The 57,671-nt window shown below is 33.9% G+C and carries 54 protein-coding genes and 1 riboswitch (2 of these 55 cut by a window edge); of the genes, 43 read left to right on the forward strand and 11 right to left on the reverse strand.

Annotation, left to right across the window (positions count from 1 at the left end; translation table 11 throughout):
• Window positions 1–1,377: the 5' portion of a hypothetical protein gene (locus R9X47_RS22895; protein ID WP_432663404.1), read on the reverse strand. 1,338 nt of this gene lie to the left of the window's left edge; only the first 1,377 of its 2,715 coding nucleotides appear in the window; its start codon is at window positions 1,375–1,377; the stop codon falls past the left edge of the window.
• A 222-nt stretch (window positions 1,378–1,599) separates the two neighbouring features.
• Window positions 1,600–1,761, reverse strand: coding sequence for a rubredoxin (gene rd / locus R9X47_RS22900; RefSeq protein ID WP_432663405.1), 162 nt, complete (start codon window positions 1,759–1,761; stop codon window positions 1,600–1,602).
• A gap of 289 nt (window positions 1,762–2,050) precedes the next feature.
• Here rd and R9X47_RS22905 point away from each other — a divergent pair, with 289 nt between their 5' ends.
• From R9X47_RS22905 to R9X47_RS22985, 17 genes are all read left to right on the forward strand, one after another.
• Window positions 2,051–3,166 carry an aminopeptidase gene (locus R9X47_RS22905; protein WP_432663406.1) on the forward strand — a complete coding sequence of 372 codons (1,116 nt, stop codon included), beginning with the start codon at window positions 2,051–2,053 and terminating at the stop codon, window positions 3,164–3,166.
• Window positions 3,167–3,437: 271 nt separating this feature from the next.
• The gene (locus R9X47_RS22910) at window positions 3,438–4,802 is read left to right on the forward strand and encodes an extracellular solute-binding protein (RefSeq protein ID WP_432663407.1); all 1,365 of its coding nucleotides are present in this window, start codon (window positions 3,438–3,440) and stop codon (window positions 4,800–4,802) included.
• A 129-nt stretch (window positions 4,803–4,931) separates the two neighbouring features.
• The gene (locus R9X47_RS22915; RefSeq protein WP_432663408.1) at window positions 4,932–5,837 is read left to right on the forward strand and encodes a carbohydrate ABC transporter permease; all 906 of its coding nucleotides are present in this window, start codon (window positions 4,932–4,934) and stop codon (window positions 5,835–5,837) included.
• Window positions 5,838–5,864: 27 nt separating this feature from the next.
• Entirely contained in the window at window positions 5,865–6,698 is an 834-nt protein-coding gene (locus R9X47_RS22920; protein WP_432663409.1) for a carbohydrate ABC transporter permease, read from the forward strand.
• A 22-nt stretch (window positions 6,699–6,720) separates the two neighbouring features.
• The gene (locus R9X47_RS22925; RefSeq protein WP_432663410.1) at window positions 6,721–7,773 is read left to right on the forward strand and encodes a serine hydrolase domain-containing protein; all 1,053 of its coding nucleotides are present in this window, start codon (window positions 6,721–6,723) and stop codon (window positions 7,771–7,773) included.
• Between the two features lie 551 nt (window positions 7,774–8,324).
• A complete protein-coding gene (locus R9X47_RS22930; protein ID WP_432663411.1) occupies window positions 8,325–9,413 on the forward strand; it encodes a mandelate racemase/muconate lactonizing enzyme family protein in 1,089 nt (362 codons plus the stop codon).
• Window positions 9,414–9,580: 167 nt separating this feature from the next.
• Window positions 9,581–11,281 (forward strand): ABC transporter substrate-binding protein, encoded by a 1,701-nt coding sequence (locus R9X47_RS22935; protein ID WP_432663412.1) that lies wholly within the window; start codon window positions 9,581–9,583, stop codon window positions 11,279–11,281.
• A 367-nt stretch (window positions 11,282–11,648) separates the two neighbouring features.
• Complete coding sequence (locus R9X47_RS22940) at window positions 11,649–12,575, forward strand: ABC transporter permease (protein WP_432663413.1); 927 nt, start codon at window positions 11,649–11,651, stop codon at window positions 12,573–12,575.
• An 18-nt stretch (window positions 12,576–12,593) separates the two neighbouring features.
• Window positions 12,594–13,499 carry an ABC transporter permease gene (locus tag R9X47_RS22945; RefSeq protein WP_432663414.1) on the forward strand — a complete coding sequence of 302 codons (906 nt, stop codon included), beginning with the start codon at window positions 12,594–12,596 and terminating at the stop codon, window positions 13,497–13,499.
• A gap of 26 nt (window positions 13,500–13,525) precedes the next feature.
• Complete coding sequence (locus R9X47_RS22950; RefSeq protein WP_432663415.1) at window positions 13,526–14,521, forward strand: ABC transporter ATP-binding protein; 996 nt, start codon at window positions 13,526–13,528, stop codon at window positions 14,519–14,521.
• Complete coding sequence (locus R9X47_RS22955) at window positions 14,522–15,496, forward strand: ABC transporter ATP-binding protein (RefSeq protein WP_432663416.1); 975 nt, start codon at window positions 14,522–14,524, stop codon at window positions 15,494–15,496. It abuts the gene before it with no gap.
• A gap of 35 nt (window positions 15,497–15,531) precedes the next feature.
• Window positions 15,532–16,446, forward strand: coding sequence for a S66 peptidase family protein (locus tag R9X47_RS22960; protein ID WP_432663417.1), 915 nt, complete (start codon window positions 15,532–15,534; stop codon window positions 16,444–16,446).
• A gap of 51 nt (window positions 16,447–16,497) precedes the next feature.
• Entirely contained in the window at window positions 16,498–17,268 is a 771-nt protein-coding gene (locus R9X47_RS22965; RefSeq protein WP_432663418.1) for a M15 family metallopeptidase, read from the forward strand.
• Window positions 17,269–17,293: 25 nt separating this feature from the next.
• Window positions 17,294–17,617: a DUF3870 domain-containing protein gene (locus R9X47_RS22970; RefSeq protein ID WP_432663419.1), complete on the forward strand. Its 324-nt coding sequence runs from the start codon at window positions 17,294–17,296 to the stop codon at window positions 17,615–17,617.
• 272 nt (window positions 17,618–17,889) lie between these two features.
• Window positions 17,890–18,630, forward strand: coding sequence for a serine hydrolase (locus tag R9X47_RS22975; protein WP_432663420.1), 741 nt, complete (start codon window positions 17,890–17,892; stop codon window positions 18,628–18,630).
• A gap of 13 nt (window positions 18,631–18,643) precedes the next feature.
• Window positions 18,644–19,468, forward strand: a complete 825-nt coding sequence (locus R9X47_RS22980) for a C40 family peptidase (protein ID WP_432663421.1) — start codon at window positions 18,644–18,646, stop codon at window positions 19,466–19,468.
• 17 nt (window positions 19,469–19,485) lie between these two features.
• Entirely contained in the window at window positions 19,486–20,304 is an 819-nt protein-coding gene (locus tag R9X47_RS22985; protein WP_432663422.1) for a M55 family metallopeptidase, read from the forward strand.
• A 76-nt stretch (window positions 20,305–20,380) separates the two neighbouring features.
• On the opposite strand, the gene R9X47_RS22990 is transcribed toward R9X47_RS22985, so the two are convergent.
• Window positions 20,381–21,613, reverse strand: coding sequence for an LL-diaminopimelate aminotransferase (locus R9X47_RS22990; protein ID WP_432663423.1), 1,233 nt, complete (start codon window positions 21,611–21,613; stop codon window positions 20,381–20,383).
• A 262-nt stretch (window positions 21,614–21,875) separates the two neighbouring features.
• Between R9X47_RS22990 and R9X47_RS22995 the strand changes: the two genes are divergently transcribed.
• From R9X47_RS22995 to R9X47_RS23005, 3 genes are all read left to right on the forward strand, one after another.
• Window positions 21,876–22,409 carry a chromate transporter gene (locus R9X47_RS22995; RefSeq protein ID WP_432663424.1) on the forward strand — a complete coding sequence of 178 codons (534 nt, stop codon included), beginning with the start codon at window positions 21,876–21,878 and terminating at the stop codon, window positions 22,407–22,409.
• Between the two features lies 1 nt (window position 22,410).
• Window positions 22,411–22,932, forward strand: a complete 522-nt coding sequence (locus R9X47_RS23000) for a chromate transporter (RefSeq protein ID WP_432663425.1) — start codon at window positions 22,411–22,413, stop codon at window positions 22,930–22,932.
• 119 nt (window positions 22,933–23,051) lie between these two features.
• Window positions 23,052–24,719, forward strand: coding sequence for a glycosyl hydrolase family 18 protein (locus R9X47_RS23005; RefSeq protein WP_432663426.1), 1,668 nt, complete (start codon window positions 23,052–23,054; stop codon window positions 24,717–24,719).
• A 170-nt stretch (window positions 24,720–24,889) separates the two neighbouring features.
• Here the strand turns inward: R9X47_RS23005 and R9X47_RS23010 are convergent, their stop codons facing one another.
• Window positions 24,890–25,096 carry a hypothetical protein gene (locus tag R9X47_RS23010; RefSeq protein ID WP_432663427.1) on the reverse strand — a complete coding sequence of 69 codons (207 nt, stop codon included), beginning with the start codon at window positions 25,094–25,096 and terminating at the stop codon, window positions 24,890–24,892.
• Window positions 25,097–25,310: 214 nt separating this feature from the next.
• Between R9X47_RS23010 and R9X47_RS23015 the strand changes: the two genes are divergently transcribed.
• The 12 genes from R9X47_RS23015 (at window position 25,311) to R9X47_RS23070 (ending at window position 38,390) form a co-directional block, all read left to right on the forward strand.
• Window positions 25,311–26,030 carry a class I SAM-dependent methyltransferase gene (locus tag R9X47_RS23015; protein ID WP_432663428.1) on the forward strand — a complete coding sequence of 240 codons (720 nt, stop codon included), beginning with the start codon at window positions 25,311–25,313 and terminating at the stop codon, window positions 26,028–26,030.
• Between the two features lie 303 nt (window positions 26,031–26,333).
• A complete protein-coding gene (locus R9X47_RS23020) occupies window positions 26,334–27,416 on the forward strand; it encodes an acyltransferase family protein (RefSeq protein ID WP_432663429.1) in 1,083 nt (360 codons plus the stop codon).
• Window positions 27,417–27,427: 11 nt separating this feature from the next.
• Entirely contained in the window at window positions 27,428–28,408 is a 981-nt protein-coding gene (locus R9X47_RS23025; RefSeq protein WP_432663430.1) for a hypothetical protein, read from the forward strand.
• A 26-nt stretch (window positions 28,409–28,434) separates the two neighbouring features.
• A complete protein-coding gene (locus R9X47_RS23030) occupies window positions 28,435–29,097 on the forward strand; it encodes a hypothetical protein (protein WP_432663431.1) in 663 nt (220 codons plus the stop codon).
• Between the two features lie 21 nt (window positions 29,098–29,118).
• Complete coding sequence (locus R9X47_RS23035; RefSeq protein WP_432663432.1) at window positions 29,119–29,841, forward strand: metallophosphoesterase family protein; 723 nt, start codon at window positions 29,119–29,121, stop codon at window positions 29,839–29,841.
• Between the two features lie 21 nt (window positions 29,842–29,862).
• The gene (locus R9X47_RS23040) at window positions 29,863–30,339 is read left to right on the forward strand and encodes a GNAT family N-acetyltransferase (RefSeq protein WP_432663433.1); all 477 of its coding nucleotides are present in this window, start codon (window positions 29,863–29,865) and stop codon (window positions 30,337–30,339) included.
• A gap of 4 nt (window positions 30,340–30,343) precedes the next feature.
• Entirely contained in the window at window positions 30,344–31,126 is a 783-nt protein-coding gene (locus R9X47_RS23045; RefSeq protein ID WP_432663434.1) for a GNAT family N-acetyltransferase, read from the forward strand.
• Between the two features lie 175 nt (window positions 31,127–31,301).
• Window positions 31,302–31,423, forward strand: a riboswitch (molybdenum cofactor riboswitch).
• Between the two features lie 179 nt (window positions 31,424–31,602).
• Window positions 31,603–33,234: an L-glutamate gamma-semialdehyde dehydrogenase gene (gene pruA / locus R9X47_RS23050; RefSeq protein WP_432663435.1), complete on the forward strand. Its 1,632-nt coding sequence runs from the start codon at window positions 31,603–31,605 to the stop codon at window positions 33,232–33,234.
• A 187-nt stretch (window positions 33,235–33,421) separates the two neighbouring features.
• Window positions 33,422–34,039, forward strand: a complete 618-nt coding sequence (locus R9X47_RS23055; protein WP_432663436.1) for a TetR/AcrR family transcriptional regulator — start codon at window positions 33,422–33,424, stop codon at window positions 34,037–34,039.
• A gap of 34 nt (window positions 34,040–34,073) precedes the next feature.
• Window positions 34,074–34,784: an ABC transporter ATP-binding protein gene (locus R9X47_RS23060; RefSeq protein ID WP_432663437.1), complete on the forward strand. Its 711-nt coding sequence runs from the start codon at window positions 34,074–34,076 to the stop codon at window positions 34,782–34,784.
• Window positions 34,784–37,135: an ABC transporter permease gene (locus R9X47_RS23065; protein ID WP_432663438.1), complete on the forward strand. Its 2,352-nt coding sequence runs from the start codon at window positions 34,784–34,786 to the stop codon at window positions 37,133–37,135. The genes R9X47_RS23060 and R9X47_RS23065 overlap by 1 nt, the downstream gene beginning before the upstream one ends.
• Before the next feature lie 13 nt (window positions 37,136–37,148).
• Window positions 37,149–38,390 (forward strand): efflux RND transporter periplasmic adaptor subunit, encoded by a 1,242-nt coding sequence (locus R9X47_RS23070; protein ID WP_432663439.1) that lies wholly within the window; start codon window positions 37,149–37,151, stop codon window positions 38,388–38,390.
• Window positions 38,391–38,417: 27 nt separating this feature from the next.
• Here R9X47_RS23070 and R9X47_RS23075 read toward each other — a convergent pair whose 3' ends face one another.
• Window positions 38,418–38,771, reverse strand: coding sequence for a hypothetical protein (locus R9X47_RS23075; RefSeq protein WP_432663440.1), 354 nt, complete (start codon window positions 38,769–38,771; stop codon window positions 38,418–38,420).
• A gap of 208 nt (window positions 38,772–38,979) precedes the next feature.
• Window positions 38,980–39,726, reverse strand: coding sequence for a CAP domain-containing protein (locus R9X47_RS23080; protein ID WP_432663441.1), 747 nt, complete (start codon window positions 39,724–39,726; stop codon window positions 38,980–38,982).
• Window positions 39,727–40,239: 513 nt separating this feature from the next.
• Between R9X47_RS23080 and R9X47_RS23085 the strand changes: the two genes are divergently transcribed.
• The 11 genes from R9X47_RS23085 to panD all read left to right on the forward strand — a co-directional run bounded on the left by R9X47_RS23085 (window position 40,240) and on the right by panD (window position 53,352).
• The gene (locus R9X47_RS23085; RefSeq protein ID WP_432663442.1) at window positions 40,240–41,910 is read left to right on the forward strand and encodes a formate--tetrahydrofolate ligase; all 1,671 of its coding nucleotides are present in this window, start codon (window positions 40,240–40,242) and stop codon (window positions 41,908–41,910) included.
• Between the two features lie 438 nt (window positions 41,911–42,348).
• On the forward strand, window positions 42,349–43,386 hold the full coding sequence (gene mglB, locus R9X47_RS23090) for a galactose/glucose ABC transporter substrate-binding protein MglB (protein ID WP_432663443.1): 1,038 nt from the start codon (window positions 42,349–42,351) through the stop codon (window positions 43,384–43,386).
• 134 nt (window positions 43,387–43,520) lie between these two features.
• Window positions 43,521–45,023, forward strand: coding sequence for a galactose/methyl galactoside ABC transporter ATP-binding protein MglA (mglA, locus tag R9X47_RS23095; RefSeq protein WP_432667684.1), 1,503 nt, complete (start codon window positions 43,521–43,523; stop codon window positions 45,021–45,023).
• A gap of 16 nt (window positions 45,024–45,039) precedes the next feature.
• Window positions 45,040–46,098 carry a galactose/methyl galactoside ABC transporter permease MglC gene (gene mglC / locus R9X47_RS23100; RefSeq protein WP_432663444.1) on the forward strand — a complete coding sequence of 353 codons (1,059 nt, stop codon included), beginning with the start codon at window positions 45,040–45,042 and terminating at the stop codon, window positions 46,096–46,098.
• A 287-nt stretch (window positions 46,099–46,385) separates the two neighbouring features.
• The gene (locus R9X47_RS23105) at window positions 46,386–47,399 is read left to right on the forward strand and encodes a LacI family DNA-binding transcriptional regulator (protein ID WP_432663445.1); all 1,014 of its coding nucleotides are present in this window, start codon (window positions 46,386–46,388) and stop codon (window positions 47,397–47,399) included.
• 244 nt (window positions 47,400–47,643) lie between these two features.
• Window positions 47,644–48,945 carry an ATP-binding protein gene (locus tag R9X47_RS23110; protein ID WP_432663446.1) on the forward strand — a complete coding sequence of 434 codons (1,302 nt, stop codon included), beginning with the start codon at window positions 47,644–47,646 and terminating at the stop codon, window positions 48,943–48,945.
• A complete protein-coding gene (locus tag R9X47_RS23115) occupies window positions 48,946–49,842 on the forward strand; it encodes a response regulator (RefSeq protein ID WP_432663447.1) in 897 nt (298 codons plus the stop codon).
• Window positions 49,843–50,370: 528 nt separating this feature from the next.
• A complete protein-coding gene (locus R9X47_RS23120; protein WP_432663448.1) occupies window positions 50,371–51,237 on the forward strand; it encodes a Rossmann-like and DUF2520 domain-containing protein in 867 nt (288 codons plus the stop codon).
• Window position 51,238: 1 nt separating this feature from the next.
• Window positions 51,239–52,075, forward strand: a complete 837-nt coding sequence (panB, locus tag R9X47_RS23125) for a 3-methyl-2-oxobutanoate hydroxymethyltransferase (protein WP_432663449.1) — start codon at window positions 51,239–51,241, stop codon at window positions 52,073–52,075.
• 43 nt (window positions 52,076–52,118) lie between these two features.
• Window positions 52,119–52,967, forward strand: a complete 849-nt coding sequence (gene panC, locus R9X47_RS23130) for a pantoate--beta-alanine ligase (protein ID WP_432663450.1) — start codon at window positions 52,119–52,121, stop codon at window positions 52,965–52,967.
• Between the two features lies 1 nt (window position 52,968).
• Window positions 52,969–53,352, forward strand: a complete 384-nt coding sequence (panD, locus tag R9X47_RS23135; protein ID WP_432663451.1) for an aspartate 1-decarboxylase — start codon at window positions 52,969–52,971, stop codon at window positions 53,350–53,352.
• Window positions 53,353–53,541: 189 nt separating this feature from the next.
• On the opposite strand, the gene feoB is transcribed toward panD, so the two are convergent.
• The 5 genes from feoB to R9X47_RS23160 form a co-directional block, all read right to left on the reverse strand.
• Window positions 53,542–55,401, reverse strand: a complete 1,860-nt coding sequence (gene feoB / locus R9X47_RS23140) for a ferrous iron transport protein B (protein ID WP_432663452.1) — start codon at window positions 55,399–55,401, stop codon at window positions 53,542–53,544.
• A 59-nt stretch (window positions 55,402–55,460) separates the two neighbouring features.
• Window positions 55,461–55,679 (reverse strand): FeoA family protein, encoded by a 219-nt coding sequence (locus R9X47_RS23145; protein WP_432663453.1) that lies wholly within the window; start codon window positions 55,677–55,679, stop codon window positions 55,461–55,463.
• A 291-nt stretch (window positions 55,680–55,970) separates the two neighbouring features.
• On the reverse strand, window positions 55,971–56,129 hold the full coding sequence (locus tag R9X47_RS23150) for a hypothetical protein (RefSeq protein ID WP_432663454.1): 159 nt from the start codon (window positions 56,127–56,129) through the stop codon (window positions 55,971–55,973).
• Window positions 56,130–56,481: 352 nt separating this feature from the next.
• Entirely contained in the window at window positions 56,482–56,637 is a 156-nt protein-coding gene (locus tag R9X47_RS23155; protein ID WP_432663455.1) for a hypothetical protein, read from the reverse strand.
• Between the two features lie 252 nt (window positions 56,638–56,889).
• On the reverse strand, window positions 56,890–57,671 hold the 3' end of the coding sequence (locus R9X47_RS23160; RefSeq protein WP_432663456.1) for an EAL domain-containing protein. 1,420 nt of this gene lie beyond the right edge of the window; the window shows 782 of its 2,202 coding nt (coding positions 1,421–2,202); the start codon falls outside the window, past its right edge; the stop codon is at window positions 56,890–56,892.

Here is a 57,671-nt window from a genome sequence, read left to right on the forward strand (position 1 = left end):
CTTAGAGTTACCAGCTACTGCCTTATTTTCCTCTGCATCGTAGACCTTAGCTATTACATCGATAGTTCCATCATCATTTAGAAGGTATTCTATGATGTCACCCTCATGAAGATCTATGAATTCAGTACCATTTTTAAAATCATCAACATCATATATGATAGTGTCAGAAGTTTCTGTCCATAATTTCAATTCATACTCTATGCCGGAGTTTTTTCTGATAAGGACACCAAATTTACGAGAAGAATATTCCTTTAATTTTTTATCTTCATCTAAATCTTCTTCTTCCGTATACTTGATAGCTATGATTTCGCCATTTCTGATAATGAACTCAAGGGCATCACCTTCATTTATCTTATTTAGATTTTTTTCGTCATCATTATTGTATATAACTACTTCGTTATGGACCTCGTATTCTTTAAGAGTATTCTCGTTACCAGCATAAACTATTATGTCATTACCATCTTTTTCTTTGAACCACATTTTTCCGCCATCGGCGTTACCGTAGTGTTTGTGATTATTGTAATAAGGATCCTTAAGCTTTAATTCTCCATCTCTTAATACAAATACTATTAACTCTTCAATACCGTAATCTTTGATTTCATCTTGATCATCATCATCTGTAACATTGTACTCCTTCTCACCTTGACCAAATACATCAACTGTTACAGTCATAATATCATCATCAGTTTTGTAGTTTAATAAATAGCCAACGTATGAAGTATTCTCGGTTATTTCATCGTATATTTCATCATAGTTCTCTATGAAAGCTAGTAATTCTATTTCATCATCTTCTTCCTCATCAGTTACTATAAGCATTAAAACTGCATTATCGGAGTCATCACTTGGGAAGTCAATTTGTTTGAAGTCATTCCAATCAAGAACCTCTAAGTCATCACTATTTCTGCTATCTTTGTATTTGCTGTAATCGATATATATAGAATCAGTTTCATGGAAGTAATTGTAATTATTATGGTCTTCTACGTTGTCTTTGTTGATTTCACTTAACTTAACTAGCTTTGCATTTTCCCCTAGGGCCTTGTTATCCTTTGCATCGTAAACCTTGGCTATTACATTAATACTTCCATCATCATTTAAAATGTATTTAATGATATCACCTTTATCAATATCTTTTCCACGAAGGCCATTTTCATATTTATCTACATCGTACTTAGGATCATCTCCAGACTCTGTCCATAATCTTAAGCCTTTATGTTTATATAAAACCACAGCAAAGTTTCCAGTTTTAGAATCATCATGCTCTAAAGCTTCATCAAACCCTTCCAATTTATTTGCTGCTCCTTTTTCTTCTGCATAGGAAAAAGACATACAGCTTAAAAACATGCACATAATTAATATTGTAACAATTGTTCTTTTCATGATACTAATCCCCCTTTAGTTTGATTTGGTATATATCTCCAAACATATAATACCATATATCCTAATGATTTACATGGAATGGGGGAGGAGTTAAGAAATTATTAAGAGGCATTAAGAAATTGTTAAGGGGTTGAAGAAGAATTGAGAAATATGGAAAATTTACTAACAAAAAACTACCTAGTTAGGGTCTAGGTAGTTTCTATTATAGTATAGGTTTTTTAACTATTCTACAGGTTCAAACATATCCTTTCCAACACCACATATTGGGCACATCCAATCATCAGGGATGTCTTCAAAAGCAGTTCCTGGAGCAATACCGCTATCAGGATCACCTACTGCTGGATCGTATTCATAACCACATGGAATGCAAACATATTTTTTCATATCTATCGTCTCCTCTCATACTCTCTAATTGTAGATATGCGACTCTATTTTAATATATACAAAGGGAAAATTATAATATTCATGATTTTCTATGTATATATAGATTTAACCTTAAAGTCTGATATCTAAGATATATTGCTTTCATATTTGAATTATACCCATGGCTTAAAAAAATAAAACATAAAAAAATTTTTTTTGGAAAAAATTAAAATATCAAGTTCATAATGTTATAATATGTATATAAAAAAAACTTAATGTATAAAAATATTTTTATAAGGAGTTGTATAAAATGGACCCGAGAATACAGAAACTAGCGGAGAATCTTATAGGATACTCGTGTGAAGTAAAAAAAGGTGAGAGAGTAATGATTGAATGTATTGGAACTAGTGCTCTTCCCCTTGCAAAGGAATTGGTTAAGGAAGCCTATAAAGTGGGAGCCCAGCCATTTGTAGAAATTAAGGATCAATCGGTTTTAAGACAGATGTTATTAGAATGTGATGAAGAGCAATTAAAATTTATGGCAGAGTATGAGTTAAAACGCATGAAGGGAATGGATGCCTATATAGGTATTAGAGCAAGTGACAATGCAAGTGAACTAGGAGATGTTCCTTCGGATAAGATGGGACTTTACATGGAGCATTTTTCAAGACCTGTACATAGTGAAGAAAGGGTTAACAATACTAAATGGGTAGTGCTTAGATATCCAAATAGTGCCATGGCTCAACTTGCCAATAAGAGTCAAGAGGCCTTTGAAGATTTCTACTTTAATGTATGTAATCTTGACTATGGAAAAATGTCAAGGGCAATGGATGGCTTAGTTGAGCTTATGGAAAAAACCGATAAAGTTCATATTAAAGGAAAAGGTACGGATTTAACCTTTTCAATTAAGGATATCCCTGTAATAAAGTGTGCTGGAAACAATAATATTCCTGACGGAGAGGTATTCACAGCTCCAGTAAGGGATTCAGTAAATGGAGTATTAACTTACAATTGCCCAGCAGTTTATCAAGGTGTTACATATGAAAACATCAAAGTAGAATTTAAAGATGGCAAGATAATAAATGCCACTGCAAATGACACAGAAAGATTAAATAAGGTATTTGACTCTGATGAAGGGGCAAGATATATTGGGGAATTTGCTATTGGAGTAAATCCATATATAACTACTCCAATGAAGGATACATTATTTGATGAAAAGATAATGGGAAGCTTCCACTTCACACCAGGAAAGGCATACGATGATGCATCAAATGGAAATAAGTCATCGATACACTGGGATTTAGTTTGTATTCAAACTCCTGAATACGGTGGTGGAGAAATGTACTTCGATGATGTACTAATAAGAAAAGATGGAAAGTTTGTAATTACTGAATTAGAGGCATTAAATCCTGAGAATCTTAAGTAAAAGTTAACGACTATTAGGTTTTAGTAGATTCAAATATTAATATTCACTATTCTAAATTAATAATATTTATTAGAAAGTCCTCCTTGACTTAGAATCATGGAGGGCTTTTTTGTATGAAGATTATTTAATTGATTTCTTTTTATCGTAACTTCAGAATAGGTGCTTAATAGTATTTTTATTCAATTTGGACATATTTTTATAAAAATTAAAATAGAGATTTATAAATAGGTAAAGTCGTACAAGAAAAGTATATCTTAAAGGGGGATATAAGATGAAAAAATCTAGATTTCTACTAATTTTCTTAATGGTAACAGCATTGATATTTAGTGCATGTTCAGGTGGAAGCAATGAGGGGACAACATCCGGCGGTAGTGAACCAGAAAAAAAAGAAGAAGTTGTTTTAAAGGTAGCCTTTTTCCAAGGTGGTTTTGGAGATGCTTGGTTTAAATACTTAAAAGAAGAATTTGAGAAGAACCATGAAGGCGTAACTGTTAAATTGGAAGGTGATCCAAATCTAAATGATACGATTGACCCTAAGGTTGAGGGTGGAGTAGACACTCCCGATGTATTTTTTGTAAACGGTAGATCATGGTCAAAATGGGGGCCTCAAGATTTAGTAATGGAGTTAAGTGATTTATACGACTCGAAGGTGCCTGGAACAGATCTGACTTTAAATGAATATATCCAAGATGCCGTAAAGGATAGACTTTTCTATGATCCTGATAAATCAGGTGTTAGAAAGTATGCTGTGCCTTGGTCGGCAGGTTCAATGAGTATTGTCTACAATAACAAGATGTTTAAGGAACATGGGTGGACTTACCCTAAGACATGGGGTGAGTTTGAAAAGCTATGTGAAGAAATTAAGGCAGAAGGTATAGCACCATTGACTTATCCAGGGCAATACATTAATTATGTAAGATCTGCCTATAGGGGATGGCAGCTACAGTCGTTAGGAGAAGATAAGTTTAAGGAATATAAGGATCCTTCTAGTTCAGATATCTATGGAGATGAAGCTTTAAAAATACCATGGCAGAAATGGGAGACTTTGTTTAAGAATGGATGGATTATGGAAGGTACTACAGCATTAAATCATACACAGTCTCAGATGGAATTTATTAATAATAATGCAGCTATGATTTTCAATGGATTTTGGTTGGAAAATGAAATGAAGGAAGCTTGGGCAGAGGATTATGATATTAGAATGGCTCCGATTCCAGCAGATGGAAAGCTCGGTAAATCGACTATGTTACTATATATGCCTGATTATGGAGCTATCACCAGTAAGACAAAGCATCCAGAGATTGCTAAGGAGTTCCTATTATTCAGTTTAAGCCCAGAGGCAAGTAGAAAATTTACTGAGCTATCTGGCGGTCTAAGGGCATTAAAGTATGATATGAAAGATATAGAGACAACTGAGTTTACAAAATCATGTATGGAAATAATGGCAGATCCAGATGTATATACCTATACCGATGCGAGCAGTCATCCTGTATTAGGTAAATTATACAAGGAGTTTAGCAAACCATACTTAGAAGAGATTGCTACTGGTAAGATGAACTCTGAAAAGGCATTTGGAGCATTTAAGGAGAATGCTGAAAAGAAATATGAAAAAATTAAGAAAGATTTAGGCAATTAATCATGTAGTTCAAAAAACTATTAATCTATACACATCCAAATACTCGATAGTTTTGAGTTTTGGATGTGTATAAATTAAGGTTTGCTATATATCCAATAAGCCTAAATCCATTCTAAAAGGTGATGCTGAATGAATCTGTTTAAGAATAAAAAGAAGCGCAAGCTATTTATAATTTTAATGCTAGCATGGCCAATAGTACATTGGCTGACATTTACCCTATATATGAATATACAGACATTGATTTACTCATTTAAACACTTTAATCATTTTAAGGGTAGGATGCAGTTCGTATTATTTGATAATTATATAGAACTTTTTGATATGTTCATTAACAATACTAACAGTATAGCAATTGCATTTAGAAATACTTTTTTATGGTTACTACTCAATGTATTTGTTATAGTACCTATAGCTTTGTTAGTGGCATATATTCTATCAAAAAAAGTTCCTTTCTATAGGTTTTTTAACACGGTATTTTTTATTCCTAACATAGTGTCGATAGTTATTTTAACTATGATTTGGGCTTTTATGTGGGATCCTAATCAGGGAGTAGTAAATGGACTATTGGATATTCTTAATCTAAGTCAATATAAGATGGTATGGCTTGGAGATCATAGGACTGCTCTTGGCAATGTATTTCTATACTGTGTTTGGGCAGGCATAGGATGGAATAATTTGATCATAGGGGGAGCTATTTCAAAAATCCCAGAGGAAATATTTGAAGCTGCTGCAATAGATGGCGTTGATAACTTTAGGGAGTTTATCAATATAATACTCCCCTCGGTATGGCCAACTATAGCAACTGTAACACTAATTGGAGCAGCGTCTGCATTTAGAGTATTTTTACATCCTAAACTACTTACAAACGGCAAGTATGATACAGCAAGTGTGGCCTTAAAACTAGTAGAATCCGTTACAGATACTGGCGAATATGGTATGGCATCCTCCATAGGGATTACTATAGCTGTGCTAGGATTTATTGTCGTATATATCATAAAATATCAATTAGATAGAGTCGAGAAGTACTGGAGTTAGAGAGATTTATTTCAAAGGAGTTTTACTATGAATAGAAAATTAAGCAGAGGGGCTATAATCGTTTCAGAAATATTTCTGATAGGATATGCTATATCCTTAATTTTTCCCTATATATGGCTGTTAAACAATTCATTTAAAACCGTTGCAGATTTTTATAAAAATATTTGGAACTTGCCCATAACATGGGAGTTTTCAAACTACGTTGATGCTTTAAAGGAAACTAAAATGATTAGCTATTTTATGAATAGTATAATTATCACCATTGTTGCAACGACTATTCAAATCATGCTTTCATCGATGACGGCATATGTTCTGGCAAAATATAAATTCAGAGGCCATTCCATAATATTTGCCATGACAGTATCTAAGCTCCTAATACCTGCAGTAGGAACCTTAGCGCCAATGTATATCTTTATGAGTAAAATGCATCTTTTTAATACATTTGGATTAATTCTTCTATATGCGACAGGCTTAGGAACAAACATGCTGATATTTTATGCATTTTTTAAGGGCATTCCTTGGAGTTATGCAGAGGCAGCCTTCATAGATGGAGCAGGGGATTGGACAGTATTTTGGAAGATAATGCTACCTATGGCTAGGAATGCAATAGCTGCTGTAGGGATAATTAGTGCTATTACAATATGGAACGACTATTTTATGCCTTCTATTTTGCTAACTAATCCTAAAAGACAGACAGTAGCCGTAGGATTATATCAACTACAGGTACAGCAGCAATTTTCCGCCACTTGGACGACACTATTTGCAGCGGTTATAATAGCAACCCTTCCAATGATTATCCTATACATTGTTTTCCAAGAAAAGGTGAGAAAAGGCTTCCGAATGGGAGGTTTAAAGGGTTAGTTTGTACGGAGGATGTGATCTAATGCTTATAAAAGAAAGAATTGATTACCTTGAAGAATATATAAGGAAATGCATAAACAAGGACAAGGCTTTTCCAGCAGCATCATTTGGTATTATAACCAAGAAAGAATCATACTTTGGAGCTATAGGAAAAACCTTGGTGGGAGATTTAGAAAGGAATATTGACTTCAATACTATTTTTGATTTGGCATCCTTAACAAAGGTTGTTGCCACGAATACAGCAATAATGAAGCTTGTTGAGGATGGCATGCTGAGTTTAAGCGATGATATTATAGATATACTTCCTCGATACAAATATAGAGGAATAAAAATTTCAGATTTATTGACCCACACTGCGGGATATGATCCAGAGCCAGACTATAAGGGTTGTCGAAAGCGAGAAGAACTAATAGAACTGCTGTATAACGAAAAGATTGATAGCAATAAAATAAAGAAAGAAGTAATTTACTCTGATACGGGTTTTATGCTTCTTAGTTTGATTATTGAAAGGTTAACAGGCTCATTTGAAGAATACACAAAGGAAAAGATATTTAAGCCATTGAAGATGACCGATACAGGATTTAATCCATCTAAAGAAAAAAGATCCAGGTGTGCGGCCACTGAAAAATGTTCTATGAGAGGAGAACTAGTAATTGGAGTAGTGCATGACGAAAAATCATATATAATGGGTGGTGTATCAGGTCATGCAGGTTTATTTTCAACGGTTAAGGATCTAGGATTTTTTGTACAAATGATACTAGATGGTGGGGAATATCAGGGAAAAAGAATATTAAGTAAAAATACGATTGACCTACTTAGTAAATGTCAAACCGAGGGTTTGAATAGAAGAAGAGGATATGGATGGATTTTGAAAGAGAAAAATTCTTCGATTGGTGATTTTGTAAGTGAGTTGGCAATATATCACACAGGATTTACTGGTACTTCTATACTTATAGATAGGCATTATGGAATAGGATTTATTCTCTTAAGCAATAGGGTTCATCCAACACGGGAAAATATAAAATTATTGTCCTTAAGGGGAAAAATAAATAATATAGCTATGACGACTATTTAGTTGGGATAGTGAATAGCATAATAATAAGAAATTAATAACGTATAATTATGTGGAAAGAATAATATTTACTCAAATTTTTAGTTGGATTAAGAAGGAGTTTGAACAGTTTTGTAGAATAAGTAATAATATTAAGGATTTGTAATAAATATTAATAAGGTTATTTTTGAACTGATGCATATACTAATCTATAAATTTACTAGTTTTTAGCTTTTGTCTATAATAAAGTGAAGTAAATAATTCGCTGCTTTGTTTTCTCACTATAAGTATAGAGCTCGCATAACAAAACTTAATTTATATATATACAAATACTAAGTTTTCTGATGGTTTTGGATAGGTATAAATTAATGGCTTTACTTGAATCTCTATATCCATAGGTCAAAAACAAAACACAGCATGGAGTGCCTAAAACCTTTAGGTTTAGGTGTCTATGCTGTGTTTTTTGTTGTATAAGATTTTGTTCTGAAAACTAATGAGCCGAAATCTTCATACTTAGATCATGTGACTTTTAATTAAAATGCATCGCAGGTAAATATCATATGGGGAGTGAAGTTATGAAAATTCAAGGGATTGAATTAAAAAAAATAAGTATACCGTTAAAAAAGCCATTTAAGACGGCACTTAGGACAGTAAATATTGCACAAAGTACAATTATACTTGTAAAGACCGATGATGGACGAGTAGGATATGGTGAAGCTCCTCCAACCGCAGTGATTACAGGAGATACAAATGGTGCCATTATAGGAGCAATTAAAGAGAGCATTGAGAACGCCCTTATAGGAGAAGAGGTTGAGAATCTAGAGAGGATTATGTGTAAGTTGGATAAGATAATTGTGAGAAATACCAGTGCCAGGGCTGCAATCGATATGGCGATATATGATTTGTTTGGTAAGCTCTATAATGCTCCGGTTTATAAGCTGCTGGGAGGCTATAGAGATAGGGTCGAAACGGACATAACCATAAGTGTTAATGAACCTGAAGAAATGAGTGAAGATGCGGCTAGATTTGTTAAGGAAGGTTTTACAGCTTTGAAGCTTAAGGTTGGAATAGATTCAGAAAAGGACTTTAAAAGGGTTAAGTCGATTAGAGAAGTAGTAGGAAATGATATAAAGATCAGGCTAGACGCAAATCAAGGCTGGCTGCCAAAGGAAGCTGTAAGACTAATTAATAAGCTTGAAGATGCTGGACTTGATATTGAACTTGTTGAGCAGCCTGTAAAGGCATGGGATCTTGAGGGATTAAAATTTGTTACTGATAATGTTGAAACGCCTATAATGGCAGATGAAAGTATGTTTTCACCCCATGATGCCTTTAAAATACTAAGCATGAGGGCGGCTGACTTAATCAATATAAAGTTAATGAAATGTGGTGGCATCCATAATGCTTTGAAAATAGTGTCCATAGCGGAGGCTTGTGGAGTGGAATGTATGCTAGGGAGTATGATTGAAAGCAAGCTAAGTGTAACGGCTGCAGCCCACCTGGCCTGTGCTAAAAGGAATATAACTAGGTTTGATCTGGATACAGCATTACTGCTGGCAGAGGACCCTGTTATAGGAGGTATTAGAAATGAAGCACCAACTCTTATAATTTCGGATAAACCGGGATTAGGTATTGAGAGAATAGAGGGGTTAAAGAATCTATAAAGGAGAATAGAAATTCATTTTATTAAATAAATATATAGTAAAGGACAATTATAGTCATGCTACCTAAAAGTTTATTAATCCTTAAAGTAGCATTACTCTATGGAGGTGAGAATGAGTAGTATCTATTTTTTAAATCAAACTTAGAAAAAAGAGGGGGAGGAAATTAAATGTTTAAGAGAAAAAACAAATTTTATCTTAGTTTGGTACTTTTGTTAGTTTTAACATTGGCCTTTTCAGGATGTGCTAAGCCTAGCGAGCCAGCACCTGCAGAAAAGGCAGAAGAGACATCAGCTGAGGCTCCAAAGGAGGCTTCTACAAATGAAGCAACAACAAAGGAAGCAGAAAAATCCGATGCTGGACCTAAGTATGGAGGCGTATTTACAACCTATTTAGCAAGTAATTTTGACACCTTAGATCCGGCATTTGCTACAGCTTCTAAAGATGGAAGGATGGTTGCGTTAATTTATGATTCGCTAATAAGATATGATGTAGAAGGCAAGGTAATTCCTTCATTAGCAAAATCATGGGAAACTCCAGATGATAAAACATTAGTATTCAAGTTAGTAGAAAATTCAAAGTTCCACAATGGCAATCCTTTTACAGCGAAGGACGTTAAATATTCCTTTGAGCGAGTTTTAGATCCTAAGGTAGCAAGCCCAAGAACATGGGTATTTGAAAAGGTTAAGGGTGCCAAGGATTTTATGGAAGGTAAAGTTGATACTGTAGAGGGAATTGAAGTAGTAGATGATTATACTGTTAAGCTAACACTGGAACAACCTTTTGCTCCATTTTTGTCTATGCTTGGTATGCCTGCTGCCCATATAGTAGATAAAAATGAAATAGAAAAATATGATGATCAAAAAGACTATGCTTTAAAGCCAGTTGGTACAGGGCCATTTACATTTGTTGAGTTCATTGAAGGAGATAAACTTGTCCTTGATGCAAATAAGGAATACTTTGCAGGTAGGCCATATCTTGATGGTATAGTACATAGGATAATCAAGGATGATTCAACAGCTGTTGCAGAATTTGAAGCTGGGAACATAGATGACTTAGAGATTCCATCGGTGGATGTTGAAAGATTTAGAAACAATCCTGACTATAAGGATCATATAATTACCTATAATACATTTTGGAATTACTATATAGGCCTATCATTTGATAAAGAGCCATTTAATGATGTAAGGGTAAGAAAGGCATTTTGTTATGCTGTAGACCGTGAAGCTATTATTAATACAGCTAGAAGAAACACGTCGGCTCTAAGTCACGGTCCTATTCCTCCTGGATTAGATGGATTTAGAAAGGATTTGAAGTCCTATCCATATGATCCAGAGAAAGCTAAGCAGCTTTTAGCAGAGGCAGGTTATTCAGAGGATAATCCTTGTTCATTTGAGCTGTGGCATTCTGATGCTAAAACAAATGTTGCTCTCTTAGAACCAGTTCAAGCAATGTTAAATCAAGTAGGCTTTGATGTAAAACTGGCTTCTATGGAGTGGAACTCTTATAAGGCAGCAGTTAGAGGTGGAAAGGCTCAGGCCTTCTATTTAAGCTGGGGAGCAGATTATCCTGATGCAGAAAACTATTTATATCCATTATTCCATTCAAGTATGAGTGGTGGTGGCGGTAATGAAACCAGATATAACAACCCAGAATTCGATAAAATTATAGAAAAGGCTCAGGCGACCGCTGATTACGATGAAAGAATCAAGCTTTATCAACAAGCTGAGGACATGACTATTGAAGATGCAGCGCGTTTATGGGTATATCTAAGTAAAAGATGGGATGTATTCAGTCCAGATGTTAAAGATATGAAAATCTATAGAATATTTAACGCCCAAAAGTATTTAGATGTATGGTTGGATAGATAGGTCGTAGACTATGAATAGGGGTGTCTCATAATGGCGAATTTCTGCGTTATTTGAAATGTTCACCGACTTGGCACGTACATTATAGAGATTCTAGTAAAGACTTCAACTTACACAGATCCAAAACTCTTAAGAACGCTGAGTATTTGTACCTGTATAAATTGAGTTTTACTAAGAACTCTATACAACTAGCCAAACCGCCTGAATTTCGAAACCTTGAACTTCACTCATTCTGAAACACCCCGGGGCTGTACTCATAAGAAAACTTTATGAGACAGCCCCATTATTATAGACCATTTTTCAATGAGAAATCTGAATAAAAATAGTGCAATCAATGTTCCGAATGCTTATAGGAAAAGGAGGCACAAAATTGATTAAATATTTATTACGAAGGATTATTATGTTGATTCCTGTTATGATAGGTGTTTCCTTAATAACCTTTTCTCTTCTTTATGTAGTTCCTGGAAATGCGGTAGAGGGTATAGTTGGAGAAAGAGCGAGTGAAGAAATAAGGGAAAAGGCTGTTAAGGAGTTAGGCTTAGATAAACCATTTCATGAGCAGTATATTTCATATATGTCGAGAATTACAAGGGGAGACCTTGGTAAATCCTACATCAACAATAGAAGTGTTAAGGAATCCATTAAAAAAAGATTCCCGGTTACCTTTAAACTCACCTTTTATTCCTTCACTATCGCAGTAGTTGTGGGAATCGTCGTTGGAGTTATATCAGCCGTCAAACAAAATACCCCATTAGATAGTCTTGTTAGAGGTACTACGCTGATTGGGGTATCAACACCTGTTATATTTTCTGGACTTATACTTATGTATATTTTCGGAGTTTGGCTGAAGGTTTTACCGGTTTCCGGTATTGGTGATGGCGGTATAAAGAACTTTATACTACCTTCATTAGTCTTAGGCCTAAATTCAGCAGTATTTAGGGCAAGACTTACAAGGTCATGTATGCTTGAGGTTATTAGACAGGATTATATTAGAACGGCTAGATCTAAAGGTTTAGCAGAAAAGGTAGTTATATATAAGCATGCTATGAGAAATGCAATGATTCCTATAGCAACTAATTTAATTATGAGTTTTGGATACTTACTTACGGGTTCTGCTATAACGGAAACTATTTTTGGACTACCTGGAATAGGTTCATTTACAGTAGATGCTGTTTTTGCAAGGGATATTCCGGTGGTAATGGGATGTTTCTTATTTCAAGCGATTATATTTGTTAGTTTCAATTTATTAGTTGATATTTCCTACGCAATAATAAATCCAAGGATTAGATTTAACTAGAAAAGGGGGAGTTCCTAGATGGAAAAGACTGAGTTAATGAAAGAAAAGCCGAAAAAAGAACCGGGAAAAAAGAAAAAGTCAAACAGTCCTTGGATGATTGCCTGGAAGAGACTGCTTAGAGATAAAACTGCAGTTTTTGGACTATATATTATTATCTTTTTAATCTTTATAGCAGTATTTGCACCTGTGCTTTCTCCTTATGATCCCGTAAAGGATTTTAATCTTGCTGAGGCTTTTCAAAAACCAAGCATAAAGCATTGGTTTGGAACTGACTGGATGGGAAGAGACATACTCAGTAGAGTTCTTTACGGCTCAAGAATATCCTTAACTATAGGTTTGGCATCAAGGGTAGTTACCTTATCTATAGGGATAACTCTAGGTGCAGTGGCAGGATATTTTAGAGGTAGAGTAGATATGGTTATTATGAGGATAGTAGAAATTATGGATGCCTTTCCTAATTTTCTCTTTGCAATAGCAATATCCGTGGCTATAGGAAGAGGATTGTATACTGTGTTTTTAGCATTGGGACTTGTTGGATGGGCCAGTATGGCTAGGCTGATAAGGGGTCAGGTGCTGGCCTATAGAGAATCAGAATTTGTGGAGGCCGCACGGTCCTTAGGAGCATCGAATACAAGAATTATATTTAAGGAGATACTTCCTAACTGTATGGCTCCAGTTATTATTTCAACTACCATGGGTATATCTAGTGCCATAATGGCAGAAGCAGGATTATCTTTTTTAGGATTGGGAGCTCAACCTCCAACAGCAACTTGGGGCTCTATGATGAATTTTGGAAGACAGTATATTTGGACTGAACCACACATGGTCCTTTTTCCAGGGCTCGCAATAGTTCTTACTGTATATGGGTTTAATCTCTTTGGTGACGGGTTAAGGGATGTTTTAGACCCAAGGATGAAGGATTAGTATCAATCATGAAGGGGGAAGAATCTATGGAAAAGAAAGAGGAAATGCTCAAGGTTAGGGATCTCAGAACCCATTTTTATACCCATGATGGATTGGTTCCAGCCGTTGACGGTGTGTCTTTTAAAATAAGAAAAGGTGAAACCTTATGTGTTGTTGGTGAATCGGGCTGTGGCAAAAGCGTAACCGCCATGTCCATTTTAAAACTAGTACCTACTCCACCTGGAAAGTATATTTCCGGGGAAATTCTTTTTAAAGAAGAGGATCTACTTAAGAAGAGCAATGATGAGATGAGGATGATTAGAGGTAATGATATAGCAATGATCTTTCAAGAACCAATGACCTCCCTAAATCCAGTTTTCACCGTAGGGAATCAGATATGTGAAACGGTTATGCTTCATCAAGGAATGAATAAAGGTGAGGCAATGAGAGTAGCCGTTGAGATACTTAGGAAGGTAGGGATACCATCACCGGAGAAAAGAGTAAAGGAATATCCACATCAATTGAGCGGAGGTATGAGGCAAAGAGTTATGATAGCCATGGCCCTCAGTTGTAATCCTATGCTACTTATTGCCGATGAACCTACAACGGCCTTAGATGTAACTATTCAAGCCCAGATACTCGATCTTATGAGGAAGATGAAGGAGGAAACTGAGTCTTCTATAATGTTTATTACCCATGACTTAGGTGTCGTTGCTGAAATGGCAGACAGGGTGATAGTAATGTATGCAGGGAAGATTGTTGAAGAGGGTTCGGCAGCAGAAATTTTTAATAATCCTAAACATCCATATACCATTGGACTTCTAAATTCAATACCTCGGTTAGAAGGAAAAAGAAAAGAAGACCTACATGTGATAGAAGGCATGGTGCCAAGTATGTATAACCTTCCCGAGGGATGTAAATTCAATCCAAGATGTGAATATGCTCTGGACATCTGCAAATTACAAGAACCTCATTTAAAAGTTATTGACAATGACGATGAAAGAAAATGTGCATGTTGGCTTTTAGATAAGGAGGTTGTGTAGATGAAGGAGAAACTACTGGAGGTAAGAAACTTAAAGACATACTTTCCTGTCACTGGAGGGCTTCTAGGGCAGACAACTAATTATGTTAAGGCTGTAGATGGAGTTTCCTTTGACGTGTATAAAGGAGAGACTCTAGGATTGGTTGGTGAAAGTGGATGTGGAAAGTCCACAACGGGAAGGACGATAATGAGACTTATCGAACCCACCGACGGAAAGGTGATATTTGATGGCAAAGACCTCTTCAGCCTCAAGAAGAAAGAAATGCTTGATACTAGAAGAGAAATGCAAATGATTTTCCAAGATCCTTTTTCCTCTCTAAACCCAAGAAAGATGGTCAGGGAAATTATTGGAGGAGCCTTTGAAATACATGCACCCAATATGAAAAAAAAGCAGAGGGAAAAGGAAGTAGCAAACCTCCTTGAGATAGTAGGATTGAACCCGGATTATATTACGAGATATCCCCATGAATTTAGCGGTGGACAAAGACAGAGAATTGGTATAGCAAGGTCGTTGGCACTAAAGCCAAAGCTCATTATCGCTGATGAGCCAGTTTCAGCACTAGATGTTTCAATTCAATCTCAGGTACTAAATCTACTTAATAAACTACAAAAGCAGTTTGCTCTTACATATATTTTTATAGCCCATGATCTAAGTGTTGTAAGGCATTTAAGTGACCGGGTTGGAGTAATGTATCTTGGTAAGATAGTTGAATTAGCCGATGGCGATGAGTTGTATAGTAAGCCACTACATCCTTATACAAAGGCTCTATTATCAGCAATTCCAATACCACAAGTAGGAGTTAAAAGGGAAAGAATAATCCTAGAAGGCGATGTGCCCAGCCCTATAAATCCTCCTAGTGGATGTAGATTTCACACTAGGTGTCCATACAGTATGCGTATTTGTAGGGAGACTGACCCTAGCTTTACAGAAGTAGCTGATAAGCACTATGTTGCATGTCATTTAGTAGATGGATAAGTATTAATAATGAGTTATTTAAGGGGGATAAATTAATGATAAAGCCTAAACCGCTTAAAAAAGGTGACTGTATAGGACTCATTGCTCCTGCCAGTCCTACGCCTGAAGAAAAGGTTGTAAGATCTAAAGAACTATTAGAAGAACTAGGATTTAAGGTAAAGGTTGGCCAAAGCTGTTATGGGCGTTATGGGTATTTGTCTGGGAGCGATGAATTAAGAGCAAGGGATCTAAATATGATGTTTGGTGACAAAAATATAGATGGAATAATGTGTATTAGAGGAGGATATGGAACACCGAGAATTCTAGAGCAAATTGATTATGATTGTATTAGGAAGAATCCCAAGGCATTCATTGGATATAGTGATATCACTGCTATACATATAGCATTAAACCAGGTATGTAGACTCGTTACATTTCATGGGCCAATGGCCTCTACCGATATGATTAAGGATTTTGACGACTTTACAAGGGAGTCTCTAATGAACTCCATCATGTATGAAGATGCTGTGGAGGAAGTAATGAATCCTGATGATCACAAAATCGAAACGCTGGTAGGAGGCTGTGCTGAAGGGGTGTTAGTAGGGGGGAATCTTTCCTTGATAGCAGCAACTATTGGAACTCCCTATGAAATAGATACCCGTGGGAATATATTATTCATAGAGGATATTGATGAAGAGCCCTATAGCATAGATAGGATGCTCACACAATTATCCCTAGCTCGTAAACTAGATGAGGCTTCGGGCTTTATTTTAGGTGATTGGAATAATTGTATAGCGAGATCCTATGATCCTAGCTTGACCTTGACGGAGGTCATAAATGATTTGATTGTTCCACTAAATAAGCCCACTATCTGCAATGTAAGGGCAGGCCACTGTAAGCCTATGGTTACGCTTCAGTTAGGCCGTAAGCTTTCTATAGATGGAAATCGAGGAAAAATTATGCTAAAATGATTATATAATATTTTAGAAAATTTCAAAGCTTTTGAAAGAATAGGAGTGGAAATGAAGAAAAGAAGACGACGGGCTGTTTTTGTAGGGGTATTAATATTTTTTTCTTTAATTATTGTAAATTTAACATTAATAAATAAAATTATCCTAAAGAATACAATAGAAGTATCTGAGGAAAATAATGAACCATACGAAGAAGCCAATGAGGAACCTCAAAAGGAGGAGGCTTTAGAGGAAGCTATAATAGATAGTTTTACCTATGAACCCATACCTGAGGTTATTACAGACAAAATCGATGGAGTGTCTTGGAAAGAAGGTGCTCCAGTAGGGTTAGATGACTTATCCTATGTAAGGGTAACCTATTGGGGATTTGATGATAAAGAACATATAGGTGAATTAGTTGTACATAAAAAGGTTGCTGAGGAAATCACTCAGATATTCAAAGAGCTTTATGAAGCTAAATTTCCGATCGAGAAAATAAGGCTGATAGATGAATATGATGCTAATGATGATTTGTCTATGGATGATAACAATACATCGGCATTTTGTTTTAGAGAAGTTGCTGGGAAAAAGGGAACATTATCAAAGCATAGTTACGGTATAGCTATTGATATCAACCCAGTACAAAATCCCTTTATTAAGGGAGATAGAGTATCTCCGGTAGCAGGTAAAGAGTATAAAGATAGAGAGAATGTGAGACCAGGTATGATTGTTGAGGGGGATATCTGCTACAGAGCCTTTAAGGAAAGAGGATGGACCTGGGGTGGTGAATGGAAAACCCTCAAGGATTACCAGCATTTTCAGAAGCAAATAGATTTGGATTAAATCCAGATTTAAAAGGTGTGATGGCATGAATAAATATAGTAAAAATACCTTATATATAGTAGGCGATTCAAAAACTGCTATCAATAATCCCATAACTGTTCAATATAGTGCATATTTTATAGCATTAATAATTGATCCGGAGGATGCAGTTATAGTAGATGTAGGAGTTTCTACAACACTGCAGGAAACGAGGGATTTTGTAAAATCAATATTTATAGGATATCAAATGAATAAGGGACAAAATCCACTCGTTGAAGAAATTAAGAGTAGATATCATGGTTCATCGCAAAGAGCCCTTATTGTTGCATGGAAGGATGCGTATAAGAAGTATGAGCAAATAAAAAAGTAAGCTAATTTGCTGCTTTGTTTTTTCACTATATATAGACTTCCTAGTATGGAATAAAGTCTTTATTGGAATCTCTATATCTGTAGGTCAAAAACAAAACACAGCATGGATAACCTAAAAATTTAGGCTTGGGTATCTATGCTGTTTTTTTGTTTTCTAGAGATTTTGTAAAGATAATATAAATTGAGATCAATATGCAAAGAAATTGAAGTTTGTTAAGATGAAAAATTTTAAGGGAAGGGGTGGAGTCAATCGAGCGAATAGGAGAGTACATATTGAATAAAGAAGCTGAAGTAGCAATAATACTAAAGGATCTGAAGAAGAAAGAAGTCATATATGAATATAATGAATCTAAAAAAGTACCTTCTGCAAGCATCATAAAGGTAATAATAATGATGGAGGCAGTGAATCAAGTTATAAAGGGTAATTATAGACTCGAGGATATAATAGAGATTAAAGGTGAAGATAAGGTAGAATATAGTATAATCACTGAGCTAAAGATCGATAGATTTACCTTTAGAGATCTTATCACCCTTATGATAATTATCAGTGATAATACGGCCACAAATGTACTAATTGATCTACTGGGTATTGAGAATATTAATAAATTTGCAAAGGAATTGGGTTTAAAGAATACTATATTACAAAGAAAAATGATGGACTTTGAAGCAGCTGAAATGGGAAGACAAAACTATACAAGCCCACTAGATATGTCAAAGGTCTTAGAATTAATATATAGAAAAGAGATTTTAAATGAAGAGATGTGTAATCTTATAATAGACATTCTTAAAAGGCAAAACCATAAAGAAATGCTTCCTAAGTATCTACCGGAGGAAATAACAATTGGTCATAAGACTGGGGAACTCAAGAACTTAAACCATGACATCGGAATCATTTTTTTAGATCATATCGATTATATACTGGGAGTATTTGTGACCAGTGCTAATAGCAATTTAGAAGCAAAAGAAATAATTGCTAATGTTTCTAAAATAATATACGAGGGTTTGAAAACTTAAGGGGGGATAAACAATGAACAAAGTAGAATTAGGCCATGGCATAATTAATAAAACTGTAGCTTCAATAAGAACAAAGCCTAACGGTAAGAGCTCTTTAGCCGATGAAGGATTGCTCGGGATGGTGGTGAAGCTAATCAATCTTGAAGATAATGGCTGGTACTATGTAGAGACCCATTATAAATATAAGGGATATATCCATGAAAATGATTTGGTTATAGATAATGAGAGGGCGCTTTCATGGAGTAAAGAAGCAGACTATCTTATTGTTCACTCTGTAGTTGATATAATGAAGGAACCTAATTATCAAAACTATGTTGTGGAGATGGCAACTAGAGGATCTATTATGAAGGTTACAGGGAATAAGAAGGATAAGTGGGTAGAAGTTATTTTGCCAAGCCTTGAAAGGGGATGGGTGAAAGGAGAGTATATAGAAAAAAAGAGGGAGTTTAACTTTGAAAAAGACGAGAATATTCTTAGAGAAAGTCTTGTACAGACTGCAAGTAAGTATCTAGGAACTCAATACCGCTGGGGAGGCAAGAGCCCTTTAGGTATAGATTGTTCAGGGCTTTGCTCCATGTCATATATGTTAAATGGAATAATTATTTGGCGAGACGCTGAGCTTCGTGACGAGTATATGAGGGAAATCACAAGGGAAGAAATGAAAAAGGGTGATTTACTGTTTTATAAGGGGCATGTAGGAATGTACATTGGCGATGAGAAGGTTATACATTCTGCTTCTTCTAAGTGTGGAGTTGTGATAAACAGCTTAAATAAAGATGATAATGATTATAATAAATATCTAGATGAAAAATTAATTGCTGTAGGAACAATATTTTAAATAGGGAGAGATTAAGGATGAATATATACATTTCGGCAGATATTGAGGGGATAAGTGGTGTAGTAAACGGCACTCATACTACCCAAAGTTCGTTTGAATACAATAGGACAAGAAAGCTTATGACCGATGAGGTAAATGCGGCAATAAGGGGAGCAAAGGCAGCCGGTGCAAAGAAGATAATCGTGAACGACTCTCATGCCTCAATGACAAATATATTGATTGAAGATCTGGATGAAGATGTTATGCTCATTACGGGAAATCATAAGATCTTAAGTATGATGGAGGGAATAGAAGAGGGGTTTGATGCAGTATTTTTCATTGGATATCATGCAAGGCAGAATACGCCCGGAGTATTATCCCACTCATACTCTGGAGCGACAATAAGTGAAATAGTGATAAATGGCAATGTTGTGGGTGAGTTTGAATTAAACTCCTTAGTAGCTGGTTATTATGATGTTCCCGTTATTCTAGTATCCGGTGATGATGTTCTAGCTAATCAAGTAAAGGATTTCAATAAGAATATTGAAACGGTCATAGTGAAGGAAGCTCGTAGTAGATATACGGCTAAATGTATACAGCCTCAAAAAGTCCACGGAATGTTAGAAAAGAAAGCATATGAGGCATTAAGCAGTAAACTACAAACAATTTCTCCTTGCAAGATTCATGGTGAAATTGATATTGAAATTGCATTTAAGAATAGTGGAATGGCTGAAGCAACTCTATACATTCCAGGAACAGAACTTATAGCTCCTAATCGTGTAAAATACAAGGCAAAGGATATACTTGAAGCGTACAAGGTAAGGATAGCATTGACTACTCTTGCTTCTAAAGCGTAGTTGTGCATTTAAGAGGTAACAGGCTCTAAGGTCAATATGTAAAAGACCTCTGAACTGTTACCTTAATTAAATGGATTTAAAACTCTAGCTCTAGAGCCAATAGTCTTTTTCTTATTTCTTCAATAATTCTTTTTTCTTCACTATAATCTTTAGCTTCAAATGTGACAGAAAGCCTCACATATGGTTCGGGTGTATCCCAAGGAACAGTGCATATAAATGCCTTATTCAGTAAAAATAATGAGAAATCCTCGGCCGATTCAAAAGTAATACCGGATTTAGTTCCCTTTGGAATAGGAACATAGCAATAGAAGGTCGCTTTAGGCTTCTCAACACTAAATCCAATCTCATGTAATGCATCAATTAATAAATCAAATCGTCTAGAATATTTTTCACAGTTTTTATGAGTTATTTCTGGATGTTCTAAGGCTGTAACTCCAGCTTTTTGGATTGCTCTAAATTGACCTGAATCTGAATTTGCCTTTACTGTTGCAAAAATATCTATTACATCGGAATTACCTACAATAAATGCTAAGCGCCATCCGGTCATATTAAAGGACTTCGATAGAGAGTGTATTTCTACACCAACCTCCTTAGCTCCATCTACAGATAAGAAACTAAAAGGCTTCTCACCATCAAAGGTTAAGGCAGAATAGGAGGAATCAGCAACAACGACAATATTATTTTTACGGGCAAAATCGATGACACGTTTATAGAAATCCTCTGTTGCTACTTGACCTGTAGGGTTGTTCGGGTAATTGATATACAAAAGCTTAGATCTATATAAAATTATATTTGGTATATTTGAAAAATCAGGATAAAAATTATTTGATTTTGTTAGAGGTAGACCATAAACTACTCCGCCTAAATATTTAGTGTGTGTTGATATTATAGGATAACTTGGAATAGTAGTTATAGTTATATCTCCGGGATTTATAAAACAAAGAGGGAGCATTGAAAGAATTGATTTTGCTCCAATTCCATGTAAAATTTCATGATAGGGATCAATATCTGAAACCCCATATACTCTACTAAGATATTTTGCGGCTGCCTCTTGAAACTCTGGGATACCATTATCAGAGTACCATCTATTTTCTGGTTTGCCAGCTTCGTTACATAGAACGTTAACTACTTCTGAGTCAGCTGGAGAATCCGGTTCGCCAATACCTAAATCTATCAGTTCGATATCGGGGTATCTTGTTCGAATATCTTTTTTAGCATGTTTTATTTTAATAAATTTATAATCCTCCTTAGCTATATCAAAGCTCTTATCTCTAAATCTATCAGCTATCATATCGTTTATATAGCTCATAAAAGAAAACTCTCCTTTCTTTATAGAAGGCACATATAAATCCAAAAGATTTGTATGAGACTCAAAGAAGCATAACAAGCAATTTCGTTTGTTATACTCATAGAATATTGTATTCTAATTTGAAACAATGTGTTCGTATATAATTAATCTTAACTAAGGTTGTACTAAAGTTTAATCTTTATGAGTTTGACGAATGGTTCAAGCTGCTTTACAATTAAGTAGGATAATATTTTCGAGTTTACGAAGAGATGAGGTTATATATATGAAGAAGCTTTGGAAGCTTTTTTTCATTTTCTTTAAGATTGGTGCATTTACCTTTGGGGGAGGTTATGCAATGATTCCCTTGATTGAAGATGAAATTGTTGAAAAGAATAAACTTATTAAGGAAGAAGAGTTTTTAGATATTATTGCACTTTCTCAGTCTATACCTGGAGCTTTAGCAATAAATACTGCTACATATATAGGCTATAGAACATATGGAATATCAGGAGCTATTATGGCTTGCCTTGGAGCAGCCTTACCTTCGTTTTTTATTATTTTAATCATTGCAAAATATCTGACCCAATCCATAGAGAAGGAATTGTTGGAAAGGATATTTAAGGGCATAAGGCCTGCTGTAGTATCCTTGATACTAGTTGCTGTTTTTAAACTGAAAAAAGGTGTTAAGAAAAATGCCTTTAGCTATGTAGTATTGGTAGTTACAGTATTATTAGTAACGCTTCTTAAAGTACATCCAATACTTATAATTGTTACATGCGGCACCCTAGGATATTTTTTATACAAAGGAGTAGAGTAGGATGCAATTAATATTAGATATATTTATATCGTTCCTAAAAATAGGTGGATTTAGTTTTGGCGGAGGATATGCTATGATTCCATTCATTGAAAAGGAGATAGTTAATTCCCATGGCTGGTTAAGTAGTAAGGAATTTGTAGATGTAATTGCGATAGCTGAAATGACGCCGGGACCAATTGCAATTAATTCATCTACCTTTGTAGGATACAAAATAGCTAAGCTTGGTGGTGCAATGTCAGGAACTATTGGTGTGATACTTGTGTCATTTATTCTTTTAGTTATGACAGGAAAATATTTAACCCGTTTTAAGGATTCAGATGCTCTTAAAAATGTATTTGCTGGTATTAGGCCAGCTGTATTAGGTCTAATAATCTCTGCGGCAATATCGGTAGGGAAAACTGCTTTAATAGATTTTAAGAGTGTTATTATTGCAAGTTTAATATTGTTTTCTATAATGAAATTGAAACTCCACCCCATCCTTTGTGTAGCCATGGCAGGGCTAATAGGATATGTTGTATATTAAAAGGATTTTGAAGGCTCTTTAAGCAGAAATTACCATAGCGCTTAAGGGCCTTTTTATTATATAATTGTTCTTAGACTGATTTTTTGTAGGGGTTAATGTCACGGGAGGAGGGGACAAGCGTGAAAAAGTATACTGTGATAGGGATAGTAGTTTTTGTTTTACTGGTAGGTATTTTTAGTATAACTCAAAACCAAAGTGAAATAGAGGATAGTAAAAGGGATGAAACAGTATTAATCCTAGAAGATAAGGTTATTGAAGATGTTGATAGTATATTAATAGAAGATAACAATGTCTACTTACCTTTGGAATTTATACAAGAACATTTTGATGATAGCATATACACTGATGAGGATGGCAAAAAAGCGTTTATAGATGTATCTAATAAGAACTTTCAGATGGAAGATGATGATATTACAAAGTTTGTTAAAGAAAGCAATGCTAATATAAATATTCCATTAATGATAAAAGACTATACTAAGTATCTTCCGATAGATCAGCTAGAGAAAGTATTTAGTATAGATGTAAATTATAATGAAGAATCCAATATAGTTATTATAGATAGGTTTGGAGATGAATCTAAGTTTAGTGAAATAAAGTATGACAATGTAAATATTTATTCAAAAGAATCCTTAAGGGGTCATAAGGTTGATATAGTGAATAACGGTAATGTTGTTAAGATACTTTCAGAAGAGGAAAAATCTTATCGTGTAAGGACAGAAAAAGGGTATTATGGATATGTAGAAAAGAAATTTACCGATGGTGAACCCAAGCAAATTGAATTTGATTATAAAATAAATTCTACTAGAGAAAATCAACTTGATGATGGGAAAATAAATGTTACATGGGAATACGTATACGAAAAGACTCCTGATATATCTGATGAAGAAAAAATTGAGGGGCTGGATGTAGTTACACCTACTTGGTTTAGCCTAGATAATGAAGGTGTAATCACTAATAAAGCAGATTTTGATTATGTAGAAGAGGCCCACGAAAAGGGATATAAGGTATGGGGACTTGTAGACAATAGCTTTGATCCTAAGCTTACATCAGAGGTTATAAATAATGATGAAATGAAGGACAAGGTAATAGCTCAGATTGCTTTTTATGCAAGTTTATATGACTTAGATGGTATTAATATAGATTTTGAGAATGTCTACTATGAGGATAGGGATGCACTTACTGAGTTTGTTGAAGATTTGACCCATATCTTAAAAAAGCAAAACTTGGTTGTTTCTATTGATGTAACAGTACCTAGCGGTAGTGAAAGATGGTCTAAGGTTTATGATAGAGAAAGGCTATCTCAAATAGTTGATTATGTTGCACTGATGGCCTATGATGAGCATTGGGCTACAAGCCCAGTAAGTGGTTCTGTTGCATCTATAGGATGGGTAGAAAGAGGAATCGAGAGGAGTCTGGACACTATACCAAAGGAAAAACTTCTTTTAGGTGTGCCATTCTATACAAGGGTATGGAAGGAAACGAAGGATGAGAACGGGAAAATAAAGGTTTCATCAAAGGCTGTACCAATTAGAAACGTTGAGGAAATTTTAGACAGAAACAATGCTGCGATTTCCTGGGATGAAGAAACTGGGCAGTACTTTGCAACCTATGAAGAGGATGGAGCAGTTTATAAGGTTTGGGTAGAAGATACTGAATCTATAAAGCTGAAACTGGAATTGGCTAATAAATATAGCCTTAAAGGAATAGCCTCATGGAGAAAAGGTTATGAATACGATGAGGTTTGGGAAGTAATAAATAATGCAGTTGATGATAAAGATTTATTATAGAATGGGACTGTCTCATAAAAATTCCTATGAGTCACAGTCCCACCGGATGTTTCAGAATGAGTGAAGTTCAAGGTTTTAAAATTCAGGCGGTTTGGCTAGTACTGACGTACGTGCCAAGTCGCCTGAATTTTAAATAACGCAGAAATTCGTCATTCTGAGACATACGAATTTTATTTATCTATTTCATAGCTGTAAGGATAAACATCCTCGGCGTTTTTCTCTAAATTCTTTGCAAAATGATTAGCATCAATTTCTTCTACAATCTTACCATCCTTCAAAATTCTAGCATTCCACACTTGACCATCGGATTTAACTAATAACTCTGCAGGATATTCTGATCCATCGTCAAATTTTATCTTTCCTTTTTTCCAAGGCATGAATAAATCTCCCTTCATATATATATAATTTATATAGAAAATCTTGACTTATCTAAGTTACTATACTTATTTTTAACTTTTAAAGAGATTATTATGATAGAGAATAATTGGAGAAAATACATAGTGATTAGGAAAATTCTGTAGATTGTTATAAAATATATTGGGTATATTAAGTATAGACAATAATATAGAATATCGAATAAAGGGTGATTTTATGGGTTTTTATGAAGAGTTAAGTAAATACTATGATATTGTTTTTCCTTTAGGAAAGCCTCAGTTAAATTTTATAGGTAAACGCATTAAAGGAAAGCAAGATGTTTTGGATTTAGCTGCTGGAACGGGAAATTATTCTATAGCATTAGCAAAGGAAGGATATAATGTATCGGCTGTAGATTTAGACGAAGAGATGATTAAGAAAATAGCAGCTAAGAATAAGAAAGAAGGAACAGATGTAGAACCATATGTACTGGATATGAAAAAAATCGATGTTCTTGGTGACAATAAATTTGATGCAGTAGTATGTATAGGAAATTCACTAGTACACTTAGATAATAAGGAAGAGATTAAAGATCTCCTAAATAAGATGTATGGCCTTTTAAGGAAAGATGGAGTAGTTATTTTACAAATAGTAAACTATGATAGGGTATTGAAGTATGATGTTAAAGAACTACCTTTAATAGATAGACCTGAAAGTGGCGTAAGGTTTGTTAGGAACTATGAATTGGAGGATGGAAAGGTTTTATTTAAAACTGAACTAATTATTAACAATGAAAGAAGCTATGACAATTGCATAAAGCTCTATCCTTTACAAAGTCAGGACTTCGTTGAGCTGCTAAAGGAAGCTGGTTTTAGAGATATTAAGCTTCACGGAGGTTTTGATGAAAAGGAATATACTATAGATTCCTTTCCATTAGTAGTAGAAGCATATAAATAATTTTTTTAAAAGCTCCTCGATCTATTTTTTATAAGTAGATTGGGGAGCTTTTGTTATAAAACATAGGAAATATCAATATCTCTTAAATATTTTAAATGTTGAAATTCTATTCCTGCTAGAATAAAGATTTAAACTTAATTAATTGAATATAATGGTAAAAATGATAAAATGTAATATATAATCACCTTGAAAAGGATTTTGTATTAAATAAATTGAAATAGAGTCCATGATGCAAAAAAAGGAGTAAATAAAATATGAAGGATAGATATAGGTATTAGTACAAGAAGATATGATATTGATTGGATGAGGAATCTTGGAATACTATTATTATTTCCATTTCATGCAGCAAGGGTTTTTGATTATTGGGATCCTTTTTATGTGAAGAATACTGGAGCAAGTTGGGTATTGAGCTTGTTCATAGCTGTTACTGCATACTGGTTTATGCCATTGCTATTTTACTTAGCTGGTGCTTCAAGCTGGTATGCTCTAAAGAAAAGAACAGGGGCTCAGTATCTAAAGGAAAGATTCCATAGACTGTTTATTCCCCTGATATTTGGACTTATAATTATTGTCCCGCCACAGGGATATATAGCAAAATTAACTGAAAAAGAATTTAATTCAAATTACTTAGAGTTTCTAAAATCCTACTTTATGGATTTTAGTGACTTAACCGGTTATTTTGGTTCATTTACTCCAGCACATTTATGGTTTATATTATATCTATTTGTTTTTTCCTTAGTCTCTTTACCATTATTTAAGTTAATAGAGAAACTACAGAGTAGTTCATTAAAAATTATAGATTATTTAAATAGTCCATTGGTTTTAGTAATGCTATTTATTCCGTTGACTTTGACCGAGGCATTACCAGGCCCTGGGGGACAAAATCCATTTTATTACATACTTATTTTTATATTAGGATATATAATGAGTTTAAGTGAAGGAATGCAAAAAGCTATAGGAAAACTTAAGTTCAAAGCGCTAATTTTTTTAATAGTTTATATACCAATATGGTTTTCGGTTATGATTAATAACAGTAATACAGGTACTTGGTCGTTGACAGCAATTGGGATTGCTTTCATGAAAAATTTAGCGGTATGGTTAACCCTTATAGTTATTCTTGGATATGGAAGAAAACATTTAAGCAAAAAAAGTAAAATTATTTCCTATATGAATGAGGCAGCATTTCCAGTTTATATTTTACATCAGACGATACTGGTCATTGTTAGTTTTTATATGGTAAGGCTGAGTATTGCAATTTATCTTAAGTTTATAATTATAGTTGTCTTATCTTTTATTATAACGATTTTGTTATATGAGGTGTTAAAGAGAATTGAGATGGCCAGATGGTTACTAGGGATGAAGTCAAACTCAGATTATAGAAAATAGGTGATAAAAAAATGGTGGAGTGGAAGATAAAAAAAATTATAAACTTTACGGCTGAAAAGCATTGGGGAGAAGGATATGCACAATTTGGATTTCACGATTTAGAGGGGAATCAATATGTGTTGAATAATGAGCAAGACTGGATAGGATTATTAGGTTATGATAACTTAGTTTGGACGATGGGCGCAAATAGGGTTACAAATAAATGCAAACATTATAACTTAGATTTAAAAGGGCCTAAGTACCTGGAAGGTGCTAAGGATGAGTCTATTTTATTTAGTGATGATAAGAGAATATATAGGTTTTATCCAAAAAGTGAGAAGATTGATGTAGTAGTTGATAGTGATAAATATGAAATTAAGGATATTGGGAACTGTATATATGACTCAGAAGAAAATATTTGGATAAACGAAATAACTGGTTGTAAGGTGTGGCAGTTTGATTATGATGGAAATATGATAAGAACATTAGGCAATGGACAGCCTGGATTTCAAAAATGTGATATGGGTTTTGATGAAGTAAGTTTTAATTGGATTTTTGACATGAAATGTGGTCCAGATGGTAACATATATGTTTTAGATAGTGGAAATTATACAGTGAGAATGATTGATATAAAAAGGCATGTAGTTAAACTTGTTGCAGGAACTGGCGAAGGTGGATATATAGGAGATGATGGACACCCTTTAGAAGCAACATTTGGTACAAAGAAAGATGCAGATTTCGATGGACCCTGGTCTATGGTAATAGATGAAAAAGGTAACATCTATATAGGCGATACTCAAAATCATGTTGTAAGGATGATAGATTCTGAAACTAAGAAAATAACAACTATTGCAGGTAATCAAGGGAGTATTGAAGGAAAAAGAAATAGCATTGATGAAAAAGATCCTTTTAAGTTAAATCTTCCATTGATATGTAGTATGGATTATTATGATGGAAAGTTGTATATTCCTGAGTGGGATGGAGACTTAATAGTATTGGAAAAACTCGATTAAGGATATTTAGAGAAAGGTGAAATAATATGTTTTTTACTACAATCTTAAAATATGTTGTTGTTTCTATAGTGATCTGTTTACTTTATGGAATACAAGTGTTCTCGGCTTCCATGATAAAAAAGATATCTAATGATAAATTTAAGGGTTCATATTTATTTCAGTTCTGGGGTTTAGTATTAGCTATAATACTTTGGAAACTATATCCTGAAAAAATATTTATATTTAATACCCATAATGTATGGAAATTGAAGAATATAGTGTTGATTTTGATATGTGTTATACCAACTTCGATTATTGCATACCATGGCAAAAAAGATAAACCCAAGAAAACATTCAATATTGAAAACTTTTTGAATGGAGCATCGATGGAGATACCACAGAGGCTATTAGTCCAAAATCTATTTGTCGTTTTAGGCATTGATGGTGCTATTTATGGACCTGTAACATTAGCAATACTTTTAAATGCTATAATCTGGGTACAATTTATAATCATTCAAGAGATTATGGAAGGAAAAAAGGTTTCCTTTAACATAATACCAGAGATCACTGCGTCATTTTGGTTTTCTATATGGGTTGGTATTATATATGGAATTACAGGAAATATTGTAGTAGCAATGTTAACCCATGGATTACAGAGATTCTGTACCTATAGTGTACTAGGTAAGCTTCAAACGAATAAGTCTAGTTAGTAGTTACAAGGGGGAAGTTCAATGAAGATAGCAGTCCTTTCAGATATACATGGAAACGATTTAGCGCTAAAAGCAGTTATAGATGACTTGAAAAAAGAAGGTATCGAAAAGGTTATTTTTTTAGGAGACCTGGTTATGAGAGGCCCTAATCCGAAAATGTCATTAGAGCTCCTTAAAAAATTAGATATTTTGAGTTGGGTAAAGGGAAATACAGATGGGTGGTTTGAAGAAGCTAATGACGGTTGGTCTCCTAAGACTGATAGAGAGAAGATGCTATTTGAATTATATCTTTATGCCTTAAATGAATTAGAAAAAGAAGATATAGATTTTCTAATGTCCAAACCGATCACAGAGAAAATTAAAGTCAATGGTCTAAGTGTTTTATGTGTACATGGTTCGCCAAGAAGCTATAGCGAAATAATGGGAGAAGAGATAGAAAAGGAAAAATTATTAGAAATCCTTGATGGTGTAGATGAAGAACTAATACTTTGCGGTCATTCACATAAACCATCGATTGTTAAAGTTGGTCAAAAAACAATAGTTAATGTCGGAAGTGTAGGAATGCCATATGTTAAAAATATAATCTCATCATATGCCGTTTTAGAGATATTAGATGAGGAGTTTGAAATTAGCATGAGACAAGTCAACTATGATAAGGAAGGAATTATAGAAGCAGCTATAGCTAAGCGATTTCCTTACATAGAAAAGTATATAAGGATTATTGAAGAGGGAGTGGCTAGTTAAGGTTAGAAAGGGGGACTATATTTGAAATTTCAAATACGAGAGGCAACGAAAAATGATTATGAGAGTGTAAATGAATTAGTTGTTGAAGTGCACAATTTACACGTGGAATCTAGGCCGAATAATTTTAAGGAAAATGATAGACCTTTAAATAGAAGATATTATGAAGAGTTATTGGACGATATAAGATGTAAAATTTTTTTAGTAGAGACCCAAGGGAAAGAGATAATTGCTTACACTATATTGAGGGTAATAGAGATCGAAAGCAATTCTATTGTCATACAAAGAAAATTTGTTTATATGGAGGAGCTATGTGCCAAAGAACAATATAGAGGAAAAGGTATAGGTGAATTATTGTTTAATAAAGCCGTTGAATATACTAAGAGAATTGGAGTTTCAAGCTTAGAATTAAGCGTATGGGAGTTTAATGACCCGGCTATTAAATTCTATGAATCAATGGGAATGAAAACGAGAACAAGAAGAATGGAGATTGAGGTGTAGTATAATGCTGAAAATAGAGAAAGAACAGTTTGATTTAATATCCCATCTACTAAATGATGAAAATAGCCATTTTCCATTGTTGGAATCAATACTTTCTGATAAGAAGAAAGGTAGTGTTTATGTTAATAGCTTTGAAACGCCTACAGCAGCTCTAGTTATAAGCAACGATGGCTGGTTTTATCAATTGGGCGGAGAGGATGATATAAATTTTAACTCTGGGTTAGAAGATATCATTGTTGAAGAAACTAAAAATAATAAACCAATACTTTGGTTTGGAATATCAAAAAAATGGAGAAGAAAGTTGGGCGATAATGGCTCACTAGAAGTCAAAGATTTTCCGAGAATTCAGTATAGATTTAATAAAAGTGATTATATTTCATATGGAGAAAACCCATTTCCATATCAGCTAGAATACATAAGTAAGGAAAATGTTGAAAAAGTATTAGAATATAATGACGGTATAATAAGCTTTTGGGGAACTATAGACAATTTCATTGAAAATGGATTCGGCTTTATTTTATTAGATAAAGAAAAAATAGTCGCTCAATGCATTAGTGCCTCAGTTGAAAATGGAGAGGCTGAAATTGATATTGAAACAGATGATTCCTATAGAGGAAAAGGCATTGCAAGATTTATGGCATCTTGCTTAATTGATGAATGTATGAAAAGATGTTACATACCAAAATGGGACTGCGCTGTAGGGAATATTCCATCGAGAAAGCTAGCGGATAAGCTAGGGTTTGAGAAAGTAGCAGAATATCCATTTAGCTATATAACTTCATTATAAAATAAGTATGCTTATGAGAGAAAGGAACGAGAAAAATGAAAGGTGAACCTTAAAAAAAATCATTTTAAGAAATATGTTGAATTTACAAAAATATCAATATATAATGTTAGTATATTTTTAATCGATTAAGATTTTCAAATGATACTTTACTGCAGTAGAATAATTTTAAAACTTAATATGGTTTTCTCTTCGAGTCTTTTTATCTAAGGACTATTAGTCTAGGATTCTAAGGCCTGTAGGGTATAATTGGAAACGGTTGTGCCTCCCAGTGTGGAAAGGAGAGATAATTGATGAGTATAGCTGAATAATAGCTGACTATAGGACTTGGAAAATCGGTATTTTGATATTACTAAGCAAGTATAGTTATTTATTGTGTTATTATTTTTAGTAGTATTCACTTTTATACAAAGTACCTTCTTTTTGATAAGCAACTGGGATGCCTCCATTGAATGTTTATTAATAAAGGAGGATTTTTTATGTCTAATGCTTATTTTGAGGTAAGAAAACCAGAAAATGAACCTGTTCTTTCCTATTCTGTAGATAGTAATGAAAGAATGAATTTAAAGGAAAAACTCTTAGAGCTTAGAGGAAAGGAAATGGATATTCCTTTAATAATAGGTGGAAAAGAAATACGAACAGGGAATACAGCAAAATGTGTGGTTCCCCATGACAAAAATCATGTACTAGCTACATACCATATGGCAGGGGAAAAAGAAGTTGAAATGGCAATTGAAGCAGCTCTGGAAGCAAAAAAAGAGTGGGAAAGAATGCCATGGCAGCATAGGGCTTCAATATTTTTAAAGGCTGCTGAGTTGTTGGCAGGTCCATGGAGACAGACTTTAAATGCAGCTACTATGCTTGGGCAAAGCAAAACAGCCTATCAAGCTGAGATTGATTCTGCCTGTGAAATGATAGACTTTTTAAGATTTAATGCTTATTTTATGTCTCAGATTTATGGTGAACAGCCTGTTTCTACTAGTAGTTCATGGAATAGATTGGAATACAGACCTCTTGAAGGCTTTGTTCTATCTGTTACCCCTTTTAATTTCACAGCTATAGGAGGAAATTTAGCAATAGCACCTGCATTAATGGGAAATGTAGTTGTATGGAAACCTGCTGGAACAGCAATATATTCCAACTACTTGTTCATGAAATTATTACATGAAGCAGGGCTTCCTGACGGAGTAATTAACTTTATTCCAGGTTCTGGTAGCTTAATAGGTGACATTGCATTTAACAATGAGTGGTTTGCAGGGGTACACTTCACAGGATCCACTGAAGTATTTAATACGATGTGGAGGATTATTGGGGAAAATATTAATAACTATAGATCCTATCCTAAAATTGTTGGAGAAACGGGAGGAAAAGACTTTGTTTTTGCTCATAGGCTTGCAAATGTTAATGAACTTATGACAGCCTTAATACAAGGGGCGTTTGAATATCAAGGTCAAAAGTGCTCAGCGGTTTCACGGGCCTATGTTCCTGAAAGCATATGGACAGTTCTAAAATATAAATTGATTAGCGAAGCGGCAACAATTAAAATGGGCGATGTAGAAGACTTTACAAACTTCATGAGTGCCGTAATAGATAAAAAAGCCTTTGATAGAATCAAAGAGTATATTGAATATGCAAAGGACTCCGATGAGGCTGAAATAATATGGGGTGGAGAATGTGACGATGAGCAAGGTTATTTTATTGAGCCGACAATTATAGTTACAAGAAACCCATACTTTAAGACGATGACAGAAGAAATCTTTGGACCTGTGCTAACAATATATATATACGAAGATGAAGAGCTTAAAGAGACCCTCAGAATATGTAATGAATCAACACCATATGGATTGACTGGGGCTATTTTTTCACAGGATAGAATGGCAATAGTAAAAATGGAAGAGGAGCTTAAACATGCAGCCGGAAACCTATATATTAATGATAAACCTACAGGAGCAGTAGTAGGTCAGCAGCCATTTGGAGGAGGGAGAGCCTCTGGTACAAATGATAAAGCTGGAAGTAAACTGAACTTATTGAGATGGACAAATCCAAGGGTGATAAAAGAAACATTCAATTCGACTAGGGATTATAGATATCCATTTATGGAAGCTAGATAAAATGTAAACAAAAAAAAGGAGAATGACATTGTCATTCTTTTTTTTTTATGTGACAAAAAATATCGAAAGAGAAAAATGGAAATGATTTACAAGATTGTTGACAAATTGAACTTCTAGATATATAATAGACCATATAGTCTAGACTGCATGGTCTAGGGAAAGTATTGAAATTTAGGAGTGGAGATCATTGGAAATAAAGGACTTTGAAAAAAAAGATAAACTAATTGAAGCAGCACTAGATGAATTTACTCAGAAAAGTTACGATGAAGCTTCATTAAATAATATTATTAAAAATGCATCTATGAGTAAGGGTTCATTCTATTATCATTTTAAAAACAAGAGAGATTTATACACTTTTATATACGTAGAAGCTGGGAATGTTAAACTTCGTTTTTTGGATAAAGAACTAAAAAACTACGAAGAAGAGATGAAAGATAAAAATATATTTGAAATATTAAAGCTATATGGGCATTTAGGATTTAAATTTGCGAAGGAGTATCCTGTTTACTATCAATTTGGAAAAAGGTTACTTGAAGAAAAAAATGAAGAATTAATGACACATCTAAGAAAGCAATTTAACCATGTTACTGAGGATTTAATGGATAACCTAATTGCAAGAGCAATTGAAAGAAAAGAAATTAGGGATGATTTTCCAGTGGATTTTACAACGAGACTAATTAAGAATTTATTCCTAAGCTATGATAAAGTGGTTTTGAAAGATATTAATGAAGTTGAACTTGATGAACTTATGAAACTATATGATAATTATTTGGATTTTCTTCAAAACGGAATAGGTAAAAAGTAATAGTATGGAGCAGTAAGTAATAGGGGGTGTTAATATGAGCAAAAACATAATACTGAAGGTTGAAAAACTCAGTAAACACTACCAAATGGGAGAAGTAACTGTAAAGGCCCTTGAAAATGCATCCTTTGAAATAGAAGAAGGGGAATTTGTTGTAATACTTGGGCCCAGTGGTTCGGGTAAAAGTACGCTGTTAAATATTTTAGGTGGCATGGATAAACCGACAGAGGGAAAAGTCTTTTTAGAGGATGATGAGATTACTAAGTATAGTGAAAAACAGTTAACTAATTATCGAAGAGATAAAATAGGTTTTGTTTTTCAGTTCTATAATCTTATGGCAAATCTGACTGCCAAGGAAAACCTTGAGTTATCCACGGAAATATGTAAAAATCCGTTAAATATTGAGACTGTATTAGAAAATGTAGGACTTGGAGAAAGGCGAGATCATTTTCCATCTCAGCTAAGTGGTGGGGAACAGCAGAGAGTGGCCATAGCCAGGGCCGTTGCTAAAAATCCTCTTATCCTTCTCTGTGATGAACCAACTGGAGCATTAGATTACAAGACGGGGATTGCAATACTCTCCCTACTTAGTAGAATAAACAAAGAGTATAAGAAGACAGTCTTAGTAATAACTCACAATGCACCAATAGCTCAAATGGCAGATAGAATTATTAGAATGAGGAGCGGTAAGATAGTTGATAATCAAATAAATAATAATCAAATAGATCCTGAAAGGATTGAATGGTAATGAGAAAATTAAATGTCAGATTAATTAGACTCATGAAGAAATCCTTTGGTCAGGTCATTGCAGTAATGACGGTAATTGTTGTAGGACTTCTAGTGTATACTGCTATGAAAATGGCTGCATTGAATTTGGAAACTACTCTAAATGAATATTATGACTTAACAAACTTTGCAGACATGTATGTTCAAGTAGTGAAGATTCCCAGTAATGCTATAGATGATATTAAAAATAAATATGGAATCACAGATGCCCAGGGAAGAATAGTATCAGATGTACCGCTCAAGGTAGAAGATGGAGATGAAAAGGTAACTGTTAGAATTACTTCTTTACCCAATGAAAAGGAAAATATAAATGACATTTTTCTAGTTGATGGAGAAGGGATAAGGGATAAGAATAAAGATGTACTAATAGTTGAACAATTTGCTAAGGCAAGAAAAATAGCGGTTGGAGATGTTTTAAAGCTTCAAATAAGTGGTAGACAATATAATCTCGATGTTGCCGGTATAATAGCCAGCCCTGAATATATATATCTTATGGAAAATGAACAAACGCTTTTACCACTACCAGATAAATTTGGTGTAGTCTTTGTGGCCGATGAATTTGCAAGACAAAGCTTTGGATTCGGAAACAGCTATAATGAAGTTGTACTTAAAGTAAAGGATGAAAATCAAGTAGATAAGATAGAGGATAAGTTAGAAAAAGTATTGAAGAAGTATGGGGTAAAAAGGATTATCATTAAAGAAAATCAGCTAAGCAACAGAATGATCTCAGAAGAAATAAAGCAATTGGAGACTATGTCAAAGGTAGTCCCGGTGATTTTCTTAGGGGTTGCAGCTTTAATCATTGCGGTCATGATATCAAGGATGGTTAAAAAGGATAGGGTTCCGATAGGAGTTATGAAGGCCCTTGGATATAAGAATATAGAGATTATATCCCACTATACAAAGTATTCTTTAGTTATTGGAGTTATTGCTGCGATTATAGGAACCAATCTAGGGATGATGCTAGCAGGAGGATTGACTAAGCTATATTTACAGTACTTTAACATACCTATATTGAAGGTGAATTACTACTTCAGATATGTAGTAAATGCGGTATTGCTTGCAGGTGGATTTTGCATTGTGGCAGGCTTGTTAGGTGGTAGGAAGGTCTTAAAGATACTTCCAGCTGAATCTATGAGGCCTGAAGCACCAAGGACAGGCAAAAGAATCTTGGTCGAACGTATAAAAATATTATGGAATAATCTATCCTTTAGTTGGAAGATGGTTATGAGAAATATATTTAGGAGTAAAAAGAGATTCCTTTTCATTTTATTTGGAATATCCTTATCCTTTGGGATGTTATTTATGACCTTTTATCAGTTTAGTACTGTATTTTCGATTTTTGAAGATCACTATGGCGAGTTTCAAAAAATGGATTATAATGTTAATTTCTCAAAACCTATGAATAAGAGAATAATTAATGATTTGAAGAATATAGTAGACATTGATTCGATTGAACCAAAGGTGGAATTTCCCTTTGAAATGAATAATGGGTGGAAGAGTAAGGTGGTAAACATAATTGGTGTTGAAAGGGACACATTGTTTTATAACTTCGAAACTCTAAAGGAGAAAAAAATAAATTTACCCGAGGAAGGGGTAGTCCTATCAGAAAATCTAGCAAAATTTTTAGATTTGAAAGTAGGAGATGAAGTAACAGTGAAAAGCTTTATACCTCATAGAGAGGATATGCAGATAGAGGTAAAGAATATAATAAAGCAAAATCTTGGAATTAATGCATATATGGACATTAGACAAATGCAGTCCAATCTTTTAGATAAGGAGCTAATAACAGGAGTTTACTTTAACTCAAAGGACGATGTGAAGAAAAAGGTGATAAACCTAAAGAATATAACCAGTGTTCAGTCCCTGCAGGATCTACAGGATATATTTAAGCAGTTTATGAGCATGACTATTTCTTCAATAAGTATAATGGTTATATTTTCAGGTATTCTTGGCCTTGCTGTCGTATATAACTCAACGATTATGGGAATATCCGAGAGACGGTTGGAGTTTTCTTCATTAAGGGTTATGGGATTCTCTAGAAAAGAAATATTCATGATGATTGTTAAGGAAAATCTAGTGATGACATTCTTTGGAATACTTGCTGGAATTCCAATTGGATTAGGATTCGTAAGGGGAATGGAAGAGGCATTTAGTAATGATTTATATACCTTGAGGGGAGATATAGGTCTTAAAATATATATTTCTGCAACATTATTTACAGTATGTTTTGTAATAATAGCACAATTATTTACTTTGAGGAAAATATATAAGCTTGACTTTATGGAAGCTCTTAAGAGTAGAATTTCATAGTGAGGTGTTGAAAATGAGGAAAAAAATTATTAAGATTATTATTCTAGTTTTAGTAGTTTCAATAATCACCTTCGGAATATATTATAAAATGAAAAACGGTAATGTTGTTACAGCTGAAATACATGAAGTTGTCTATGGAAGTGTATCTGATTTCGTAGAAGAAACTGGAACAGTAAAATCTAGAAGTCAAAGAATCGTCTATGCTGATGCCACGGGAGAGATAAAGAACATTCATGTAACTGAGGGGGATGTTGTGTCAACAGGAGATCTAATTGCTGAGGTTGATTCGGAAAAATTAGAGCTTGAAATAAAGTCTCTAGAGGCCCAGATAGAGGGATTAAGGGCAACCTATAAGGAAGCAATAAAACCTGTTGACAAAGAAAAAATAGCCAAGGCTCAAGCAAGTGTTGATAAGACAAAGGTTCTAGTTGATGAAGCTAAAAGAAATCTAGAAAATAGCAAGAAACTATATGAAAGTCAGGCTATAAGTCATGAAGCCTATAAAGCTGCCCAGGAAAATCTTACAGTTCAAGAAAATACCTTGAAAATAGAGCAAAATGAACTTAGATTGCTTAAAAAAGGCGTATCTGGTAACATAAAAAATCAGTATGAGGCACAAATAGCCCAACTCGTTTATCAGAAAGAAATTTTAGTAAAGAGCAAAGAAGATCTTATGATTAAGGCTCCTGTTAGTGGTACTATAACGGAAGTTTTCTTAAAGGAAGGAGCCTATGTTCAGCAGGGAACTAATGTTATAGAAATCGGTGATACTAAAGACCTGTATATAGAAGTAGACGTTTTAGCAAGTGAAGTAGGAGATATAAAAGAAGATGGACTCGTAATAATATATAGCGAGGACCTTGGTATTGATGAGATAAAGGGAAAAGTAGATAAGATTTATCCAAAAGCATTTAGCAAGGTATCAGATTTAGGAATTGAACAGAAAAGAGTAAGGATAGAAGCTGGAGTTCCTGAAAATTCAAAATTGAAGATAGGATATGAGGTGGACTCAAAGTTTAAGCTATGGTCTAAATCCGATATACTAGTTGCACCTGACAATACAGTGTTTGATCTTAATGATAGTAAATATGTATTTATTGTTGAAAATAACATAGCTGAATTAAGAAAGATTGAAACTGGATTAGAGGGTGAAGATTATATAGAAATTAAATCAGGGCTTAAAGAAGGAGATAAGATTATAGTTTCACCAAATGAAGATATAGAAGAGGGAATTAGGATAAAAGAAGAAAAGTAGGAATAAAGGCGTCGGTAGACGCCTTTATTAATGCATTTTTCTATTTCTTGAGTTCTCAACAATTCTCTTATAAAGAGGATTATCTCCCATATATTTTCCAAGATATGATAAGAACTCCTCAGAATTATTGCCGGAGTATTCAAGCATTTTATCGGCTATATGATCTATAACCTCTGGTTCCTCACACTCCGAAACTATCTCGAATATTTCAGAAATATTTTGAGCCAGCTTAGAGGAAACTTTGTTATTTGAAGTTGTATCTGGAACTATATCATTTTCAGCCATATAACTTATTGCATCGCAAAGAATCCATCCTGTACCTTCAACTGTCTTTAAGAGGTTGTGAAAATGCTTTTTATGTTCAGTTATACCTGTTGTCATCAAAATCACCTTCCTATACTGTAATTCTTACAATAGAGCAAATTGCATAATTACCATCCTAAAAAACTTGCTACTATATATAGTCTTAAAAGCCCTAGAAGCATACCGTATTTATTATGCAATTATGCCAAGTTAGAATTATGCAATTTCCTCAATAGATAAGCAATGTTAACATTTGAAATTTATTAGATATTGAAGTTATTTATCTCTATCTTCCCACAAATATCTGTGTGAAAATCTTTCCAAACTTAGCGCCTTCCTTAACGCCTATACCTATGTGAGTAAAGTTTGGATTAAGTATATTCTTCTTATGACCTTCAGAGTCCATTAGAGACTCATGAGCTGCTTTTACAGTGGGATTGCCAGCAATGTTTTCTCCTCCATAAATATATTTTATTCCAAAGTTTTTCAGCATTTCGAAGGGGCTGCCATATGTAGGGGAATAATGGCTGAAGTATTCATTATCTATCATATCCTGAGATTTAAACCTGGCAACTTCGGCTAGTTCCAAATCTACCTTCAAGGGATTTAAACCATGCTTAGACCTTTCTGCGTTGACCAGACGAACCATTTCTTGCTCATTTGGAGTTAGCTGTTTAATATTGGCCTGTTGCCCCTTTAGACTTGGTTTTTCTACCATAGGTTTAACGTCTTCTGGATTAATCGCTCCTACCTTACCATCATCAAGGATGATAATATACCACTTACCAACAAGCCCGCCGACATCTAAGACATCATCCTTTTTCACTGTAGTTATAACGGGAAAGTTTCTGGAGTTACCGTTTCTAATGTAAGCATTGTCTACAGTAACTTGTACCTTTTCAACATTGCCCTTCTTAAACATTGAAGAAGCCTTGGGCTTAATCAGTTCTTCCTGAGGATATCTAACACATGCAGCCAAAATCAACAATAGAGCTATGCAAAAAAGAAGCTTTGATTTTTTTAACTTCTTCATAGAAATCACCTCAAGGTATAGTATTTCCTGTTATAATCCTAGAGTATTCATAGAAAATACAGTCTTCTATTTTTAAAAGGAAAGTCAAACATATATAAATGAATCAAATAAAAACATTTGCAACAATGCGAATGATATTTTGAATTGACAATATAAAATTCGCAATTTATAATAATAGATAAAAAGTGATAAGAAAATTCAGATTTTTAGATTGATTTGTATAAATGTTACAATGCGTACCTATTGGTTCTTATAGTATAATTATTTAAAATCCTAGAGATTCAGCAATTAGCAATATACATATATGTCTATAGACGAAATAGAGACGTTAAAAATTTATAATTACAAGTAATTAAATAAGATTAATTGTTAAGTCTAATCAAATTTGAAGTTATACTAATCAAATATTACAACATGATTATAAGTCTAGATAAATTTCCTAGGAAATTTGAGGCAACAGAGCTTAAAAGACTTATCGGGTTGTATATAATCAAAAAATGAGGGGGAAATACGATGAAAACAGATGTGCAAATTGCTCAAGAAGCCAAAATGCTACCAATAGTTGAGGTTGGTAAAAAGATTGGATTAAGTGACGATGACCTAGAGCTTTATGGTAAGTATAAAGCAAAAATCTCCTTAGATGTATTTGACAAGTTAAAAGATAAGGAAGATGGAAAGCTTGTACTAGTAACAGCGATAAACCCAACACCAGCTGGGGAAGGAAAGACTACTACAAATGTTGGACTAAGTATGGGATTAAACCAAATCGGCAAAAAAACTATAACAGCTTTAAGAGAACCTTCATTAGGACCTTGCTTTGGTGTTAAAGGTGGAGCAGCAGGTGGAGGATATGCACAAGTAGTACCAATGGATGATATAAATCTTCACTTTACTGGAGATATCCATGCTATAACTACAGCGAACAATCTGTTAGCAGCACTTATTGATAATCACCTTCATCAAGGAAATAAATTAAACATCGATCCTAAGAGAGTAACTTGGAAAAGAGCATTAGACATGAATGATAGAGCTCTAAGAAGTATAACTATAGGTTTAGGTGCTAAGGGTAACGGTGTAACAAGAGAAGATGGATTTGATATTTCAGTTGCTTCTGAAATAATGGCTATAATGTGTCTTGCAACTAGTATGGAGGATCTTAAGGAAAGATTATCAAGAATGATAGTTGGTTATACCTATGCAAATGAACCTATTACAGCAGGTGAACTTGATGCAACGGGAGCATTAGCATTACTTCTTAAGGATGCGATTAAACCAAACCTAGTACAAACTTTAGAAAATACACCTGCTATTATCCATGGAGGACCTTTTGCTAACATAGCACATGGTTGTAACTCAGCAGTAGCTACTAAGCTTGGTTTAAAATTAGCTGATTATGTAGTGACTGAAGCAGGATTTGGAGCAGATCTTGGAGCAGAAAAGTTCTTTAATATAAAATGTAGATATGCTGGATTAAAGCCAGATGCAGTTGTTGTAGTAGCTACAGTTAGAGCTCTTAAGAATCATGGTGGAGTTCCTAAGGCTGAGCTAGGAGAAGAAAATCTTGAAGCATTAGCTAAAGGGTTTGGAAACTTAGAGAAGCATATTGAGAATGTTAAGAAATTTGGTGTTCCAGTTGTTGTTGCATTAAATGAATTCCCTACTGACACTGAAAATGAACTTAAGTTCTTAGAAGATAAATGTAATGAGCAAGGAGTAAATGTTGTATTATCACAGGTATGGGCTAAAGGCGGTGAAGGTGGAGTAGCACTTGCTGAGAAGGTTGTTGAATTAGTTGAAGGTGGTAGTGCAGACTTCAATCCGCTATACAACTTAGAAATGCCTATAAAAGAAAAGATTGAAACTATAGCTAAAGAAATTTATGGTGCAGATGGAGTAGACTTTACTTCTAAGGCCTTGAAGGAAATAGAAAAATATGAGAGAATTGGACTTGGAAATCTTCCAGTTTGTATGGCTAAAACACAATACTCATTATCAGATAATCCGAAGCTTTTAGCGAGACCAGAAGGATTCAAAATTACAGTTAAGTCTATTAGAGCTTCTGCTGGAGCAGGATTCCTTGTAGTTCTTACTGGAGATATTATGACTATGCCAGGACTTCCTAAGGTTCCTGCAGCAAATAAAATGGATATATTATCTAACGGAGAGATAATAGGATTATTCTAAGAAAGATTGCTATTAGAACTTTATTTAGAGCAGGAAACCAGATTTAAATTTAATTAAAACTTACAATTTAAAATAAGAAATAGAAACCAGACAATTGATATCAAAGAGATAATCATTGTCTGGTTTTTTCTTTTTTGAAAAATTGAGAGGAATTTTCCAAATAGATGAGTTATTTCAAAATAAATCGTAAAAAAATTACTAAAAGTTTACTAAAGTTAAATGATTTGCCGAATGTTGTCTTAATACATCTAAAAATCAAGGAAATGCTCGAGAGTTTGATTGTTGTGAAATAAAGAGTATTAATCAAGTTCATCCTATTTAGATTTATATTATTCATGGAAAGTCATTGACAATTTACTAAAAATTTACTAGAATGAATTAAAGGTACAAAACGTTTTCACAAATCTATTAGAAAACTAAATTGAGGGGGACTTGTAAATGAAAAGATTGTCAGCTTTACTTCTTGCACTCTTGTTAGTAGTTTCTTTAGCAGCATGTAGCTCAACTAAAAGCACTGGTGGAGGAGATGGATCAGAAACACCTAAAATTGGTGTAACAATCTACAAGTTTGATGACAACTTCATGTCATTTGTACGTCGTTCCATTGAAAAAAATGCTGATGGAAAAGCAGAACTAATATTAAATGATTCACAAAACAATCAGGCTACTCAGAATGAGCAAGTTGATATGATGATTTCAAAGGGAGTTAAGGCTTTGGCTATCAACTTAGTTGATCCACAAGCTGCACCTACTATTATTTCTAAAGCAAAGGAAGCGGATATGCCAATAGTATTTTTCAACAAAGAACCAAGTGCAGATGCTTTAGCTTCTTATGATAAGGCTTGGTATGTAGGAACTGCTTCTGAAGAATCTGGGATTCTTCAAGGTAAAATAATCGTAGATACTTGGAAGGCGAATGGTGCTTGGGACAAAAACGGTGATGGAAAGATACAATACGTTTTGTTAAAAGGTGAACCAGGCCATCCTGATGCAGAAGCACGTACTAAATTTGCCGTAGAAGAAATTAAGAAAGCTGGAATTGATGTTGAAGAATTAGAACTTCAAACAGGAATGTGGGATTCCGTTAAAGGTAAAGAGTTAATGGACGCATGGCTTGCAAAGCATGGAGATGCTATTGAGTATGTCATTGCAAACAATGATGCAATGGCATTAGGAGCTATCAACTCATTGAAGGCTGAAGGTTATTTCAATGGAGATAAATTTATGCCTGTTGTTGGTGTAGACGCAATACCAGATGCACTTACTCAAATTGAAGAAGGAACCTTAGTAGGTAGTGTACTTAATGACGCTGCTAACCAAGGGAAAGCTTCACTAGACTTAGCACTGAATGTTGCAAAGGGTAAGGATGTTTTAGAAGGAACTGAGTGGAAGCTTGATGATAAAAAAGCTGTTCGTGTACCATACCTAGCGATTACAAAGGAAAATATTCAGATTGCTAAGGATAGCTATAAATAACAGATAGACCGATATTAAAAGATGCATGGTGCATTAGAAATGCATCATGCATCTTTATATTTAGAATAAAAGTAGACCTAAATTAGCAAGTAGGATAGTTATTAAAAAAGAAAGGGGGCTTGTTTATGATGAGTATGAATGTAGATAATACTTTACTTGAAATGATTGATATATCTAAAGAGTTCCCAGGTGTCAAGGCACTAGATAAAGTAAAGTTAAAGGTAAGAAGGGGAAGCGTCCATGCTCTAATGGGAGAAAATGGTGCTGGGAAATCAACATTGATGAAGTGCCTATTTGGCATTTATGCAAAGGATGAAGGAAAGGTTTTACTTGAAGGAAAAGAAGTAGAATTTAGTTCATCCAGGCAAGCATTAGATTGCGGTGTTTCAATGGTACATCAAGAGTTAAATCAAGTTCAAACAACAAGAATAATGGACAATATTTGGTTGGGCCGTTTTCCTAAAAAGGGCCTATTTATTGATGAAGAGAAAATGTTTAATGATACTTTAAAGATTTTTAAAGAACTGGATATTTCCTTGGACCCTCGAAGCAAGGTTGCAGATTTACCTGTATCGGAAAGTCAGATGGTAGAGATCGCAAAGGCTGTTTCATATGATTCAAAAATAATTGTAATGGACGAACCTACATCTTCATTAACGGAAAAAGAAGTTAGTCATCTATTCAGAATAATACAAGCGCTAAAGGATAGGGGTGTAGGAATCATATATATATCCCATAAAATGGAGGAAATCAAGAAAATTGCCGACGAAGTAACCATATTACGTGATGGACAATGGATAGCCACTAGAAATGCCAATAATGTAACAACGGAGGAAATTATAAACTTAATGGTTGGACGTGACTTGAGCCATCGTTTTCCACCAAAGACAAATACACCGGGAGAGGTTATTTTAGAAGTAAAAAACTTAACTGCAACATATCAGCCTTCGATTAAAGATATATCCTTCAAGCTACGAAAAGGTGAGATATTAGGTATCGCCGGGTTAGTTGGAGCGAAGAGAACTGAGTTGGTTGAGTCGATTTTTGGAGCTAGACATGTAGAATCGGGAAGTATATTTTTGCATAATAAGGAGATTGAAAATAGAAATCCAAATATTGCGATCAAAAATGGATTCGCACTCGTGACAGAGGAAAGACGTGCAACTGGTATATTTTCAATTTTAGATATTAGATTTAATTCTATTATTGCAAATTTAGATAAATACGTTAAAAGAAATAAACTACTAGATGAAAAACTGATGAAAGAAGATACCGATTGGGTTATTAACAGTATGAGTGTGAAGACCCCATCCCATAAAACTATGATCAATTCACTATCTGGTGGAAATCAGCAAAAAGTCATTATAGGACGTTGGTTATTAACTGAGCCAGAAATATTGTTACTTGACGAGCCAACACGTGGTATTGATGTAGGAGCAAAATTCGAAATATATCAGCTGATGATTGATTTAGCTAGTAAGGACAAGGGAGTTATTATGGTATCTTCCGAAATGTCAGAATTACTAGGTATTACCGATAGAATCTTAGTTATGAGTAATGGGAGGCTGGCAGGTATAGTGAATACAAAGGACGCAACTCAAGAGGAGATCTTGAAATTGTCGGCTAAATATCTATAGATTAGGAGGAGTAGATATGTCGAGGTTCGAAGAAAATATCAATGGAAAAGCAAAAAGATCTAAAAACTTAAGTAGAAAAGATATTCTCACATGGATGATGAATAATGCGATTTTTTTAGTACTTATTGGACTACTTGTGATTATTATATCTGTATCGCCTGAATTTGTATCAATTAGGAATTTTAGAAATATATTATCCCAGGCATCAACCCGTGTTATTATGGCTCTAGGCGTTGGAGGTATAATAGTTGCAAAGGGAACCGACCTATCCTTGGGTCGACAAGTAGGTCTTGCGGCGGTTATATCAGCATCACTTTTACAACACCCTGATTATGCCTACAAGATGTATCCTAATTTGCCTCATTTACCTGTTATTTTACCAATACTACTGGTTATGATTGTAACGGGCTTCTTTGGACTAATAAACGGGTTTGTTGTGTCGAAATTAAAGGTTGATCCTTTTATTGCCACATTAGGGATGATGATTATTGTATATGGTGTTACCTCAATTTATTTTGACCGACCACCCTATGGAGCTCAACCTATAGGTGGGCTAGATCCAAAGTTTATGGATTTTGCACAAGGATCATTTGAGCTTGGAAGTATTACAATACCCTTCATTGTACTCTATGCCATAGCTGTAACTATTATTATATGGGTGCTGTGGAATAAAACTACCTTTGGCAAAAACATTTTTGCAATTGGTGGTAATGAAGAGGCAGCAATTGTTTCTGGTGTAAACGTTGTAAAGTATATATTGATGGTTTATACACTTGCAGGTTTATTATACGGTTTAGGTGGGGCATTGGAAGCTGCTCGTATCGGTACTGCGACAAATAACACAGGAAATATGTATGAACTCGATGCAATTTCAGCCTGTATCGTTGGTGGGCTATCCTTCTCAGGTGGAATTGGGACTGTAGCAGGGATAGTGACGGGTGTTCTAATATTCCAAGTAATTGCATATGGCTTAAACTTTATTGGTGTGAACCCTTACTTACAATATATTATAAAGGGATTAATTATTATAACTGCTGTAGCTATAGACTCCCGTAAGTATGTTAAGAGAAAATAGATAAATCAAGCATTATAATAACGAAAGGTAGTTATTTTTCCATACATATAGAAAAGACTACCTTTTGCTATAATCTAACTCATATTAATCATAGAGAATCAAAATTATGTTGCGTACTTTCTAATTTTCCACGAATAATCTGGGTTTAAATGACGAAAAAGTTGTAAAATCGAGTTTTTTTGATATGATAATAAATAGAGCAAAGGATTTTTTTAGGGGCAGAATTATAGACCATAATAATCCGGGTTAAATAAAATGTAAAAATTGATTTTGGAAGGAAGAATTCTATGGCAACTATTAAAGAAATTGCGAATATAGCTAAGGTTTCACCTGCTACTGTATCACGTGTGCTGAATTATGATGCCAGTCTTTCTGTAGCTGAGAGTACTAGGAAGAGAATTTTTGAGATAGCTGAAGAATTGAACTATAAAACTCGTAAACAAAGAAATAAAATTAAAGAAGCAGAAAAGAGAGTGAAAATCGGACTTATACATTGGTATTCTCAAATCCAAGAACTAGAAGACCCGTATTATTTATCAATTAGAATGGGAATTGAGAAAGAGTGCTTTAATAAAAAAATTGAGATAATAACGATTTTTAAAAACGATAATGATCTTGCTGCAAATGAGCTTAATGACTTAGATGGAGTCATAGCTATTGGCAAATTTTCTAAGGCGGAAGTAGATGTATTTAAAGAGTATTCCAAAAATATCGTTTTTGTTGATTTTTCTCCAAATGAAAAGATATATGACTCAATCGTAATAGATTTTAGAAAAGCTGTCTTAGAAGTACTAGAATATTTAATGAGTCTTGGACATCAAGAAATTGGGTACATTGGAGGCAGAGAGTATATTGGTAAGGAGAATAAAGCCATAGAAGATGAGAGAGAGACAACATACTATGAACTTATGAAAAAAAATAACATATATAATCCTGATAATGTGCATGTTGGTAGATTTACATCGGAAGATGGCTATAGTCTAATGAAAAAAGCAATTGAAAAAGGTGGATTGCCTACAGCATTTTTCATAGCTAGTGATTCTATGGCGATCGGTGCGATTAAAGCATTACATGAAGCAAATATTAACTTACCAAATGATGTAAGCATTATTGGTTTTGATGATATACCGACATCAAAATATTTAGTTCCACCTTTAAGTACTGTCAAAATTTATACTGAGTTTATGGGAGTTACTGCAGTTGGCTTGATAAGGGAAAGAATTAATGAAGGTAGAGCAATCCCAAAGAAAGTTATTATTCCATCAGAGCTAATTATAAGGGAAAGCTGTAAAAGAAAATGACATTAGAGATATTGATTGTAGGCAGTCCTATTTATTTATATATTATGAATAAATAGGATTTTTTTATAGTACATAGGAAATTATAAATTATTCCGGATTATGTATAGATTATTTATAAAATATTCAGATTAAAGTTATAGGAAGGAAAAGGGAAAAATGAAAACATGTCGAATTTAATCTTGTAGAAGATTATCAGATTTTATCGAAGACTTTTTTTATTTCTAAATTGGGAAGTGTTATATATATGAGCAAGGATACTTTTAAACGAATTATTTTAGTATCAATTATTACTACATTAATGGGACAAGTCTATATAAATCCATTTAACTCAGACTTTAGATTATCTATAGGAATAGCTATTTTAACATTTCTCTTATTGAAGTTTCAGGATATACCAATTCTGCTGACAACAAGCTGTACTGCGGTACTAGTTTTTATTTTTAGATTTACAATTGACGCTATTGGTATGAGTAAAACTTTGTATGTATCGGACATAGCCGTAAAGCATCTTCCATCGGCAGTATTTTATTTAATTTTTGGTGTTGCATTATACCAGCTTAATATAAGAAAATACAAAGACCTACCAATTTTCTTCATATTCTTAGTAGGTATTTCAGACATAGTTTCAAATGTAGCCGAAGCAGTTGTAAGACATGAGTTTACAAAACCTTCAATAGAGATTATTTTAACTAGTATTTTTACAGCAGGCTTTTTAAGGGCTACGATTGCCTTTGTACTATATTCCAGTATTAAAGCCTATAACATGTTTATTTTAAAGGAAGAGCATCAGAAAAGGTATATAAATCTCCTCCTTTTTACTGCAAACATGAAGGCAGAAGTATTCTTTCTAAAGAAAAATATGCAAGATATAGAGCAAGCTATGGAGAGATCCTACTCTATCTATACTGAGTTAAAGGATATAAAGGAAGTTATTGACATAAACTACACTAACAAATTGAGAAGAAGAGTACTAAATCTTGCTAAAGATATACATGAAATCAAAAAGGACAATCAAAGGGTTGTATCTGGGATAGAAAGATTACTCCCACAGGAAAAAAGGGAAAATACAATGAAATTATCTACAATCTTTAAGATGCTTAGGGACAATACTACAAGGTATATTGAGGATATTGGTAAAGACATTAACATTTTTACTCACTATACAAGCAATTATCAGGTAAAGGACTATTATCAACTTATATCGGTGATAAATAATATTATAATCAATAGTATAGATGCAATAGAAAATAAAGGTAATATAAAGATCTCTCAGTATAAAGAAGATGAATATATTGTATTTAAGATTGTTGACAGTGGCATGGGTATAAAGGATGAAGACATAGGCGTTATTTTTGAACCGGGATTTTCTACGAAGTTTGATAGAAAGACTGGAAAGATGTCTACAGGTTTAGGATTGACCCATGTAAAGCATATTGTATATAACTATTTTGGGGGAAAGATTGAAGTCACTTCGAAGGTTATGCAAGGTTGTACTTTTAGTGTATATATTCCTATTAGAAGCATTATTCCGAAGGAGGAAAGATAAATGAAGCCATCTTTTTATATAATAGATGATGACCCAGGAATAAGAAGAATACTTTCAAATATTATTGATAATTATCGCCTGGGATATGTTGTAGGTGAAGCAGATGAGGGAAATAAAGCAATTGAAGAGATTGAAGAATTTCAACCTGACATAGCTTTAGTAGATCTTTTACTACCTTTAGTGGATGGAATAGAAATTGTAACCGAGATGAAAAAGAGAGACTTAAACACCCAGTTTATTATGATATCAGAGGTAACATCCAAGGAAATGATCGGAGAGGCCTATAAAAGCGGAATAGAGTACTTTATTAATAAACCAATTAATGTTATTGAGGTAGTATCTATAATTGAAAAGGCAATTGAAACTTTAAATTATAAAAGGGCACTATCTTTAATTGGTAAAACATTAGAAAAAAATAATTATAGGATATTTAGTGATAAGAGTAATAATATTGAGAAAGATAGTGTTAAGGAAGAAATAACCAAGGTCTTTTCTGATATTGGGATTTTGGGGGAATCGGGTAGCAGCGACTTGATGAACATAATAGAGATGCTTGCTAACCAGAGAAAGGAATCAGGAGGCAAGTTTCACAGTTATAGGATAAGTGATTTGTATAAAAGTCTAAACAAGAGGTACAAGGATGAAAAGAAATCTGCCGTATCGGTTAAGGCTATAGAGCAAAGGGTTAGAAGGGTAATACAATCTTCTCTGGAAAATATAGCTAGCATCGGTATAGAGGACTATGGAAATGTTAAGTTTGAAAAATATTCTACTTCTCTTTTTGATTTTACCGAGGTAAGAAGGCAAATGGATTATATAAGGAAAAAATCTCAATATAAGGGAAAGATTAATGTTAAGAAATTTATTGAAGGAATGTTAAGTTATATAAACCTTTAGGAGAGGTTATGATTTTGAAATAATTTGTACAAATCAATACATTATGATAAAATGAAATTGGATAGTATCGTAGCTACGAGCTATACCATAATTTTTCTTAAGTGAAAACTTAATAAGGTTATTTATCTGCTCTGAGCCTATGGGATGGACCGAGACAGAAGGTATTGATAGTGAAAAACTACCCTTCTTTGCTTATGCTCTGAAGGGTTTCTTATTTATAGGGTGTCTCAGAATGATGAATTTCTGCGTTATTTGAACTTCATTCATTCTGAAACACCCTGTGGGGTCAACTCAAGAGATATTTTTATGAGATAGCCCCAAAAACTAAGAAGAGTTCTATCTACTTAGTTTAACTATGACTATACACTCTTTCTATGTCTATTTATACATAAGACTTAGAAAGAGTTTTTTTATTGAGAAGAGGTTGAAGGCTGAGAGTGAAAGTTAAAACCAAATCCTTATTAAGGTGAGAATTAAACCCGAATTATTCATGAATAACTCGGGTTAAACCTAAAGGATGTGATAAGCATGAATATTGGATTTATTGGTGCTGGAAAGGTAGGAACTGCATTTGGGAAGTATCTGGTCGATAAGGGTTTTGAGGTAGAGGGGTATTATAGTAGAAGTCAAAAATCTTCTGAAAAGGCAGCGGCATTTACAAATAGTAGGGCCTATTACGAAGCCTCAGAATTAACTCGAAAATTAGATATTATCTTTATAACGACTAATGATGATGAAATTGAAAGAGTTTGCGACAATTTAGTACAAGATGATTTATTGAAGAGGGGACAAGTAGTAATTCATATGAGTGGCGCAGCTTCATCTAAGATTTTAGATAGTGCAAAGAGAACGGGATGTTTTACATATTCAGTGCATCCATTGCAGGCTTTTGCAGATATAGAAAAGGCTGTGCAGGATTTGCCTAATACAGTCTTTAGTATAGAGGGAGATGAAGAGAAAATAGATGTAGTTGAGAAAATTTTGAAGACTACAGGAAACGGATTTTTTAACATAAGCTCAGAGCAGAAGACCATTTATCATGCTACAGCCTGTGTTTTATCAAACTATTTTGTAACTCTTATGGACTATGGCTTATCGTTATTTGAGGCTATTGGTATTGACGGGAAAGAAGGATATAAGGCCATGTATCCACTTATTGAAGGTACTATGAAAAATATACATGAACTAGGTACAGAGAAAGCTTTGACGGGCCCTATAGCAAGGGGCGATGTAAATACAATTGAAAAACATGTAGAGTCTATTGGGAATATGACCCAGGATAAATTAGATTTTTACAAACTAATGGGTGATATGACCTTAAGCTTAGCAAAGAAGGATAAATTAGACAGTTATGAAAAGATAAAAGAACTACAAAATATTTTAAGGGGTGAATAGAATGGCAAACAAAAAGTTTACTGTTAGCTCATTTTTAAAGGCTAAGGAGAAGGGTGAAAAAATATCTATGCTTACGGCATATGATTATTCGACGGCGAAGCTCCTAGATGAAGCAGAGGTAGATAGCTTACTTGTAGGCGATTCCCTTGGAATGGTTATGCTTGGATATGAGAACACACTTAAGGTAACTGTGGACGATATGATACATCATTGTAAGGCTGTTGCTAGAGGGGCTAAAAGAGCCATGGTCGTTGGAGACATGCCTTTTCTATCATATCATATAAGTATAGAGGACAGCATTAGAAACGCTGGTAGAATTATTCAAGAAGGTGGAGCTCATGCTGTTAAGCTAGAGGGTGGAAGAGAGGTTATTGATAAGATCAGGGCGATTGTGAAAGCTCAAATACCTGTTATAGGGCATCTTGGCCTTACTCCTCAATCGATAAATATGTTTGGTGGCTTTAAGGTTCAAGGGAAAAGCGAAGAACAGGCTAGAAAAATAATCGAAGATGCATTATTGCTTCAAGAGGCGGGAGTTTTTGCAATCGTTTTGGAGTGTGTTCCAGAAGGCTTAGCTAAGATAATTAGTGAAAAGCTTGAAATACCAACTATAGGAATCGGTGCAGGGAAATACTGTGATGGGCAGGTTCTAGTGACTCAGGATATGCTAGGTATGTATACAGACTTCGTACCTAAGTTTGTAAAACAGTATTCAAACCTTTGTGACGCTATTAAGGAATCTACAAGGTCATATATCAAAGAAATGCGCAGTGGAGTGTTTCCTGCTAAGGAGCATACCTTTAGTATAGATGAAGAAGTGTTAGAAAAGCTTTATTAGTAAAGAGTTAGCCGTTAACAAATAGCTGGATAGGAGGAAAACAATGAAAATACTAAATACAATAAAAGACATTAGATTGATAACTAAAGAAGCTCGAAGAAATGGAAAATCAATAGGTTTTGTTCCTACTATGGGATATTTACATGAAGGGCATCTTTCACTTGTGAAAAAAGCAAAGGCAGAGAATGATTTAGTAGTGGTCAGTATTTTTGTGAACCCAACTCAATTTGGACCAGGAGAAGATTTTGAATCATATCCTAGGGATTTAGAAAGAGATAGTAAATTAGTAGAAGATGCAGGAACAGATATAGTGTTTTCGCCATCGGTTGAAGAAATGTATCCATCTGGATGTAGTACCTATGTTGATACAGATGGAGATATCACTAAAAAACTCTGTGGTGCGTCAAGACCTGGTCATTTTAGGGGAGTCACAACAGTTGTAACAAAGCTGCTTAATATAGTAACACCAGATAGGGCATACTTTGGACAAAAAGATGCTCAGCAAGTAGCTGTAATTGAGCAAATGGTTAGGGATCTGTGCATGAATGTTGAAATAGTACCATGTCCCATTGTAAGAGAAAAAGATGGTCTTGCAATGAGCTCAAGAAATACCTATTTGGGTGATGATGAGAGAAAAGCAGCTCTTGTACTTTCTAAGGCATTATCTAGTGCCCAGGAGGTTATAAAAGAAGGAGAAAGAGATGCATCAAAGGTGAGTAAGCTTATTGTTGATAAGATTAGCAGTCAGCCATTATCTAATATTGATTATGTAGAAATAGTTTGCGACAAGACTTTAGAAGCAATTGAAGAAATAAAAGGCGGTATTCTAATAGCTTTAGCAGTGAAAATAGGAAGAACAAGACTAATAGACAATGTAAGGTTGGAGGTATAAAATGCTAGTCAATATGTTTAAAAGTAAAATTCATAGAGCAACGGTTACACAAGCAAATTTAAATTATGTAGGTAGTATAACCATAGATAAGAGCCTAATAGATGCAGCTGGGATTCTTCCAGGAGAAAAGGTTCAAATAGTAAATAATAATAATGGTGCTAGACTTGAAACCTATGTTATTGAAGGTGCTGCCGATAGTGGAGTTATATGTTTAAACGGCGCAGCTGCAAGATTGGTGCAGCCAGGTGACAATGTAATTATTATTGCATACTGTTGGTTATCCCAGGAAGAAGCAAAAACAGCAAAGCCTAATATAGTATTTGTTGATGAAGCCAATAGGATAGTGGAGAAAACTGATATAGAAATACACGGACAAGAGAGATAAACGTAACAGACGCAAAAAAAGATAGGGGCTGTACTCATAAAATTTTTTCTATGAGTACAGCCCCTGGGCGTTTCAGAATGAGTGAAGTTCAAGGTTTTGAAATTCAGGCGGTTTGGCTAGTACTGACGTACGTGCCAAGTCGGTGAAATTTCAAATAACGCAGAAATTCGGCATTCTGAAACGCTCATTTTATAAAATAATTTGTGCTAATATCCCTGCTGTCAAAAATGATATTATAAAGCTTCCGATATATATTAATGCTGATTCTTTCCAACTTCTTTCCTTAAAAATAACCATTATAGCCGCAATACATGGTACAAATAGAGTAATAGCTACTAATGACACAATAACCTGTGGGCCATTAAGTAATCCTTGTGTAGCAAGGTCATTAAGACCAGCAGCCCCAAAGTCTCTTCTAACTATACCCATGATAAATGCTTGAGCTACTTTAGGATGTAGCTTTAAGAATCCTTCTGTAAATGGTGCAAGTGAATCAGCTATGCCATCCAATAAGCCAGTATATTGTAAGACGGTAATTATTACGCCACCTAAAATGAATAAAGGAACGGCTTCCTTCAGAAACATAATAGATTTTATATAGGTCTTCTTTAGCACGTTGCTTAACCTAGGAAGTCTAAGTGGAGGCAAATCAATCAATAAATCAGTAGACTCGCCAGGCATTAATTTGTTTAGCAATGTTCCAGTGATTACGAATACTATAAATATTGTTGCACAATAAATAATTAAAGCTTTTAATCCTAAGGGAGCAATTAATCCCATGATTACACCTAACTGAGCCGAACAAGGAATTGCTAACCCTAGAAGCATTGTGGCAATAAACTTTTCCCTTTTAGAGCCTAACAATCTAGTAGTGATTGTGGCCATTGTAACACAACCAAATCCTAATATCATAGGGATAATAGCTCTACCGTTTAGTCCTAGTGAAGTTAATGCTCTATCAACCAATGCAGCAATTCTTGGCAAATATCCTGAATCTTCCATTAAGGAAAGGAAGAAGTAAAAACCAACAACTAGTGGAAGTAAAAGACCAAGAATGTATACCGGAACCATAGTTATAAGTCCAAATTCACCAATTAGTAATTGACCTATTAAATTAGAATCATTCAATACATTACCAAGGGTACTCATCACAAAGTTATAATAGTATTCTCCCATTATTACTTCTTCGGTTATACCTACTACGGTTTGAGCTACAAATACACCGATAGCTTGATACATAACATATAGTACTGCAAGTAAAATAGGGATACCGGTAAGTGGTTGAAGCATCATTCTTCCAAGCTTTGTCTTAAATGACGCATTCTCACTGGTTTCAGAAACTATGTTATCAACTATTTCATCAACTCTACTTCTTCTAAGTCTATAGATATGCTCTCTTTGACCTTGGTGATTTTTTATATGGTGTCTTTCAATTATATTCTCGTCTTCCTCAGCTAAAAGGAGAGCCTCGGATTCAGTATCAACCATACCTATAACTGTATCAATGATTTCTTTAACTTCTTTAATTCTGTTACCAGGCTTAGCGCTAAAAATAGCTTCCTTTACTTTGTCTAAATTTTCACCTTTAATTGCAGTAGTAGGTATGACTTCAACGCCTAGCTCTTTCGATAATAGATCTATATCTATTTTAAGACCGTTTCTTCTTACGTCATCCATCATATTTAATGCAACCACAACGGGCTTGCCCATATCTATGATTTGTTGAGTCAAAAATAAGTCTCTTTCAAGATGAACAGCATCTACAACATTTAGAATTATATCTGCATAAAGTATTATGTCCCTAGCAACACTTTCTTCGTCATTAAAAGAGGATACACCATACACACCTGGAGTATCCATAACAACATCTCCATCTAGTTTTCCTGAGCTAATATCAATAGTAGTTCCCGGAAAGTTTGATACATCTACATATAGCCCTGTCAAATAATTAAAGAAAACAGACTTACCTACATTTGGGTTTCCTGCCAATACAATTTTTTTTGCGTTCTCTGGCGCATTTATTGCTGAGGCTGGATTATGGCAGTTCATGATTAGTCCTCCTTCGAAATATGTATAATCAATGTTAGTTAGGTATTATTCTTTTATCTTTAAACCAATTTTATTCTAATTTGCTTTGCAAGATTTCTACCGATAGCAATCTCTTGCATTCTATTTTGTAAAATAACAGGCCCCGCAGGTAATTTTTGAGAACATAAAAGCTTAGAACCTTCGGAAATACCTAGTCTTATTGCCTGAACTCTAATATTTGCATCTGGAATATTAACAATCTCAATTTTTTGTCCCTTATTCGCAAGATCTAATGTCATAAGATTATAGCCTCCTTGTTATTGGTGATTTAAGCTAATAATAATCATTTTCAATATATTGCTAAAAAATAATAATTCAAGTAATATTTACCTTTAGCATACTAAAGATGATAATGAATGTCAATATTAAAGGAACTATTTTTACAGTTGAAAGATATTAATAGTAAATTTGGAAGAATAAGGAGAGTATCAGCTTTTTAGACTGCTAAAAAAAGTCCAATTTCAGAGCATTTTAAACTTGGACTTTTTCATTTTGCTAACAATTTATTTCTTTCTCATAAAATATCCTATTTATATAAAATAGGATATTTTATGAGAAAAATCACTATTTGTTTTATAGTTAATCACTAAATTCTTATCTGATTTATGGTTAAATGACTTGACTGGATTAATTGGTGTGATTATTAAAATAGATATAACTAGTGGTAATAATAATCTTATAGCTTTCATTTCAATCCCCCCGTTTCTAGATTTGTTATCTCCGATAGAATATTGTATATAAAGGTTCAAGAAAAACTATCAACTTAGATTGACTTATACATATTCAAAGCTCCCAGAATCCCAAGTATTTGGATATATATATATTAAGTTTTGCTATATGAACTCTATACATTTAGTTTTTCACATTATTCTATTAATATGTTAGAAATAGAAGGATGAAATAGAAATTAATGAAATAAACAAAAATTTGAATTTTTCAAAATTTTTAGAAGGAAATTTTTATTTTGTGTAGAATATACATATTATTAAGAAAACGTTACCAACTTTCTTAAAAGTACTATAGGGATTGCACCGAAAGGTGCTATTTTTTTGTCTTCTTTTCTTTAATTTTTCTTTCGATATCGTCACTAAAACTTACATGTTCATCGGTAAAGCTTAGACCAACTCCTACATTCTCCCTATTATGCATAGTTGGATTTTTTTTGCCAACAACACCTTTTCTATTTTTTCTAGTCATAGAAGCCTCCTGTAAGTTTATTTAGAAATAAATTTTTCTCATTTTGATTCCTTAAAAAGCCTTGAAGCGATGACTATTCAAGAAATCAAAATGTATATTTAGTAAGTTCTTGAGGATTGTAATTATTCAATTTGCTCAGTTGACTTTTCAAGCTCACATCTATGTATTTAAAAATTTATTTCATATAAATATTATGGATTAGGAGGCAGATTTGTATTCTATATTGACCCAACAAACTACAATAAAAAATTTCTATAGAGGATCATGGGACGTATCAGTTTCTATATGAAAATCAGGTATACTTATTTCAGGCCTTCCTATAAAATACCCTTGAGCATAATCTACTCCAAATTCCTTTAGAACATTATAGGTTTCTAAACTTTCTACAAATTCTGCGACTATTTTGGCATCATAAATATTGGCTATATCGACAAATGCCTTTAACATTTTTCTATCCTTTTCATTAGTATGTAAATTTCTTATATATCTTCCGTCAATTTTAAGTATGTCCACATTTAGACAGTCCAATTGACTAATATTTGAGTAACCGGTTCCAAAGTCATCTATAGCAATCTTGAATCCTGCATTTTTTAATTTACTTATCTGTCTAACGAAAAAATGTAAATCACTGTATGAACTAGTCTCAGTAATTTCAAAGGTGATGTTTTCAGGTATAATTTTATATTTATCTTTATAATTTAATATTTTATTAATAAAAGTTGTATTAATTTCCTTAACTGATAAATTGAGAGTTAGATGTATATCTTCCTTAAAAATATACTTTACTTTATAAGCGTATAAAAAAGCTTTTTGAATTACTATTTCATCAATTTTTGATATAAGACCATTGTTTTCAGCAATATCTGTATAAGGTTTTGGAGAAAGATATGTATCATCTTGTTTAATTCTCATTAAAACCTCATACTTTTCAATACGGTTTTCTTTTATATTGAATATGGGCTGGTAAAAGGGTACGATTTTATTTTCTGCAATAGCTTGCTCAATAACAGATTTGAACTTACTACATTTTCTCT

The organism is Wukongibacter baidiensis, from assembly GCF_050888315.1.
Classification (GTDB): domain Bacteria; phylum Bacillota; class Clostridia; order Peptostreptococcales; family Caminicellaceae; genus Wukongibacter; species Wukongibacter baidiensis.

What these genes read in the sequence shown, in the direction of transcription:
- R9X47_RS23150 (WP_432663454.1), bottom strand. Translation starts at nt 56,129, where the DNA reads ATGAAAGCTATAAGATTATTATTACCACTAGTTATATCTATTTTAATA.
- R9X47_RS22980 (WP_432663421.1), top strand. Translation starts at nt 18,644, where the DNA reads ATGAACAAAGTAGAATTAGGCCATGGCATAATTAATAAAACTGTAGCT.
- R9X47_RS23015 (WP_432663428.1), top strand. Translation starts at nt 25,311, where the DNA reads ATGGGTTTTTATGAAGAGTTAAGTAAATACTATGATATTGTTTTTCCT.
- R9X47_RS22970 (WP_432663419.1), top strand. Translation starts at nt 17,294, where the DNA reads ATGAATAAATATAGTAAAAATACCTTATATATAGTAGGCGATTCAAAA.
- R9X47_RS22910 (WP_432663407.1), top strand. Translation starts at nt 3,438, where the DNA reads ATGAAAAAATCTAGATTTCTACTAATTTTCTTAATGGTAACAGCATTG.
- R9X47_RS23035 (WP_432663432.1), top strand. Translation starts at nt 29,119, where the DNA reads ATGAAGATAGCAGTCCTTTCAGATATACATGGAAACGATTTAGCGCTA.
- R9X47_RS22915 (WP_432663408.1), top strand. Translation starts at nt 4,932, where the DNA reads ATGAATCTGTTTAAGAATAAAAAGAAGCGCAAGCTATTTATAATTTTA.
- R9X47_RS22950 (WP_432663415.1), top strand. Translation starts at nt 13,526, where the DNA reads ATGGAAAAGAAAGAGGAAATGCTCAAGGTTAGGGATCTCAGAACCCAT.
- R9X47_RS23085 (WP_432663442.1), top strand. Translation starts at nt 40,240, where the DNA reads ATGAAAACAGATGTGCAAATTGCTCAAGAAGCCAAAATGCTACCAATA.
- panB (WP_432663449.1), top strand. Translation starts at nt 51,239, where the DNA reads ATGGCAAACAAAAAGTTTACTGTTAGCTCATTTTTAAAGGCTAAGGAG.
- R9X47_RS22985 (WP_432663422.1), top strand. Translation starts at nt 19,486, where the DNA reads ATGAATATATACATTTCGGCAGATATTGAGGGGATAAGTGGTGTAGTA.
- R9X47_RS23155 (WP_432663455.1), bottom strand. Translation starts at nt 56,637, where the DNA reads ATGACTAGAAAAAATAGAAAAGGTGTTGTTGGCAAAAAAAATCCAACT.
- R9X47_RS22935 (WP_432663412.1), top strand. Translation starts at nt 9,581, where the DNA reads ATGTTTAAGAGAAAAAACAAATTTTATCTTAGTTTGGTACTTTTGTTA.
- mglB (WP_432663443.1), top strand. Translation starts at nt 42,349, where the DNA reads ATGAAAAGATTGTCAGCTTTACTTCTTGCACTCTTGTTAGTAGTTTCT.
- R9X47_RS23020 (WP_432663429.1), top strand. Translation starts at nt 26,334, where the DNA reads ATGAGGAATCTTGGAATACTATTATTATTTCCATTTCATGCAGCAAGG.
- feoB (WP_432663452.1), bottom strand. Translation starts at nt 55,401, where the DNA reads ATGAACTGCCATAATCCAGCCTCAGCAATAAATGCGCCAGAGAACGCA.
- R9X47_RS22905 (WP_432663406.1), top strand. Translation starts at nt 2,051, where the DNA reads ATGGACCCGAGAATACAGAAACTAGCGGAGAATCTTATAGGATACTCG.
- R9X47_RS22990 (WP_432663423.1), bottom strand. Translation starts at nt 21,613, where the DNA reads ATGAGCTATATAAACGATATGATAGCTGATAGATTTAGAGATAAGAGC.
- R9X47_RS22920 (WP_432663409.1), top strand. Translation starts at nt 5,865, where the DNA reads ATGAATAGAAAATTAAGCAGAGGGGCTATAATCGTTTCAGAAATATTT.
- R9X47_RS23105 (WP_432663445.1), top strand. Translation starts at nt 46,386, where the DNA reads ATGGCAACTATTAAAGAAATTGCGAATATAGCTAAGGTTTCACCTGCT.
- R9X47_RS23080 (WP_432663441.1), bottom strand. Translation starts at nt 39,726, where the DNA reads ATGAAGAAGTTAAAAAAATCAAAGCTTCTTTTTTGCATAGCTCTATTG.
- R9X47_RS23030 (WP_432663431.1), top strand. Translation starts at nt 28,435, where the DNA reads ATGTTTTTTACTACAATCTTAAAATATGTTGTTGTTTCTATAGTGATC.
- R9X47_RS23025 (WP_432663430.1), top strand. Translation starts at nt 27,428, where the DNA reads ATGGTGGAGTGGAAGATAAAAAAAATTATAAACTTTACGGCTGAAAAG.
- R9X47_RS22965 (WP_432663418.1), top strand. Translation starts at nt 16,498, where the DNA reads ATGAAGAAAAGAAGACGACGGGCTGTTTTTGTAGGGGTATTAATATTT.
- R9X47_RS22955 (WP_432663416.1), top strand. Translation starts at nt 14,522, where the DNA reads ATGAAGGAGAAACTACTGGAGGTAAGAAACTTAAAGACATACTTTCCT.
- R9X47_RS23070 (WP_432663439.1), top strand. Translation starts at nt 37,149, where the DNA reads ATGAGGAAAAAAATTATTAAGATTATTATTCTAGTTTTAGTAGTTTCA.
- R9X47_RS23010 (WP_432663427.1), bottom strand. Translation starts at nt 25,096, where the DNA reads ATGCCTTGGAAAAAAGGAAAGATAAAATTTGACGATGGATCAGAATAT.
- R9X47_RS22995 (WP_432663424.1), top strand. Translation starts at nt 21,876, where the DNA reads ATGAAGAAGCTTTGGAAGCTTTTTTTCATTTTCTTTAAGATTGGTGCA.
- R9X47_RS23110 (WP_432663446.1), top strand. Translation starts at nt 47,644, where the DNA reads ATGAGCAAGGATACTTTTAAACGAATTATTTTAGTATCAATTATTACT.
- rd (WP_432663405.1), bottom strand. Translation starts at nt 1,761, where the DNA reads ATGAAAAAATATGTTTGCATTCCATGTGGTTATGAATACGATCCAGCA.
- R9X47_RS23060 (WP_432663437.1), top strand. Translation starts at nt 34,074, where the DNA reads ATGAGCAAAAACATAATACTGAAGGTTGAAAAACTCAGTAAACACTAC.
- R9X47_RS22930 (WP_432663411.1), top strand. Translation starts at nt 8,325, where the DNA reads ATGAAAATTCAAGGGATTGAATTAAAAAAAATAAGTATACCGTTAAAA.
- R9X47_RS23065 (WP_432663438.1), top strand. Translation starts at nt 34,784, where the DNA reads ATGAGAAAATTAAATGTCAGATTAATTAGACTCATGAAGAAATCCTTT.
- R9X47_RS23000 (WP_432663425.1), top strand. Translation starts at nt 22,411, where the DNA reads ATGCAATTAATATTAGATATATTTATATCGTTCCTAAAAATAGGTGGA.
- R9X47_RS23120 (WP_432663448.1), top strand. Translation starts at nt 50,371, where the DNA reads ATGAATATTGGATTTATTGGTGCTGGAAAGGTAGGAACTGCATTTGGG.
- R9X47_RS22960 (WP_432663417.1), top strand. Translation starts at nt 15,532, where the DNA reads ATGATAAAGCCTAAACCGCTTAAAAAAGGTGACTGTATAGGACTCATT.
- mglA (WP_432667684.1), top strand. Translation starts at nt 43,521, where the DNA reads ATGAATGTAGATAATACTTTACTTGAAATGATTGATATATCTAAAGAG.
- panC (WP_432663450.1), top strand. Translation starts at nt 52,119, where the DNA reads ATGAAAATACTAAATACAATAAAAGACATTAGATTGATAACTAAAGAA.
- R9X47_RS22945 (WP_432663414.1), top strand. Translation starts at nt 12,594, where the DNA reads ATGGAAAAGACTGAGTTAATGAAAGAAAAGCCGAAAAAAGAACCGGGA.
- R9X47_RS23115 (WP_432663447.1), top strand. Translation starts at nt 48,946, where the DNA reads ATGAAGCCATCTTTTTATATAATAGATGATGACCCAGGAATAAGAAGA.
- R9X47_RS23075 (WP_432663440.1), bottom strand. Translation starts at nt 38,771, where the DNA reads ATGACAACAGGTATAACTGAACATAAAAAGCATTTTCACAACCTCTTA.
- mglC (WP_432663444.1), top strand. Translation starts at nt 45,040, where the DNA reads ATGTCGAGGTTCGAAGAAAATATCAATGGAAAAGCAAAAAGATCTAAA.
- R9X47_RS23145 (WP_432663453.1), bottom strand. Translation starts at nt 55,679, where the DNA reads ATGACATTAGATCTTGCGAATAAGGGACAAAAAATTGAGATTGTTAAT.
- pruA (WP_432663435.1), top strand. Translation starts at nt 31,603, where the DNA reads ATGTCTAATGCTTATTTTGAGGTAAGAAAACCAGAAAATGAACCTGTT.
- panD (WP_432663451.1), top strand. Translation starts at nt 52,969, where the DNA reads ATGCTAGTCAATATGTTTAAAAGTAAAATTCATAGAGCAACGGTTACA.
- R9X47_RS23045 (WP_432663434.1), top strand. Translation starts at nt 30,344, where the DNA reads ATGCTGAAAATAGAGAAAGAACAGTTTGATTTAATATCCCATCTACTA.
- R9X47_RS22925 (WP_432663410.1), top strand. Translation starts at nt 6,721, where the DNA reads ATGCTTATAAAAGAAAGAATTGATTACCTTGAAGAATATATAAGGAAA.